Here is a 55,661-nt window from a genome sequence, read left to right as displayed (position 1 = left end):
AGCCACCAGCCGGCGACGATCGCCCAGATCACGTTGCCGACGTCGTGCGCGACGCCCGAGGTCGGCCGGGTGATCAGAGTGCGACCGAACGGCCAGAGTGCGTAGTTCGCGAGGCGCAGCGCCGCGATGCCGAACGGAATGGTGACGATCAGTAGGAAACAGATCAAAGCCGCGAATCCGTAGACCAGGGCCAGCACGAGTCCGCTACCGAAGATCAGCCAGAGGACGTTCAGAATAAAGCGGATCATCCTCACATCATGCGCCCCCGGCAACGCCTCCCGAACGTGCATCGAGCCCTGCACCTAGCTCAATGTCTTGCCCGCGCCGGACGCGCCTAGTGCGCAAGGAACGGTCCGTTGTTAACGCCTTCTGCATAGGAACGGACCGCTGTTAACAGCCGCATCCAGGGGGCGTTAACAGCGGTCCGTTCCTATGCGAAATCCGTTAACAACGGACCGTTCCTTGCTCAGACGCCGGCGCGGGTGAGGAAGCCGAAGGTGCCGTCCGGGTCGTAGGTGCGGACCGCGTCGCGGAGGCGGTCGGCGTTGACGCCGTAGTAAGCGCGGGTCGGGTTGTCGAGGACCGGATCCGGGAAGTTCGGGTAGACGCCGCCCGTGCCCGCCGGGTGGGTCAGCTGCCACGAGCGGTCCAGCCAGTCCCGGGCCGCCACCCGGTCGTCGGCCGTGGCGTCGGGCTCCACCGCCACGGTCTGCTTCAGCAGGAAGCGGGCCGTGCGGTGCGGGAACGCGGTGGCGTTCGTCGCGACCCGGGTGTAGGCGCCGGCCCACGGCGTGAAGTCGAGCTCCCGCTCCTCGCCCGCCCGGCGGTCGGTGGTCAGCAGCGCCACCACAGCACTGAGCGTGTCGCCGCTAAGTGGCTGGGCGAAGAACTCCGACCGGCTGTGCGCGTGCGCGTCCGGGCGGCGCGGCACGCCGTGCACGTCGAGGTCGGCCAGCAGGCGCTTCGTCTCCCCGTGTGGCGCTCGTTGGTGGGTCTGCGTCGCCGCCGGCTCGCCGACCCGGTCGACGAACTCCTCCAGCAGCGCGACGTCGGCTTCCTCGGTGCCGTGTGCCGCGCCGAAGACGCTGGTCACCGGCATCAGGGCCGGGTCCGCCGGAGTCGAGACCACGAGGCTCGCGGCCATCGTGTCCGGTGCGGCCGGCGCCCACGTCTGCCAGGCGGACAGCACCGCGGGCAGATGCTCCGGCTCCCAGGTGAAGTGGAACGAGGTCATCGCCGGCGCCGGCACCGACGCGAAGACCAGCGAGGTGACCACGCCGATCGTGCCGTTGCCGCCGCCGCGCAGTGCCCAGAACAGCTCGGGCTCCAGCTCCTCGTCGCAGTCGACGATCCGGCCGTCGCCGAGCACCACCCGCGCCGCGCGCAGGGCGTCGGAGGTCAGCCCGTGCGCCCGACCCAGCACGCCGAGGCCGCCGCCCAGGGTCAGACCCGCGATGCCGACACCGGGACCGCAGCCCGCGGGAATCGTCACGCCGGCCGGTGCCAGCGCGTCGTAGACGTCGCCGAGGCGGGCGCCGGCCCCGACCCGAACGAGCCGGCCCGACGGGCTGTCGCCGTTGGTGTCCAGGAAGGACACTCCGCCGATCCGGCTCAGGTCGATCACCATGCCCTCGGTCGACGAGGTGCCTTCGAACGAGTGCCCGCCGCCGCGCACCGCGAACGGCAACCCGACCGACCGGGCGAACGCGACGGCGACCGCCACGTCGGCGTCGGCCGCGCACTGCACGACGGCCCGCGGCCGCAAGTGGTGGAAACGGGCGATCGCGGGCCGGCGGACCGCTTCGTAAGTGGCGTCCGCGGGCAGCACCACCTCACCCCGGATGCTGTTGCGCAACGCCGACCAGTCGGGCTCCACGGTCACCTCCGGATGCGGCGGTACGTCAACTCAGCAGGGCCAGCGCGACCTTGACAGGTAGCTTTTCGATGAGTGCATCGAAGGTGGTCTCGCCACGGCACCACCGCCGGAACATACGCCAACCGGCCGGGCTCGCCAAGACCGCATGGAACGCCCAGGGGCGCTTGGTAAAAGTCGCCATCAACCGCCGCCCGGCCCGCATTTCGGCACCAACTGCCGCGTCGATCGCGGCCGGATAGCCGGCCAGATCACCCTCGACGGCATGCCGGCCGGCGATCGCGCCCGACCGTGTCGCAAAACTGATTCCCTCGCGGGTCCACGGTTCGAGCAGCCCGGCGGCGTCGCCCGCGACGATCACCCGGTCACGGCGCACCGGCGACTCCGGCGCCCGCACCCGGGTCAGGTGCCCGGAGTCCTCGACCGGCGTGATCCCGCCGAGCCCGACCCGGTCGACGAACGCGGCGAGATAGGCCCGGGTCCGCTCCCCGCTGCCCCGCGCCGCGATCACGCCGACGGTCAACACGTCGTCCTTCGGGAACACCCAGGCGTACGAGCCCGGGATCGGCCCCCAGTCGAGCAGCACCCTGCCTCGCCACTGTGGACGGAGCGCGGCCGGGATCGGCAGCTCGACCTCGAGGCCGAGATCGACCTGGCTGTACTCGACGCCGACGTGCCGGGCCGTGACGCCGGACGAGCCGTCCGCACCGACCACGGCCGCCGCGCGCACCTCGGTGCCGTCGCCCAGCCGCAGGCGTACACCCGAAGGATCCTGTTCGAGACCTCGCACACCGACGCCCTGGCGCACCTCGGCACCCGCGGAGGCCGCCGCGGCCCGCAACCGGTCGTCGAACTCCGCCCGGCGCACCATCGCCAGCAGCGGCCCGTCCGTCGCCTGGCGGACGATCTCGCGCCGACCGTCGAGGGTCATCACCATCGTGTCGGTGCTGTCCGCGGCCGGGATCGCGATGCGGCCGTCGACCTGGCCGATCGTCGTGCCGATCAGACCGCCGCCGCAGGTCTTGTAGCGCGGGTGCACGGCCTTCTCGAGGACGAGCGTGCGCGCGCCGCTGCGCGCCGCCTCGTAGGCGGCGGAGAGCCCGGCCGGGCCGCCGCCGACGATCGCCACGTCCCACGCCGTCATGATCGAAAATTCTAGCCGCCCGTGGCCCGGGCGATCCTGGCCCCGACCCGGCGCAGGTGGTCGACCAGTTCGACGGGCTCGTGCACGGTGAACTCGCAGCCGAGCGACGCCAGCCGGAAGGCGAGCCAGTCGACCGTGTCGGCCGGGCTGATCCACCGGCAGGCGAACGCGTCGAGCGGTTCGAGCCTGCCCGCGGCGTCGCCGAGCCGAGCGGCGGCCTGCGGTGCCGGCAGCCGCAGGGTGGCCACCGCCGCGTACACCGGGGCGAGGTCGTGCAGTTGGCTGGTCACGAACGCGGCGGCGTCGTCGTCCGGCAGCGCGCGCGGCGGCACCCGCACCCCGGTGGGCTTGGTGCTCTCGATCCGGTCCGCGCGGAACGTGCGCCAGTCGTGGCGTTCGTTGTCGTAGGCGACCAGATACCAGCGCCGCCCGGTCATCACCAACCGGTGCGGCTCGACCAGGCGCTGCGATGCGACGCCGTCCTGGTCGCGGTAGTCGAAGTTGACCCGCTCGTTGGTGGCCGCAGCGGCGGCGAGCGCGGTGAGCTGCTCGGGGTCGACCAGCGCGGCCTCGGTCGGTGCGGTCGCGGTGGTCAGCACGCCGACCCGTTGCCGCAACCGCGCCGGCAACACCTGCTGCACCTTGGCCAGCGCGCGCACGGAAGCGTCGGCGATGCCGGCGACCGGTTGCCGGGCCGTGGTGCGCAACCCGACCGCGATCGCCACGGCCTCCTCGTCGTCGAGCAGCAGCGGCGGCATCGCGGCGCCCGCGGCGAGCCGGTAGCCGCCACCGGCGCCCATCGTCGCCTCGACCGGGTAGCCGAGCTCGCGGAGCCGCTCGACGTCGCGGCGCACGGTGCGCTGGCTGACCCCGAGCCGCTGGGCCAACTCGCTGCCAGGCCATTCGCGCGGCGTCTGGAGCAGGGACAACAGGCGCAATAGTCGACCTGGCGTGTCCGTCACGGCACTTATCATGCCCTATCAACTAGGACCGGTGCTGACCTAGTTTGCCCATAGCCTGAATCGCATGACCAAAGTCGTACCTGAGGGTTATCACACAATCACCCCATGGCTCATCAACCGTGAGGCTGGAAAACTCATCGATTTCCTCGTCGAGGTCTTCGACGGCGCGGAACTCGGCCGGATGGAGACCGCCGGCGCGATCGTCCACGCCGAGGTCCGGATCGGCGACTCCGTGGTGATGCTGTTCGACAGCCGCCCGGAGTGGCCGGCGACGCCGGGCTACCTGCGGCTCTACGTGGCCGACGACAAGGACGTGCTCCACCGGGCGGTCGCGCGGGGGGCCACTGTGGTCACCGAGCCGACCGAGCTGTTCTTCGGCGACCGGGTCAGCCGCTTCCGCGACCCGTTCGGCAATCTCTACTGGATCCACCGGCACCTGCTCGACCTGACGCCGGAACTGGCCGCGGAGCGGCTGAACGACCCCGGCCTCACCGCCGGGATGGCCTATGTCCAGAGTGCCGAACTGTTTCCCACAGCGAAGCCCACTGCTCCGCGGTGAGGTCGCGGGGCAGGGCGTTGGCCGGCATCCGGTGCGCGCGCAGCCAGTCGCGCACGACGGGTGCCGGCACGCCGCCCGAGCGGGTCAGGATCTCCCGCAGGCCATAGCCGCGACCGGTGAAGACCTGATGCACGAAACGTTGGTACGCCTCGCGTTCGGCGACCAGCGGCGCGGGGCGGCGGTGGACCACGAGCAGCCCGCCGTCCACGGTCGGCATGGGGCGGAACGCGCGTTTGGACACTCGCGAATGGACGGTGAAGTCGAACCACGGCCACATGCGGGCGGTCAGCAGGCTCGCACCGCCGATCCCGGCCCGCCGGCGCGCCACCTCCCACTGCACCAGCAGCACGGCGGTCCGCCAGTGCGGCGCGGCGAGCAGCCAGCGCAGCGTCGCGGTCGTGATGTGGAACGGCACGTTGCCGACGACGACCGCCGGCTTGCCGCGCAGCCGGTGGAACAGGATGTCCTCGTTGAGCACGGTGACGTGCCCGGGCATCTCCTCGGCGAGGCGTTTTGCCCGGCGCGGGTCGACCTCGACGGCGGTGAGCGGCCGGCCGAGCCGGCTCAGCGGCCGGGTCAGGGCGCCGTCGCCCGGCCCGATCTCCAGGATCGGCCCGTCCGCGGCTTCGACCAGCCGCGCGACGTCGGCGATCACCGAGGTGTCGACGAGAAAGTTCTGGCCCAGCTCGTGGCGGCCACGGTTGTGGCGAGACATGTGCGTGCTCCGCGGGTTTGGATTCGGAGCCGGGCAGCACGAGGGGCCGCACCGGCAGCGGACCGGACGCGGCGGAGCTGAAAGAGGGAAGGTCGGATCAGCTCGCCGCTAGGCGATGCGGATCCGGATGTTCAAAGCTCCCATGCGCGGAACGTTACCAGCGCGGGCAACCTCTTTTAGAGGACGCGGCGGAGCCATTCCTCGACGCCCGCGATGTGCACGGTCGCCCACGAGCGGGCGAGGTCGGGCTGGCGGCTGGCGATCGCGTCGACGATCGCCTGGTGCTGCTCGCGGGTGCGGGCGGCGGCGCCCTCCTGGGTCAGCCCGCGCCAGATGCGGGCCCGCATGGTCGGGCCGGAGAGCCCCTCCACCAGCGAGGCCAGCACGGCGTTGTCGGTGCCGACCGCGATCTGGCGGTGGAACTCGATGTCGTTGGCGACCAGCGCCTCGATCGTCGGGTCGTCGCCGAGGTCGTCGAGGATGAGCTGGAGCTTGTCGATGTCGTCGTCGAGCATCCGCTCGGCGGCCAGCGCGGCCGCCGCGGGCTCCAGCACCCGGCGGACCTCGAAGAACTGCAGCACGGTGTCGTCGCGGTGGAAGTCGACGACGAAGCTGAGCGCGTCGAGCAGCAGGTTGGGTTCGAGGCTGGTGACGTAGGTGCCGTCGCCCTGGCGCACGTCGAGCACCCTGATCATGGAGAGCGCCCGCACGGCCTCGCGCAGCGAGTTGCGGGACAGACCCAGCCGTTCGGCGAGATCGGCCTCCTTGGGCAGCCGGGCGCCCGGGCCCAGCTCCCCGGACACGATCATGCCCTTGATCTTGTCGATCGCCTCGTCGGTCAGTGCCATTTCGCGCCCACCCTTCCGCGATGAAATCTACGCGGACAGGCGGTAGACGCGGCTAGCCGTGTCGCCCAGGATGGCTGCCCGTTCGGTCGCGGTCAGCCCGCCGAGCGCGGTGAGCATCGCCGACCGCACGGCGCCGTAGTCGCCGGCGAGCAGGCACACGGGCCAGTCCGAGCCGAGCATCAGGCGCTCCGCGCCGAAGAACTCGAGAGCGCTCGACGCGTACGGGCGCAGGTCGTCGACCGTCCACCGTTGCCAGTCGGCCTCGGTGACCAGCCCGGACAGCTTGGCGGCCACGTTCGGGCAGGAAGCCAGCGGCGCGATCGCCGCACGCCACTCCGCCAAACCCTCCGCGCCGGCCATGATCCGTGGCTTGCCCAGGTGGTCGAGCACGAACCGCACCGACGGCAACGCGTCCGCCGCCCGGGCCGCGGACGCCAACTGGTCGACCCGCACGACCAGGTCGAACGCCAGGCCGGCCGCCCCGATCGTGGCCAGCCCAGCGCGTACGTCCGTGCGGTCGAGGTAGTCAAGGTCCTCGCCCTGCACCTGGGCGCGGATGCCGACGAGCCGGTCGCCACCCGGAAGCGCGCGGAAACCCGCCAACGTCGACGCGAGCTCCGGAGAGGCCGGATCCGCCCAAGCGACGACGCCGGCGATCTCGGGCGTGTCGGCCGCGTGGCCCAGCAACACCGCGGCCTCGTCCGTGTCGCACCGGCCGCCTTCGACCAGCACCGAGCGCGCGACGCCGGCGGCGGCCAACTCCGCCGTGAGCATCGCGGGCGTGAAGGTGCGGTTGATCGGGGCGAGGTCGGGAGCGTCGAGCCAGGTGTAGCCGGCGTCGGCGGCCCACAGGTGATGGTGCGCGTCGACGATCACGGCACGGCACGCGGGTCGAGCAGCCCGGCGCCGACGAGCGCCGGCCACAGCTCCGGCGGGGGCGGGGTCGCGAACAGCGCGGCGTTGCGGTGCACCTGCTCCGGCGAATCCGCTCCGACGATCACCGAGCGCACGAGCGGGTGCATGCCGGCGAAGGCGAGCGCCGCGGCCGGGAGCGTGGTGCCGTGCTCGGTGCACACGTCGGCGATCGCGCCGGCCCGGGCGACCAGCGCGGCGGGCGCGGGTCCGTATTCGTAGGGGAGCCCGGCGTGCGGCCGGTCGACGGCGAGGAGGCCGCTGTTGAAGATGCCCGCGTTGTGCACGACGGTGCCCGCCGCCGCGCAGGCCGGCAGTACGGCGTCGAGCGCGGGCTGCTCCAGCAGCGTGTAACGGCCGGCCAGGACGATCTCGTCCGGCTCGCACTCGGCGACGAACCGGGCGAGCACCGCCGGGTCCATCGAGCCGATGCCGATCGCACCGACGGCGCCCTCGTCCTTGAGCTCCCGCAGAGCCGGAAAGCCCTCGGCGAGCGCCTGGTCGGGGCTGTGCTCCGGATCGTGCAGGAGCACCAGGTCGACCCGGTCGAGCCCGAGCCGCGCAAGGCTCTCGTCGAGGCACCGGCGGACACCGTCGCGGCTGAAGTCCCACACCCGGCGGTGGGTGGCCGGCACGACGAAGCCGGCGTCGTCGAGCCCGTCACCGCCGCCCGGCACCGGCTCGAGCATCCGGCCGACCTTGGTGCTGACGGTGAACTCCGCGCGCGGACGCCCGGCCAGCGCGGCACCCAGCCGCCGCTCCGAGAGCCCGAGCCCGTAGTGCGGCGCCGTGTCGAAGTAGCGGATGCCCGCATCCCAGGCGGCGTCGACGATCGAGGCCGCGCGCTCGTCGTCGATCGCGCGGAAGAGGTTGCCCAGCTGGGCACAACCCAGCGCCAGCGTGGCCGTGGTCATGAGACCGGCCGCAACCGGAGCCCGTGCATGCCACCGTCGACGTCGAGCGCCGTGCCGGTGGTGGCGCTGGCCAGCGGGCTGGCCAGGTAGCCGATCGCGGCGGCGACCTCCTCGGCCGAGACCAGTCGCCCGCTGGGCTGGCGGGCCTTGAGCGCGGCCAGTTCGGCGTCGGGATCGGCGGCCGCGGAGAGCAGCCGGCGCACCCACGGTGTGTCGGCGGTGCCCGGGTTGACGCAGTTGACCCGGATGCCCTCGCGGATGTGGTCGGCGGCCATCGCCAGCGTCAGCGAGAGCACCGCGCCCTTGCTCGCGCTGTAGAGCGCGCGGTTGGGCAGGCCGGCCGTGGCCGCGATCGAGCACGTGTTGACGATCGCGGCGTGCGCCGAGGCGCGCAGGTGCGGCAGCGCGGCCCGGCTGACCCGGACCATGCCGAGCACGTTGACGTCGAGCACCCGGTGCCACTCGTCGTCGGCGTTGTCGGCGACCGTGCCGGCCGCGCCGATGCCGGCGTTGTTGACGAGGATGTCGAGGCCGCCCAACCGCTCGACCGCGGTGGCGATGCCCGCGCGCACCGCGGCGTCGTCGCTCACGTCGGCCACCACGCCGACCATGCCGGGGTCGATGCCGTCGACCTTGAGGTCGAAGCACGCGACCTTGGCACCGCGGGCCGCCAGGAACCTGGCGGTCGCGAGGCCGATCCCCGAACCGCCGCCGGTGACCACGGCTGCCAGGCCGTCGAACTCACCCATCACTGCCTCCCGCTCCAGATCGGGCCATCAGGGTACGCGTAGTCCGAGAGCGTCTCGGGCCGCATGGTCGCGCTGAATCCGGGCCGCACCGGCGCCACGTACCGCCCGCCGCGCACCACCGCCGGGTCGACGAAGTGCTCGTGCAGGTGGTCGGCGAACTCGATGACCCGGTTCTCCATGGTCCCGGACACCGCGACGTAGTCGAACATCGACAGGTGCCGGACGAGCTCGCAGAGGCCGACGCCGCCGGCGTGCGGGCAGACCGGCACACCGAACTTGGCCGCCAGCAGCAGGATCGCGACGTTCTCGTTGACCCCGGCGACCCGCGTCGAGTCGAGCTGCAGGTAGGACAGCGCCTCCAACTGCAGCAACTGCTTGAACACCACCCGGTTCTGCACGTGCTCACCGGTGGCCACGGGCACGGGCGCGATGCCTCGGGCGATCGCCGCGTGCCCGACCACGTCGTCCGGGCTGGTCGGCTCCTCGACCCACCACGGGTTGAACTCCGCCAGCGCCGACACCCACTCGATCGCCTCGGCGACGTCCCACCGCTGGTTGGCGTCGACCGCGATCGGGAAGTCGGGACCGCAGACTTCGCGGGCGATCCGCAGCCGGCGCAGGTCGTCGGCCAGGTCCGCGCCTACCTTCAGCTTGATCTGCGTGAAGCCCGCGTCGAGCGCCTCCTGGCAGAGCCGGCGCAGCTTGGCGTCGTCGTAGCCGAGCCAGCCGGGCGTCGTCGTGTACGCCGGGAAGCCCTCGGCCAGCAGCGTCTCGATCCGCTCGGCCCGGCCCTTCTCGGCGGCGCGCAGGATCTCCAGCGCCTCGTCGCGGGTCAGCGCGTCGGTCAGGTAGCGGAAGTCGACGAGGTCGACGATCTGCTCGGGGGTGAGCTGCGCGAGCAGTTGCCAGAGCGGCAGGCCCGCCTGCTTGGCCTTGAGGTCCCAGAGCGCGTTGACCACCGCGGAGATCGCCATGTGCATGACGCCCTTCTCGGGGCCGAGCCAGCGCAGCTGCGAGTCGTGCACCAGTTCGCGCCAGAACCCGCCGAGGTCGCCGAGCACCTCGTCGACGTCACGACCGACGAGGTACGGGCGCAGGGCCGCGATCCCGGCGGTTTGGACGTCGTTGCCACGCCCGATGGTGAACGCGAAGCCGTGCCCCTCGGGCGCGTCGGCCGCTTCGGTGCGCAGCACGACGTAGGCCGCCGAGTAGTCGGGGTCGGGGTTCATCGCGTCCGAACCGTCGAGGTGCAGCGAGGTCGGGAAGCGGACGTCGTAGGTGTCCAGCGAGACGAAATGCGGCATCAAGCCATCCCATACATCGGAGGTATGAGGAGGATACCCACCGTTGTTGCACTGTGGGGAGGGCGCTGAGCTGTGATTCATCCGATGTCAGCATGGCACGTTGTCGAGCCGGCCAAGACCGGGGAGGGCACGTCGCCGCGTCCCGGCCGCCCAACCGGCGAAGTCGGCCCTGATCCCGAACAACCCGGCGAGGACCGCCTCCAACTCGTCGGCGCCGGGACGCGCGGCACCGGCCAGCAGGACCGCCGCCCGGTCCGGGCGACCCAAGCGACACAGCGCGTAGGCGATCGGTCCGGATGGTTCGTCTCCGAGGTGCCGGCGGGCGAACTCGACCAATTCCGTGCGCTGGCGGAGGTCGAGGAACTCCGGCATCTCCCGAGCCACTGCGGCGAAATCATCGGGTGTTTCGTCGGCCCCCCAATGCCCGCCGCCGGTGTACCGGCCCAGCACGCCGCGCGCCCGGTCAGCCGCGGCCAACTCGACCACGGCGGCCTCGTCCGGCTCGCCGACGCGGCGGAGCAGCGCCGCGAAAGCCCGGCTCCGACCGACCCGCGCGGCGTCGACGGCAACGGTGCCCGGCTCGGGCGGCGCGGTGGCGAGCGCGCGGAGATGATCGAGCACCGGCGCGGCGCCGGCCTTCTCGGCCAGGAGGTCGAGGTCGCCGGTGAGCACCAGATATGCCTCGACCGCGCGGAAATCGCCGGCGTCGCCGGTCAGCGCCGCGAGCAGCCGGGCCCGGGTGCGGACGGGTTCGAGCAAGGCCGCCGCGCGCGGGCCGGCGTCGCCACGGACCGCCTGCCAGGCTGCGAGGTAGTAGGTGCGGGCCAGGTCCGCGGGCGCGTCGACGAGCGCCGGGAGGTGACCGGAGAACCGGTCGTTGCCCGGCGTGAACGCGGCATCCCAGTGGTCGCGCGGACCGTCCCACTGGCCCGCGACAAGATCGATCGACGGCACGCCCTCCGGCACGAACGCGACCATAGTTATCAATACATCCGATGTCAACGCCCGCGATACACCCGACCACTCCCCGTTCTACGACGTCTCGTAGTATTACTACCGGTCGTAGTAACTGGAGGGGGCCAGTCCATGGACGCGCTCGATGTCGCCCGGTGGCAGTTCGGTGTCACCACCGTCTACCACTTCCTCTTCGTGCCGCTGACGATCGGGCTCGGTCCGCTGGTCGCCACGCTGCAGACGCTCTGGCATCGCACCGGCAACCCGCGCTACCTGCGGCTGACCCATTTCTACGGGAAGCTGTTCCTGATCAACTTCGCGATGGGCGTCGTCACCGGCATCGTCCAGGAGTTCCAGTTCGGGATGAACTGGAGCGACTACTCGCGCTTCGTCGGCGACGTGTTCGGTGCGCCGCTCGCGATGGAGGCGCTGCTCGCGTTCTTCCTCGAGTCCACCTTCCTCGGCCTGTGGATCTTCGGGTGGGAGAAGCTGCCGAAGCGGATCCACCTCGCCACCATCTGGACCGCGGCGCTGGGCAGCGTGCTGTCGATGTTCTTCATCCTGGCCGCCAACTCGTGGATGCAGAACCCGGTCGGCTTCCGGATGAACCCCGACACCGGACGCCCCGAACTGACCGACATCTGGGCCGTGCTGACCAACAAGGTCGCGGTGATCACCTTCCCGCACACCTTGGCCGCCGCCTTCCTCGTCGCGGGCGCGCTGCTGGTCGCGGTCTCGCTGTGGCACGTCACCCGCCGGCCCGACACGGACGCGGGCGAGCACCGGTTCGCGCTCAAACTGGGCGCCTGGGTCACCTTGGTGTCGAGCGCGGCGCTGGTCTTCACCGGCGACATCCAGGGCAAGATCATGACCGAGGTGCAGCCGATGAAGATGGCCGCGGCCGAGGCGCTCTACCAGTCCGAACAGCCGGCGTCGTTCTCCGTGCTGACCATCGGCACCCTCGACGGCAGCCGCGAGGTGTTCGCCCTCAAGCTGCCGTACCTGCTCTCGTTCCTGGCCACCGGCGACCCGAAGGGCGCCGTCGAGGGCATCAACGACCTGCAGGCGAGGTACGCCGCCGAGTACGGACCCGGCAGCTACTCGCCGATCGTGCCGGTGACGTACTGGAGCTTCCGGGTGATGATCACGCTCGGCCTCGCTGCCGCCGCCATCGCGCTGCTGGTGCTCTGGTCGCAGCGGCGCGGTCGCACACCGACGAACCGCTGGTTGCTCCGCGCCGGGCTGATCCTGCCGCTGCTGCCGCTCGGCGCGAGCACCGCGGGCTGGATCTTCACCGAGATGGGCCGGCAGCCCTGGATCGTCTTCGGTGAGCTGCTCACCCGCGACGGCGTCTCCCGGAGCGTCTCGCTGACCGAGGTGCTGACCTCGTTCCTCGCCTTCACGCTGATCTACGCGATCCTGGCGTTCATCGAGGGGAAGCTGCTGCTCCGGTACGCGAAGGCCGGGTTGCCGCCGCCCAAACCGGTGCCGGACAAGGCCTCGGACGACGACGTGCCCGCCCTCGCCACCGCCTACTGACCCGGGAGACCACAGTGGACCTGCCCACCTTCTGGTTCCTCGCGATCGCCTTCCTGTTCGTCGGCTACTTCGTGCTGGAGGGCTTCGACTTCGGCGTCGGCGTGCTGATGCGCACGTTCGGCCGCGACGAGGCCGAACGGCGGCTGTTGCTCAACACCATCGGGCCCGTCTGGGACGGCAACGAGGTCTGGCTGATCACCGCGGCCGGCGCGATGTTCGCCGCCTTTCCCCATTGGTACGCCAGCGTGTTCTCCGGTTTCTACCTGCCCATGCTGCTGGTGCTGCTGGCCCTGATCGTGCGCGGCGTGGGGTTCGAGTTCCGCGGCAAGCGTGACGACGCCGCCTGGCGCGGCCGCTGGGACCTGGCCATCCTTTGTGGATCCCTGCTGCCCGCCCTGCTGTGGGGCCTCATCTTCGCCAACATCGTGCGCGGTGTGCCGCTGGCCGCCGATCACGACTACGCGGGCGGGCTGGTCGACCTGCTCAACCCGTTCGCGCTGCTCGGCGCGGCCGCCTTCGGCGCGGTGTTCGTGTTGCACGGCGCGGTGTTCGTGGCGCTCAAGACGACCGGCGAGGTGCGCGACCGGGCCAACAAGCTGGCGGCCCGCTTCGGGCCGGTCGCGGTGGCGCTGCTGCTCGGCTTCCTCGCCTGGATGCTGATCGGCGTGCGCCGCGATCCGGCCGCCGTCGGGCTCGGCAGCGCGGCGGCGGTCGCGGCGATCGCCGCGCTGGGGGCCAACCGGGTGCGCCATGAAGGCTGGGCGTTCACCGGCACGGCGGCGGCGATCGGGCTCACGGTGGCCGCGCTGTTCGCCGCGCTGCACCCGGCCCTGCTGCCGTCGACAGGGGACCCCGCCGGCACGCTGACGGTCGCCAACGCCGCTGCCAGCGCGTACTCCCTGAAGATCATGACCGTGGTGGCGGGCGTGTTCCTGCCGTTGGTGTTGCTCTACCAGGGCTGGACCTACTGGGTGTTCCGCCGCCGGTTGACGGTGAACTAAGGTCCTCAGCCACCGGGATGCTGGCGCATCCCGGTGCCTTCCGGTCATCACACGATAGTGCCCCCGCCGTCCACGACGATCGTGGCGCCGGTGATGTAGCCGGCGCCCGGCGAGGCGAGGAACACGACCGTCGCCGCCAACTCCATCGGGTCGCCGGCGCGGCCGGCGGGCACCTGGGCGATCCGCTGCTCGTAGTAGCCGTCCGGGTATTGGTCGGTCATCTCCGACGGGAAGAAGCCCGGCGCGATCGCGTTGACCCTGATGCCCTTGCGGCTGGTCCACTGCGCGGCCAGGTCGCGGGTCAGCCCCAGCAGGCCGGCCTTGGCGCTGGAGTAGGCGGCCTGCGGCAGGCCGGCCGAGACGATGCCGAGCACGCTGGAGATGTTGATGATCGAGCCGCCGTCGGTCATGTGCTTCGCGGCGGCCTGCGCCATCCAGTAGGCGCCCATCAGGTTGACGTCGAGGACCTGGCGGTATTGCTCGGGCGTCTCCCGTGACGCCGGCACGGCGGTGCCGAGGCCGGCGTTGTTGACCAGGATGTCGAGGCGGCCGAAGCGCTCGACCGCGGCGGCGGCCAGCGCGCGGCAGGCGTCGGGCTCGGACACGTCGGTGGGCACCGCGTGCGCCTTGCCGCCGGCCTGCTCGACCAGCGCGACCGTCTGGGCGAGCCGGTCGGCCCGGCGCCCGGCGACCACCACGTCGGCGCCCGCCTCGGCGAGCCCGACCGCGGTGGCCAGGCCGAGCCCCGAGGACGCGCCCGTGACGATCGCGACCTTGCCGTCGAGTCGGAACTGGTCGAGGACGCCCATTGGTTTTCCCTTCGTCAGCGCGGGGTCGGCAGCACGGCGAACGTGTCGTCGCCGGCCGGCGGCTCGTCGGTCACCGTGGTGTCGTAGACCACCGCGTCGGGCGGCCCTTTGCGAGACCATTTCACCATGCGGTCGACGGCCTCGGGTGCACCCTCGAACGCCGCCTCGACGGTGCCGTCGCGCAGGTTGCGGACCCAACCGGTGACACCGGCCGCGAGCGCTTCCCGGCGGCAGGTGTCGCGGAAGAACACGCCCTGCACCCGGCCGGACACGACGACCCGACGTCTGATCATGTGCTTATTGTCGGACGGTAGGGCTAGCTTTAGCGGCCATGGACGCCGAGTCGTGGAACCGCAGATATGCCGAGAGTGAGCTCGTCTGGAGCGCCGATCCCAACCGCTTCGTCGCGGCCGAGCTGACCGACCTCCCGCCGGGCAGCGCGGTCGACCTGGCCGCCGGTGAGGGCCGCAACGCGCTCTGGCTGGCCGGCGTGGGCTGGCGGGTGACCGCCGTCGACTTCTCGGAGATAGCGCTCGACAAGGGCCGCCGGATCGCCGAGTCGCGGGGGCTCGACGTCACCTGGGTGCGGGCCGACCTGGCCGACTACCAGCCGCCGACGGCCGACCTGGTGCTGATCGCCTACCTGCACGTGCCGCCGGCGCTGTGGCAGCCGGTGTTGCGCCGGGCCGTGTCCGCGGTCGCGCCCGGCGGCACGCTGCTGCTGGTCGGGCACGACTCGACCAACCTCGCCGAGGGTTCCGGCGGCCCACAGGATCTCGAACGGCTCTGGTCGCTCGACGCCCTGGTGGCGTCGCTGGGTGACCTCGTGGTGCGGCGCGCCGAGCGGGTCCGGCGCCCGGTCGAGGGTGCGCGCGACGCGATCGACACGCTGGTCCGGGCCGAGCGGCCGGGAGCATGAGCACGACGCCGGCCTCGGTCAAACGGATCTACTACGTCCTCACGGTCGGCAACACGCTCGCCGCGTCGCTGATCTGGGGCATCAACACGATCTTCCTGCTCGACGCCGGGCTCACCAACCTCGAGGCGTTCGCGGCCAACGCGTTCTACACGGCGGGCATGGTGCTCTTCGAGGTGCCCACCGGCATCGTGGCCGACCTGCGCGGCCGGCGCGCGTCGTTCCTGCTCGGCACGCTCACGCTGGCCGTCACCACCGCGCTCTACGTGCTGCTGTGGCACACCGAGGCACCGTTCTGGCAGTGGGCGGTGGTCTCCGCGCTGCTCGGCCTCGGCTTCACGTTCTTCTCCGGCGCCACCGAGGCCTGGCTGGTCGACGCGCTGACCGCCACGGGCTTCGACGGCCAACTCGACGCGGTCTTCGCCCGTGCCCAGGTCGCCTCGGGCGCGGCGATGCTCGCGGGCTCGGCCGGCGGCGGCTACCTGGCCCAGCTCACCAACCTCGGCGTCCCGTTCGTCGTGCGGGCGGCGGTGCTCGTGGTGATGTTCGTGGTGGCCGCGATCGTGATGCGCGACCTGGGCTTCACACCCAACCGCGGCGGCCGGCCCCTGGCCGAGATCCGCCGCATCGTCGGCGACTCGGTCGACTACGGTTGGCGGGTCCCGTCGGTGCGCTACCTGATGCTGGCGGCGCCGTTCGTCGGCGGCGTCGGCGTCTACATCTTCTACGCGCTGCAGCCCTACCTGCTGGAGCTCTACGGCGACCCGCAGGCCTACGGCGTGGCGGGCCTGGTCGCGGCGCTGCTGTCGGCGGCCCAGATCGCCGGCGGCTTCGGCACGACCTGGGTGCGGGCCCGCTTCCGCCGCCGCACGTCGGCGTTGTTGTTCGCCGGGGCCTTCAGCGTGGTGGCGATTCTGCTGATCGGCCTGGTGACCAACTTCTGGGTGGTGCTCGCGCTGATCATGCTGTGGGGCCTGGTTTCGGCCGCCACGATGCCGATCCGCCAGGCGTTCATCAACGCCCTGATCCCGTCGAGCCAACGCGCCACCATCCTGTCGTTCGACTCGCTGATGAGCTCGACCGGCGGCGTGGTGGCCCAACCCGTCCTGGGCCGGGTCGCCGACGTCTGGAACTATCCGACGTCCTATGTGGTCAGCGGCGTCCTCTCCGCCTTCGCCCTGCCGTTCCTGGCCCTGTCCCGCGCCCAACGCGCCCCGGCCGACACCGCGGTGACCGCCACCGGCCCGGTGATCCCGGCCCAGCCGGCGGTGCCGGCAGACCAACTCCCGGAAAGGCTGGCCAAGTGACCGCCTGGCCCGAGATCTCGGCTCTCGTCGCCGCGGCCCCCTACCCGGTCGAGGTGCTGCCGGCCGACCTGGAGCGTTCTGCCGCGTGCCTGGCCGCCCTGGAGATCACGGAGAGGTCGTGGCTGGGCGCGGTGGTCGCCAACACCGGCGGCCTGGTCGTCGACCACGGCTGGCTCCGGGTCTTCGGCGGCGGCCACGACGCCCTGCCGGACGTCGCCGCCGGTCTGGGTCCCGGCCACCTGGCCATCGCCCATGACGTGCTGGGCGGCCAGTTCGCCGCGCGGCCCGGCGCCCGCCCGACGGTGCACTACTTCGGCCCTGACCGCCTCGCCTGGGACGACCTGGAGGTCGGCTACGGCGACTGGCTCGAGGCCATGCTGACCGGGAGCGCGACGGAGTTCTACGCCGACCTGCGCTGGCCGGGTTGGGAAGCCGAGGTGGCGGGCGTCGCGCTCGACGAGGGGATCAGCCTGTTGCCACCACCGTGGACCCGGGAGGGCAAAGACCTGGCCGCGGTCTCCCGCAAGCCGATCCCGATCGCCGAGCTGATCTCGGTCCACCACGACGTGGCCCAGCAGCTCGGATTTTGACCGTAGGCTGTGCCGATGACCGAGCCCGTTGTGCTGGCCGCCGCGGGTGCGGCGCTCGTTCTCGATGTCGCCGGTCCCGGTCTTCCGCGCGTCGTGCACTGGGGTGCCGATCCCGGCCCCCTCGACGACGACTCGCTGCGCGCGCTGGTCGTCGCGGCCGGTGGCGGTGTTCCCTCGGCCGTCGGCGGGCCGACGCAACCCGTCGGGAGCATGCCGTTGCTGCCGGCGCAGTGGGACGGCTACGCCGGCCGGCCCGGCGTCAGCGGTGACCGCGGCGGGCGGTGGCCCTATCTGCGGTTCGCGCTCGAGGGGCCCGTGCGGGTCGACGGCGGCGACCTGATCGCCGAGGCGGTCGACGAGACCGCCGGCGTCCGGGTCCGGGCCGAGCTGCACCTCGACCGACACGGCGTCCTGCGGGTCCGGCACACGCTGACCAACGTCGGCGCCGACGCCTGGACCGTCGCCGCGCTGCGCACCCTGCTGCCGATCCCCGAGCAGGCCACCGAGGTCCTCGACTTCACCGGCCGTTGGGGGCTCGAACGCGTGCCACAGCGACGACCGCTGGGCCACGGCACGCACGCCCGGGAGAGCCGGCGCGGGCGCACCGGGCACGACGCGACCCCGCTCCTGATCGTCGGTGACACCGGCTGGCGCGAAGTGTGGGGCGTCCACATCGGCTGGAGCGGCGGGCACGAGGAGTACGCCGAGCGGATCTCCGGCACCACCGCCGTGCTCGGCGGCGGTGAGCTGCTGGAGCCCGGCGAGGTCCGGCTCGAGCCGGGCGCGAGCTACACCACGCCGACCGGGTGGTTCGCCTGGTCCGGCGACGGGCTCGACGGGCTCAGCGACCGGTTCCACCGTGCGATCCGCGACCGCCCGCGCCACCCCCGCACGCCCCGGCCGCTCACGCTCAACGTCTGGGAAGCCGTCTACTTCGACCACGACCTCGGCCGGCTCACCAAGCTCGCCGACCTCGCCGCACGCGTCGGTGTCGAGCGGTTCGTGCTCGACGACGGCTGGTTCCCGGCCCGCCGCGACGACACCGCCGGCCTCGGCGACTGGACCGTCGACCCGGCGGTCTGGCCCGACGGCCTGCACCCGCTGGTCGACCACGTGCGGGGCCACGGCATGCGGTTCGGGCTGTGGTTCGAGCCCGAGATGGTCAACCCGGACTCGCGGCTCGCCCGCGACCACCCCGACTGGATCCTGGCCAGCCCCGGCCGGCTGCCGAGGCCGCACCGGCACCAGCACGTGCTCGACGTCGCCCGCCCCGAGGTCGCCGACCACCTGTTCGCGCGGATCGACGCGCTGGTCACCGAATACCGCCTCGACTACATCAAGTGGGACCACAACCGCGACCTGCTGGAGGCCGCCCGCGACGGCGCGGCCGGGGTGCACCGCCAGACCGTGGCCGTCTACGCGCTGCTCGACCGGATCAGGGACCGCCACCCCGACCTCGAGATCGAGTCGTGCGCGTCCGGCGGCGGCCGGGTCGACCTCGGCATCCTGGCCCGCACCGACCGCGTCTGGACCTCGGACTCCAACGACGCCCTCGACCGGCAGCAGATCCAGCGCTGGACCACCCTGCTGCTTCCGCCCGAGCTGATCGGCAGCCACGTCGGCCCGAGCCCGGCGCACACCACTGGCCGCAGCGCGGGCCTCGCCTTCCGCACCGCCACCGCCTTGTTCGGCCACGCCGGCATCGAGTGGGACATCAGCACCTGCACCGAGGAGGAGCTCGACCTGCTCCGCGACTGGGCGACCCTCTACAAGCGACTCCGCCCGGTGCTGCACGGTGGTCGCCCGGTGCACGGCGACGTCAGCGGCGTCGTGACCGACGACGCCGCGGTCTTCGTGCACGCACAGCTCGACAATCCGACCGAGCTGCGCCCGCGCCGGGTCAGGCTGCCGGGCCTGTCCCCGGACCGCCGCTACCGCGTCACCCGCTGCTGGGGCGAGGACGCCGACCTGCCGGACGTCACCCTGACCGGCCGCGCCCTGGCCACGGTCGGCATCCAGCTGCCCCGCCTCCGCCCCGAGCAGGCGATCGTGCTCGAGGTCCTACCCGCGTAGGAAGGCCAGGACCGCGAGCACGCGGCGGTGGTCGTCGGCGGCGGGTGGCAGGTCGAGCTTCAGCAGGATGTTGGCGATGTGCTTGGCCACCGCGGCCTCCGAGACCACCAGCGCCCGCGCGATCGCCGCGTTCGAGCGGCCCTCGGCGATCAGCGCGAGCACCTCCCGCTCCCGCGGCGTCAGCCGGGTCAGCGGGTCGCGCCGGCGGCCGAGCAGCTGGGCGACCACCTCCGGGTCGACCGCCGCGCCGCCGTCGGCGACCCGGACGAGCGCGTCCATGAACTCCTCGACCCGGCCCACGCGGTGCTTGAGCAGATAGCCGACACCGCGGCCGCCGCCGCTGTCGAGCAGTTCCGCGGCGTACGTCGGCTGCACGTACTGGCTCAACACCAACACCGGCAGGCCCGGGTACGCGGCCCGCAGCGCGACCGCCGCCCGCAACCCCTCGTCGGTGAAGCCCGGCGGCATCCGCACGTCGGTGACCACCACGTCCGGCCGCTCCCGCTCCACCGCCGCCGTCAGCGCCGCCGCGTCACCGACCGACGCGAGCACCGTGTGCCCGAACCGCGACACGATCCCGACCAGGCCCTCGCGGAGCAGCACCGCGTCCTCGGCGACGACTATGCGGAGCACGGCAGCTCCGCCCGGATCAGCGTCGGCCCGCCCGGCGGGCTCGACAGCAGCAGCCGCCCGCCGGCCACCGCGACCCGGTCCGCCAGCCCGGCCAGCCCCGTGCCGCCGGCCAGGTCCGCGCCGCCCACCCCGTCGTCGCGTACCTCCAGCACCAGGGTGTCCACGTGCAACCGGGCCCGCACCACCGCGCCCGCAGCCCGGCTGTGCTTCGCCACGTTGGTCAGCGCCTCGCTGACCACGAAGTGCGCGGTCACCTCGACCGGCTGCGGCAGCCGCCGGGGCAGCTCGACGTCGACCGCGACCGGCACCGGCGACCGGTCGGCCAGGTCGGTGACCGACGCCGGCAGGCCGCGGTCGGTGAGCACCTGCGGGTGTACGCCGCGGATCAGCTCCCGCAGCTCGTCGTGCGCCCGCTCGGCCTCGTCCTGCGCCGCCGTGAGGTGCTTCGCGGCCGGCGAGTCGTCGGCCACCTCCAGCCGGGCCAGCCCGATCGCCATGCTCAGGGCGACCAGCCGCTGCTGTGCACCGTCGTGCAGGTCCCGCTCGATCCGGCGCCGCTCGACGTCGAACGCGTCCACCAGCCGGGCCCGCGACCGGGTCACCTCGACGAGCTGGGCGCCGATCTCCGCGTCGCGCGGTGCGAGGATCGCCCGCGCCAGCGCCGCCCGGGCGCCCGCCCAGACCGTGATCGGGTACGCGGCGAACGGGAGCAGCCCGAGCCCCGCCACCGGGAACAGGATCTGCTCGGCGGGCTGTGGCGAGCCCTGGAAGAACGGCGTGACGATCAACGAGACCGGGATGCCCAGCACGAGACCGAGCATCACCGCGTCGATCCACCAGAGCGCGCCGAGCGAGACCACCGTGTAGCCCAGCTCCCGCCACGTGGCGGGCTCACGCAGCCGGTGCCGCACCCAGGCGATCCGGCCGCGCCGGTCGGGCCGGCGGTGCGGGTCGGGCAGCGGGTCGCGGTCGATCAGCCGCAGCCGCCAACGTTCGAACCGCCCGACCGCGATGCCGGAGAGCGCGACGGCCAGGAACGCCACCAGGCCGACCACCGCGAGCGCCAGCAGCGCGCCGGCCAGCAGCAGGCCGATCAGCGTGCCGGCGGTCGCCGCGCCCAGCAGGACACCGGAGAACAGATAGGCGACGGACCGCCACGGCCAGGACGACGCGAGGAACCCCAGCGGGCGTTCGCTCACGGCCTGGAAGGCGGTCCGCGCGGTCATCAGGCGACCGTACCCGGCAGCGGCGCACCCGACGGTAGCGCCAGGTATACCCCCGGTTGTCGTCTCCGCGCCCATGTGCGGGCGCCCGCCGGCCGGTTCGCTGGACGGCATGACCATGACGACAGGTACGCGGCGGGCCGAGGCGGTCCTGCTGCGGGAGGTACGCCGGACGTACGGCACCGGCGACGCGGCGGTGACCGCCCTCGCCGGGGTCTCCGTCGGCTTCCGCTCCGGCAGCTTCACCGCGGTGATGGGCCCGTCCGGCTCGGGCAAGTCGACGCTGCTGCACTGCGCCGCCGGGCTCGACCGACCGACGGCCGGCACCGTGACGATCGGCGGCACCGACCTCGGCGGGCTCTCCGAGCACCGGCTCACCACCCTGCGCCGCGATCTCGTCGGTTTCGTGTTCCAGGAGTTCAACCTCGTCTCCGCGCTGACCGCGGCGCAGAACGTGGCGCTGCCGCTCCGGCTGGCCGGCCGCCGTCCGGACCCGGCGGACGTCGCGGCGGCGGTCGCCAGCGTCGGCCTCGCCCAGCGCGGCGCGCACCGGCCGAGCGAGCTGTCCGGCGGGCAGCAGCAGCGGGTGGCGATCGCCCGCGCGCTGGTCACCCGGCCCGCGGTGGTGTTCGCCGACGAACCGACCGGCGCGCTGGACCTGCGATCGTCGCGGCACGTCCTCGGCCTGCTCCGCGCGGCCGTCCACGAGCAGGGCCAGACGGTCGTGATGGTCACCCACGACCCGCTGGCGGCCGCGTACGCCGACCGCGTGCTGTTCCTCGCCGACGGTCACCTGGTCGACGAACTGACCGGCCCGGGCACCCCGGGCGACGCCGGTTTCGCCGCCGAGGTGGCGGCCCGCATGGCCCGGCTGGAGGCGTGATGCTGGCGTGGTCGACCGTCCGCGAGCGGTGGACGGGTTTCGTCGGTTCGTTCGTCGCGCTGACCCTCGGGGTCGGCGTGCTGACCGCGTCGCTGGTCGTGTTCGTCTCGGCCCAACCGGCCGTGCCGGACCGCCTCGCCGGCGCCGCGGTCATCGTGCAGTCACCGGCCGGCGGTGCGGACGCCGAGTCGTACGTCGAGTACGTCCCCTGGTCCACCGACCGCGCCGAGGACCTGGCGGCGAAGCTGCGGGCCGTGCCCGGAGTGGCGGCCGCGGTCCCGGACCGCTCGTTCTACGCCCAGCTCGTCCGCGCCGGGCACCCGGAGAGCGACCCGTTCGGGCACGGCTGGGCGACGGCCGCCCTGGCTCCCTACCGGTTGACCGCCGGCGCGGCACCGGCGGCGGCCGGCGAGGTCGCGCTGGACGACGCCTACGGCCTGGCTCCCGGGGCCACCGCCACCGTGCTGACGGCGACCGGTCCGCGCGAGCTGCGGGTGACCGGCACGGTCGACGGCCCGGGGATCTACGTGTCGGACGCCGAAGCGGTCGCCCTGGCGCCCGGCGTACGCGCGATCGGTCTGGTCCTGTCGCCGGATGCCGCACCGGACGCCGTCGCCGCCGGCGCGCGGGCCGTGGTCGGCATCGCGGGCACGGTGGTCGCCGGCGACGCCCGCACCGCCCTGGAGCCCGAGGCGGTCACGAGGGTCCGCTGGCTGGGCACCCAACTGCTCACCGTGATGGTCGTCCTCGCGGCGTTCGCCACCGTGTTCGTGATGGCGTCGACCGCGGCCCTCAACGCCTACCAGCGCCGGCGGGAGTTGGCGCTGCTGCGGGCGATCGGCGCGACGCCGCGGCAGACCCGGCGGCTGCTGCTCGGCGAGGCGCTGGTGGTCGGCGTGGTCTCGGCGGCAGCCGGCGCCCTGCTCGGCGTGTTCGCCGCACCGCTGCTCGGCGACCTGCTGGTGCGGGCCGAGTTGGAGCCGGCCGGTTTCGTGCCGAGCCCGTCGCTGCTCGCGGTCGGTCCGGCGGTGCTCACCGGCATCGTGGTCGCCGTCGCCGGCGCCTGGGTGGCGGCTCGCCGGGCGGCCCGGGTGCGCCCGCTCGAGGCCTTGCGCGAGGCCACCGTCGACCGCCACGCGATGACGCTGACCCGCTGGGCGTGCGGCGGCCTGTTCGGCGTGGCCGGCCTGGCGCTCGCTGTGCTGACCGCGACGGGCGACGACGACTCGGCGCTGACCACGGCGATCTTCTCGGCGCTGGCGCTGATCGTGGCGTGCACGCTGCTCTCGCCCGTGCTGATCCCGCCGGTGCTGCGGGCGCTGACGTTCCCGCTGCGGCGGTCGGCGACCGGCGAGGTGGTGCGGGAGAGCGCGGGCACGGCGATCCGGCGCACGGCGGCGACCGCCGGGCCCGTCCTGCTCACGGTCGGTTTCGCCACGCTGATCCTCGGGATGGTGAAGACGATGTCGCCCGCCTTGGGCGCCGAGGACGCCCGGGCCTTCGGCGCCGACGCCGTGGTCACCGCGGAAGGGACGCCGGGACTCTCGGACGCGGCGGTCGCCGCATTGCCCGGCACCGTCCGCTCTGGACTGTCCACCCAGGTTTTCGTGGCCGGCGCACCGGTGGACGCCCTCGGCATCGCCGACAGCGTGGTGACCGCCGACCCCCGCTGGCGGGTCGGTGACACGCTGCGCGTCACCTTCGCCGACGGCGAGGTGGTGCCGCTGCGCGTCGCGGCCTCGGCCGAGCCCGGCGCGCAGCCCACACCGCTGGCGCTGCCGCGAGACCTGGTGCGGGCGCACGACCCGTCGGCGCTGACCCTGACCGCCTACGTCCGGGGCGCGCCACCCACCGCGGTGCCCGACGGCCTGGGCGTCCGTGCCCAGGACCCGCTGACCTACTCGGCCAACGACGACGAGGACGGACTGGTGTGGCTGTTCGTGCTCGTGATGGTCGGGATGTCGGTCGGCTACACGAGCATCGCGGTGGCCAACACGCTCGTGATGGCGACCGGCGACCGGCGCCGCGACTTCCGGGTGCTGCGGCTGTCCGGGGCGACCAGCCGGCAGATCCTGCGGATGGTCGGCGCGGAGACCGCGCTGGTGGTGGTCTTCGGCACCGCGGTGGGCGCCTTGGTGGCATTGCCGGCACTGCTCGGCATCCGGGCGGCGCTGGCCGAGATGACGGGCGCCGACGTGCGGTTGGTCGTGCCCTGGGCGGAGCTGTCCGTGGTGGTCGCGTTCTGCGCCGGCCTGGCCCTCGGCGCAGCGTTGCTGGCCACCCGGCGCACCTTGCACCGCGCGCAACCGCGATGATGTCGGTGGGTGACGGTGGTCTCGGCGAGGAGACCGCTGTCACCGCCGGAGGTGCGCATGCGGCGGTACGTGCTGACGCTCGGCCCCACCATCCGGCGCGGCGAGCTCGTCGGGCTGTGCGAACGGCTCGCCGCGCTGCCTTGCCCGGTGCGGGTCGTGGTCTGCGTGGCCACGATCGCCGAACCAGACCTGCTGACCGTCGAGGCTCTGGCCCGGATCTGCCTGACCGCCCGCCGCCACGGCTGCGAGGTCGCCGTCGAGGGCGCCTGCGAGCGCCTGGTCGACCTGCTAACGCTCACCGGCCTGGCCGGCGTGGTCCCGATCGACGACGGCTGAGAACCGCGTTTCGGTCAGTTCTTCGGACACTGCCCACAGGCGGGCCGCGGTCTCCGGCGTGGCGGCGCGCGGCACCCGGGCCGGCGCCGGGCCGCCGGTCAGCTCGGCGAAGCCCGCCGGGCCGTAGTAGGCCCCGCCCTCGGCCGCCGGGTCCACGGCGGCGTAGAGCGCCGGCAGGATCCCGGTGTCGATCTGCTGCCACATGCCCGGGATCCGGTACGAGAGCGAGTTGACGACGCGGGTCAGGCGTTCGCGACGGCCGCCGTGGGTCGGGCCCGTCACCTGGAGGTTCGTGACGGTCGCCCCGGGGTGGGCGGCGTTGCTGAGGATCCCCCAGCCGAACCGGCGCGAGCGGCGGTCCAACTCCTGGGCGAAGAGCAGCGTCGCCAGCTTCGACTGTGCGTAGGAGCGGCTCGGGCCGTAGGACCGCGTGCTCTGCAGGTCGGCGAAGTCGATCCGGCCGCGGCGGGCGGTGAGGCTGCTCAGCGTCGTCACCCGCGCGCCCGGGCGCAGCAGCGGCAACAGGTGGGCGGTCAACGCGAAATGGCCCAGGTAGTTGCTGCCGAACTGCAGCTCGAAGCCGTCGCGGGTGACGTCGCGGCGCGGTGGCGTCATGATGCCGGCGTTGTTGATCAGGATGTCGATCGGCCGGCCGTCGGTCCGCATCCGCTCACCCAGTGCCCGCACGGACGCGAGATCGGCCAGGTCGACGCTGGACACGCGCAGTTGGGCGGCGGGCGTGTGGCGGCGGATGCGGTTGATGGCGTCGGTGCCCTTGGTGACGTTGCGAACGGCCAGGACGACCTCGGCGCCGGCGGCCGCGAGGCGCGAGGTCAGCCCGAAGCCGATGCCGCTGTTGGCGCCCGTCACCACGGCGAGCGTGCCGGTCAGGTCGGGAACGTTGATGTCAGTCATGCCCTCGACGTTAATAGACCAGTGGTCTTTTAACAAGAGACCAGTGGGCTGCTATCGTCTGTGTCGGTGACCACGTTCCAGCGCGCCCGCCACCCCGAGCAGGTCGAGGCCCGGCGCACCGCGATCCTCGGCGCCGCCCGGGCGATGCTCGCCGAGCGCGGCGTCGCGGAGATCAGCCTGCGCGAGCTGGCCGACCGGATCGGCCTGGCCAAGTCCAACGTGCTGCGCTACTACGACTCCCGCGAGGCGATCTTCCTCGAGGTGCTCGACGAAGAATGGGTCGGTTGGCTCGACGCCGTCGAGGCCGGCCTGGCCGACGTGCCGGCCGGCGACCCCGAGGGCGTGGCGACCGTCCTCGCCGCCACGCTGGACGGCCGCGACCTGCTTTGTGAGCTGGTCGCCGCGATGTCGGCGGTGCTGGAGCGCAACATCACCATCGAGTTCGCGCGCGTCTTCAAGCGCCGGGCGATGGCCAACCACGAACGGCTCGCGGCGCTGGTGCGCGACCGGCTGCCCGCGCTCGGCCCGGCCGGGGCGGCCTTCTTCGGCGGCGCGGTCTTCGTGATCATCGCTGGCCTCTGGCCCTACGCGCACCCGACCGATGTCGTGGCGACCGTCAGCGCCGAGCTCGGTGCACCCCCGGCCCGCGAGTCGTTCCGCGCGAACCTGCGCGAAGGACTCGCCAACCAACTCGTCGGCCAGCTCGCACGCGGCGGGGCTCCCCGGCCGCCCGGAGAGCCCCGCATCGATCTGTAGGAAGGTCAGCCGCCGCTGGCCACGTCGCGCCGGCGGAAGCCGGCCAGGCCCGCGGCGGTCAGCGCAGCGGCGATCGCCACCAGCCAGACCAGTGGGGTCACCGTCAGGTCGCCGCCAGGCAGCGCCGGCAGGTGGGTGAACGGCGACAGGTCCAACGCCCACTGGCTGAGCTGGAGGATCGCGCCGAGCTGGCCGAGCAGCAGGAAGAACGCCAGCACCGCCCAACCCAGCGAGGTCAGCCGCGGCACCAGGCCGAACAGCAGCACCACGATCGCGACCGTGAACCACACGGCCGGCACCTGCACCGCCGCCGCGCCGACCACCCGGCCGATCGCACCGGCGCCCTCCCCCGATGCCGACCCGTAGCCGACGCCCAGGAACACGCCGGCCACCAGCAGCCCGAGCGCCGGTCCTAAGAACGCGAACAGCAGGTGCGAGGATGCCCAGCGCAGCCGGCCGACGGCCGCGGCGAGCAGCGGCTCCGCGCGCAGCGCGCTCTCCTCGCCGCGGGCCCGCAGCGCCGCCTGCACGCCCTGGCCGGCCGCGCCGATCCCGATGATCGCCATGCCCGTCGCGATCACCATGTCCGCGATCGAGGTGCCCGTGCCGATCCGTGCGATCGCGTCCGCCAACTCGGGGCTGTCCCTGACCGCGTCGACCGCCGCATCGGTCGCGGAGCCGAGGAAGACGCCGAGGACCGCGTACCCGACGAGCCACCCGAACAGCGTGCTGCGCTGCAGCCGCCAGGCGAGGCCCAGCGGGGAGAGCAGGGCGCGCGGCGCCCGCGCCGGTCCGGGCCGCGGCGCGATGAGACCCGCGTCGAGGTCGCGCCGAACGTTCAGCCGGTACGCGACCGCGGCGAGCACCGCCACGACGACCAGCACGACGGCGGCCAGCCACCAGCGTTCGTCGGCGAACGGCCGGATCCGCTGCAGGAAGCCGATCGGTGAGATCCACGACAGCGGCGAGTCGAGGTCGCCGCCGGCGTCGCCGAGCATCCGCAGCAGGAACGAGCCGATCAGCACGGCACCGGCGATCCAACGCGCCGTGCGGGCACTCTGGGCGACCTGCGCCAGCACCGCCGCGATCGCGCCGAAGAGCAGGCAGGCCAGGAAGTACTGCAGACCCAGCGCGAGCGAGCCGCCGCCGTCCGCGCCGGCGGCCGCGGTGCCGACCGCCGTCAGGCCGCCGACCACGACCGCGGCCACCAGCAGCACCAGCAGGGCCGAGGCCAAGCCCGCCGCCCGGCCCACCACCGTCGCGCCGAGCAGCTCGCGGCGGCCCTGCTCCTCCTCGGCGCGGGTGTGCCGGATGACGGTGAACGCGGCGAGCAGGCAGACGATCAGCAGCACGATGCTGGACCGCCAGGCGGTCAGGCCACCCAGAGTCGGCGACCAGACCGGGCCGTACACCGCGGTCAACGATGGGTTCGACATCGAGGCCGCGAACTTCGCCAGCTCCGCCGGGTCGGGATAGAGACTGGCGAAGCTGCTCGCGACCAGACCCGGGAAGAGCCCGAGCAGGATCGTCCACAACGGAAGGACCACCCGGTCACGACGCAGCGCCAGCCGGAACAGGTGCCATGTTCCGGTCATGCCGCCGCCGCCTCTTCCTTCTGGTAGTGGCGGAGGAACAGCTCCTCCAGCGTCGGCGGCTGGCTGGTCAGGCCGCGCACGCCGATCGTGGTCAGCGCGCGGAGCACCGTGTCGAGCTCGGCGTTGTCGACCTGGAACCGCACCCGGTCGCCGTCGACGACCACGTCGTGCACGCCGGCCAGCGAGGCGATCCCGTTGGGCGCGCCGGCCAGCTCCGCGTGGATCGACGTGCGGGTCAGGTGACGCAGCTCGGCGAGCGTGCCGGACTCGACGGTGCGGCCGGCCCGGATGATGCTCACCCGGTCGCAGAGCGCCTCCGCCTCGGCCAGGATGTGGCTGGACAGCAGCACGGTCCGGCCGGCGCTGCTCTCCTCGTTGACGCAGCTCTGGAACACCGACTCCATCAGCGGGTCCAGGCCGGAGGTGGGTTCGTCGAGCACGAGCAGCTCGGCGTCGGAGGCGAGGGCGGCGACCAGCGCCACCTTCTGGCGGTTGCCCTTCGAGTAGGTGCGGCCCTTCTTGCGCGGGTCCAGCTCGAAGCGCTCGATCAGCTCGTCGCGGCGCTTGGTGTCGAGCCCGCCGCGGAGCCGGCCGAGCAGGTCGACGACCTCGCCGCCGGTGAGGTTGGGCCACAGCGTGACGTCGCCGGGCACGTAGGCGAGGCGGCGGTGCAGCGACACCGCGTCGCGCCAGGGGTCTCCCCCGAACAGGGTGGCGGTGCCACTATCGGCCTTGAGGAGGCCGAGCAGCACCCGGATGGCGGTGGACTTCCCGGCGCCGTTCGGGCCCAGGAAGCCGTGCACCTCGCCGCGGCGCACCTCGAGGTCGAGTCCGTCGAGGGCGCGGGTCCGGCCGAAGCTCTTGACGAGCCCCTTGACCGAAATGACGTTCTCCATAATTTTGGAAGCTACACTTGTTTCACAAAGTTGTGAAGCTTGATGAGCGTCAAGAGGTCGTCAAGATAGATCACACCCGGCAAGATTGATCAAAGGAGGTGCGCGACATGGCTGACGAACGCGACGAGGCCGCACTTAGGCAGTACGTCGAAGACATGGCCCGGCTCTACGCCGACTGGGGTTTCCCCCGCATGGCGGCCCGCGTCCTCATGCAGCTGATGGCCTCCGACACCGGATACCTGACCGCGAAGGAGCTCAGCGACGGCCTCGAGATCAGCCCGGCCGCGGTCTCCCAAGCGGTGCGCTACCTGCAGCATCTCGGTCTGGTCGAGCGCTCCGCGGTGCCCGGGTCGCGCCGGGACCGCTACGGCCTGCCCGACGACGCCTGGTACATGGGCTCGATCATGAAGGGCACGCTGTTCACGCAGGTCGCCAAGCTGGCCGAGGGCGGCGTCGCGGCAGCCGGCGGGCGGACGACGCCGGCCGGCGAGCGGATCGCCGCGATGGGCGACTTCTACGCCTTCATCCAGAGTGAGCTAGGCGGCCTGTTGGAGCGCTATCTGAAGCACCACGAGTCGCTCAAGCAGTAGGCAGGCCGATGTAGGCCGCCTGCGCGCGCATCTGCTGCGCGAACAGCGGCCCGGGCACGTCGACGGCGTTGCGGAACTGTCCGAAGAGCTCGAAGCTCACGAAGCCGAACAGCTGCAGCCAGCTGCCCAGCGCCCGGCTCAGCGGCCCGAGCGGAGCGCTCGGCGCGACGATCGAGCCGACCCGGGCGACGTCCTCCGCCGCGTCCGCCGGTAGCTGCGCGTCGTCGCGGAGCACGCCGGCCACGCTCGCGTCCTCGATGATCCCGCCGAGCACGGTCACGGACCGAAGGGCCGAGGTGACCGTGCCGGTCGGCGCCGCGTACCCGGGCACCGGGCTGCCGTAGATCAGCGCGTACTCGTGCGGGTTGGCCAGCGCCCAGTCCCGCACCGCGTGACAGACCGCGAGGAACCGGCCGGTCAGGTCGGCCCGGTCGACCGCGCCCTCGGCCGCCTCGACGGCCCCACCCAACGCGTCGTACGCGTCGATGATCAAAGCGGTCAGCAGCTCGTCGCGGCTCGGGAAGTACCGGTAGATCGCGGACGACACCACGCCCAGGTCGCGCGCGACGGCGCGGAGCGACAGGTTGGCGCCCTCGGTCGCCAGGTGCCGCCGAGCGATCGCCTTGATCTCGTCGGTCATCTCCGCCCGCAGCCGGGCCCGCATCGAGGTCGCCTTCACGAGATCAGTGTCGCATACCGAGAGCACTGCTCTTGACAGCGGACACTGATTCGCGGAACATTGCTCTTAACAGAGAGCACTGCTCTCCAAATCGAGCTGGAGGAAGATCATGCACGTCGTCATCGGGGCCGGAGTCGTCGGCAGCACCGTGGCCAGCAAGCTCGCCGACAATGGTGAGCGGGTCAGGATGATCACCCGCAGCGGCAGCGGCCCGATCCACCCCGCCATCGAGCGGGTCGCCGCTGACGCCGCCGACGCCGCCGCACTGACCCGGCTGAGCAGCGGGGCGGTCGCGATCTACAACTGCGTCAACCCGCCCTACCACACCTGGCCGACCGACTGGCCGCCGATGGCCGCCGCGATGCTGGCCGCGGCCGAGTCCAGCGGTGCTCCGCTGGCGATCACCGGTTGCCTCTACGGCTACGGCCCGGTCGACCGCCCGATGACCGAGGACATGCCGATGGCCGCGCCGACGGTCAAGGGCAAGGTCCGGGCCAAGATGTGGGCGGACGCCGTCGCCGCCTACCGGTCGGGCCGGATCAGCGGGGTCACCGAGGTCCGCGGCTCCGACTACCTGAGCCCGCGCTACTCGGTGATCGACATGGCCATGCCCGGCCTGCGCGCCAACCGGACGATCTGGCTGCCCGGCAAGCTCGACAACCCGCACACGTTCACCTACACCGGCGACATGGCCACCGCGCTGATCACGCTCGCCCGTGACCCACGCGCCTGGGGCCGCGGCTGGCACGTCCCGTCACCGGCGCCGATGACCCTGCGCCAGGTCGTCGCCAAGCTCGCCGAGATCAGCGGCTACCCGCTGCCCCGGCTGCGCGCCTACCCGAAGGCGGCGGTCCGAGCCGCTGGGCTCTTCGACCGCCGCACCCGGGAGTTCGTCGAGATGAGCTATCAGTGGGAGCGCCCGTTCGTGCTCGACGCCACGCTGACCGCGGCGACGTTCGGGCTCTCGGCGACCGACGTGGACGAGGCGATCCGCGCCTCGATTCCTGCGGCCGCGCCGGTCGCGGCCTGACCGGCCGGGGCGGTCCGGCGGCGATGATAGGCGTACGCCGCGAGCAGCAGCGTGACGCTCCACAATGGCCAGAAGGCCATCGGCAGGACGGCGAGGTCGCCGGACGCGACGTCGCGCAGCAGGTCGGCGTCGGAGAGGAAGCTGGCGCTCGCCGCACCCACGGCGACCGCGACCGCGGCGGCCGGCACGGTCGCCAGCCGCACCGGCACCCGGCGGCCGGCCAGGCCGACCATCCAGCGCGGGAAGCGCTCGCCCCACGGCCGCAGCAAGCCGATCGTCAGCACGGTGCCGACCAGCGCGAACCCGCCCAGGCCGGTGGCCGCCAGGGCGATGTCCGGTTCGTCGAGGGTGGCCGGCTCGACACCCAGCGGGATGCCGGCCGCCCAGGCCAGCCGGGTCACCCCGTAGAAGGCGGGTACGGCCGCCGCGACGTAGGTCACCCACGGTCCCCAGCGGACCGGGCCACCGGCCGCGGCGGCCGGCGAGGTGCGCCGGTGCCAGGTCAGCAGGGCCCGGCCGAGCAACAGGCCACCGGCGATCGCGCACAGTTCGTTGGCGGTGGTCCAGTTGAAGATGACGCCGTAGTCGATGTCGTCCGGCCAACCGAACGGCGCGCCGATCAGCAGCATCGGCGTGTAGCCGGCGATGGCCAGGATGTGCGCGCCCGGCACCAGGAACACCAGCGCGGCGACCACCGTCCAGCCGATGCCGAGCACGCCGGCGCGCGCCGCGCGCGGTGGCCGGGCAGCTTGCCGGCCGGCGACGGCCAGCGCGAGGACACCCGCGCCGAGCAGCACCACGGCGAACACCGCGGCACCGACGTCGACCGGAACCGCCCGCAGCGGGTGGGTCCGGTCGTCGGGATTGTTGACACCGAACGGATAACCGTCGCCGGTCACCGCCCAGACCAGCGCCACGAGGCCGTAGGCCAGGCCCCAGGCGGCGGCCAGATATCCGGCCAGGTTGCGTGAGTTCGTCATGCCATCACGCTCCCGCCGGAGCGGCTCCCGAACCTCCCCGCGCGGGGTGGACCGCCTCCCCCGTGCAGGGGAGCTCAGCCGGTCGGTGTCACGAAGCCCGACTCGTACGCGGTGATCACCGCCTGGACGCGGTCACGGGCGCCGAGCTTGGCCAGCACGTTGCCCACGTGGGTCTTGACCGTCTCGGCGCCGACCACCAGCCGCGCGGCGATCTCCGCATTGGACAGTCCGGCCGCCATCAGTCGCAGCACCTCGGCCTCGCGCGTGGTGAGCCGGGCTGTCCGCCGGTCGGCGGTGCCGCCGCGGGCCGCGACCAGCCGGCGGATCGCGGCCGGGAACAGCAGCGAGTCGCCGCGGGCGACCAACCGGATGGCGTCGACCACCTCAGCCGGCCGCGCGCGCTTGAGCAGGAAGCCGCTGGCGCCGGCGCGCAGGGCGTCGTACACGTGGTCGTCGTTCTCGAACGTGGTCACGACGATCACCCGGGGCGGCGCGACCGCGGTCGCCAGCAGGTGCCGGGTGGCCTGGATCCCGTCCACGTCGCGCATCCGGACGTCCATCAGCACCACGTCGGGGCGATGCCGGGCGACCAGCGGCGGCACCTCGGCGCCGTCGCCCGCCTCGGCCACCACCTCGAGGTCGGCCTCGGCGTCGACGATCGCCCGCAGGCCGACGCGGACCAGCGCGTCGTCGTCGACGATCAGCACGCGTACCGTCATGACCCTCCCGTCGGCAGCCGCACCGTGACCGTGAAACGCCCGTCCTCGCGCCCGGCCGCCATCCGCCCGCCGAGCACGTCGACCCGCTCGCGCATGCCGGCCAGACCCCGCCCGGACGGGTCGGCGGGCTGCTCGCGGGTGACCGGGTTGGCCACCTCGATCCGCAGCGACCGATCCACGACCGCGATCCGCACCGTAACCGGCACCGGGCCCGCGTGCCGCACCGCGTTGGTCAACGCCTCCTGGACGATGCGGTAGCCCTCCCGGGACAGCGCCGCCGGAACGCTCGCGAGTGGCCCGTCCCGGGTCAGCGAGACCCGCAGCCCGGCGCCGGTCACGTCGGCGACGACGCGGTCGATGTCGGCCAGCGTCCGCTGCGGCGCCGGGCGTTCGGCCCGCTCGGCGTCCCGGAGCAGGCCGAGCACGTGGTCGAGGTCCTCCATCGCGGCGCGACCGGTCTCCTCGATCGCGACCAGCGCCCGCCGCACGAACTCCGGATCGCCGAGCGCGCGCTGTGCGGCCGCCGCCTGCAGCGTGGTCACGGTGAGCGCGTGGCCGACCGAGTCGTGCAGCTCGCGGGCGAGCCGGCTGCGCTCGACGAGCTGACCGGCCCGCGCCTCCAGTGCGGCGATCCGCTCGGCGGGCGACGGCCCGAGCAACGTCGGCGCGAGCTGGGCGGCGAGCGCGCCGAACCCGGCGACCGCGTAGCCGAGCAGCACCAGCAGGGCGACCCCACCGGCGGTCAGCGCGGCCGGGTTCCAGTCGGCGAAGGGCAGGCCGGCCCGGCGGATGCTGTCGCTCGCGAACAGTTGCAGCACGAAGACCAGTGCCATCGGCAGCGCGGTGAACAGGGCGAACCCGACCAGGCCGCCGAAGACGACGTGCAGGGCGTACCAGAGGGCGCCGCGCAGCGTCGTCTCCCGGTCGGCGGGGCCAGCCGGGTCGGGCAGGTCGACGCCGAGCAGCCCGCGGGCGGCGACGATCTCGACGGCCCGGGTGCCGCCGAGGAACGCGGGCGTCACGCCGATCGCGGCGCCGATCACGACGAGCACCCAGATGGCCGGCTTCGGCAGGTCGTCGGTGGTCAGCATGCTGACGAAAACGACGGTGAGCAGCGCGTAGGGCAGCGCGATCACGCCGCCGAGCAGCAGATACACGCCACGGCGGTAGGTGGAGCCCCGGAACAGCGGCCCCACGACTCTGCTCTGCACCCACATACGCACCACCCCGCTAACAGGGTGGTGCGTATGTGGCTGCAGAGCAAAGTCAGCTGAGCAACGACTGCGCCTGGTTGATCGGGATCGCGAAGCCGATGCCGATGCTGCCGCCGCCCTGGTCGGTCGAGGCGTTGGCGACGTTGATCGCGATCACCCGGCCCGCGGCGTCGACCAGCGGGCCGCCGGAGTTGCCGGCGTTGATCGGCGCGTCGGTCTGGATCAGGCCGGACAGGCCCAGGTCCTGCGCCTGCCGGTCCAGCGCCGAGACGATGCCGGACGTGACCGTGCCGGACAGGCCGAGCGGGCTGCCGAAGGCGAGCACGGTGTCGCCGACCTGGACGTTGGAGCTGTCGCCCAGCGTCGCCGGGGTCAGGCCGCTGGGGTCGACCTGCAGCAGCGCCAGGTCGTGGCTCGGGTCCGTGCGCAGGATCTGCGCCGGCAGCGAGCGCCCGTCGGAAAGCTGCACCGTCGCGCCGCCGCGAGCCTGGTCGACCACGTGGTTGTTGGTGATGATCCGACCCTGGTCGTCGACGATCACGCCGGAACCCTCGACGGTGCCCTGCGGCACCTGCACCGTGATCGTGACGACGCTCGGCGAGGTGCGGGCGGCCACCGAGGCCATCGTCGCCGACTCGGTGGAGACGTTCGTCGCGTTCGCCGTGCCGGAACTGGTGGCCGCCGCGGACTGGTCGGTGTGCGCACCGATCACGCCTCCGGCGACGCCGCCGCCGAGGGCGAGCACGAGCACGCCGGCCGCGACCGCCGCGTACCGTCCGCCGCGGCGGGGGCGCGGCGGTGGACCGGCGGGCGCGGCGCCGTAGGGGTCGTGGCTCCAGGGCGGGACCGGCCCGCTCGGGGCGGCCGCTGCCGGCTGGTGCGGCCAGGTCTGGTGGGGGTCTGTGCGGCTCAGCGAATCGGTCATGTCTTCACCGTGCCCCCGATATCTAGCCTCTACCTGGGGCTGAACTGCGACTTTCCTGGACGCGAGAGCTTGTGAATTAGGTGAGCCTAACTTAAGTTGACTCGTACCCCACGTGAGGAGGGCAACATGCGGCCGACGGCGGCAGAGGTGGCGCGCACGCTGGCGAACGGCCGGCTGGAGGGCACCGCGCACATCCGCGGCTACCCCGGCCGGGTGAAGGTGCGCCACGCGACGCCCGCCGACGGACACCCGCTGCTGCTCGTCGCTCTCGGCACCGACCTCGCGACCGCACTCACCTCGGGGGCGGCGGCGCGCAGCGGGCCCATGGTCCTGAGTGTCGACGACGTGCCGCCGACCCCGTCCTCTCCCAGCCGCGGCCGGCTCTGGCTGACCGGCGAACCGGAACCCCTCGACGGCCCGGAGGCGCGCGCCGCCGCTGACGCGTACGCCCAGGTCAGCCCGCTCGGCGACCTGCTCGACGTCGGCCGCTTCCAGATGCTGTTCCGGATCGAGACCAGCGAGGTGCGGCTGGCGAACGGCCGGGCGCTCGTCGAGCTCGACCCGGCCGAGTTCCGCGCCGCCGCGCCCGACCCGCTCGCCGCCGAGGAGGGCCGGCTGCTGCACGACCTCAACGACCACCACCTCGGCCAGCTCGCCGGTCTGGTCGAGCGGGTCAGCGGGCGGGCCGCGCCGACGGACTGCCGGGCCCTGCGGATGGACCGCTACGGGCTGGTCGTCGGCTCGGCGACCGGCGGCGGCCAGCGGCTGCGGCTGGGCTTCGAACGCCCGGTCGGCTCGGTCTGCGAGCTCAACCACCTGATGCACGCGCTGCTCGCCGCCAACGGGGTCGCCGCACACTGATCCCGCGCCGTGTTGGTCACCGGCCGGGGTGATCGCGGACAATGTGCTGATGGCAGCGACCAAGGCGTGGCGGCGCAACCTCGCCGGCAGCCTCGCGGTGGTCGCCGGCGTGCTCGCCCTCTCGCTCGGGGTGCCCGCGATCGACGGCGCGCTTTCCAACACCACGGTGTCGACCACCGCCCCGCTGGAGTTCGCCAGCAACGCCAGCGTGGTGCCGCCGCCCGACGCCTCCGTCGTCGCCGACCAGACCTCACCCAGCCAGGGGGTGGTGACGCTGGCCGTCGACGGCGTGCGCTACCGGCTGACCGCCGAGAGCTTCCCCGGCACGCTCCAGCAACTGGCCGACCGGATCCGCGCCGAGGTGCAGAACGTCGCCGGCATCCAGGCCATCTCGCCGGACCAGGCGGTCACCTCCAACAGCGGCATACCCGGGCTGCAGGCCACCTACGTCGGCGAGAACCGCACCGGCCGGTACACGGTCTACCTGCAATCCGGCACGGGCGTGACCGCGGTGGTCGACGGCAACGACGCGGGCGTCACCGCACACCGCGCCGCACTGGAGACCAGCGTCCGCACGGTCACGATCGACCAGACCGCATGAGCATCGAGCAGCCGGCGACGCCGGTCCCGGGCAGGCGGCGCGTGTTCCCGTCGTGGTCTGCCGCGGCACGGTGGCCGGCGGTCTGGTTCTTCATCGCGCTGAGCATCGCCGGCATCGTGATCCTCATCAACGCGTTCGGCCCCGCGATCGCCGACGCGCCGGGCGCGTTCGTGCTCGCCGTCGTGCTGTTCACCATCCACGGCGCGGTGTTCGTGACGATCATCCGCGCGGTCGACTGGCTCGAGCCCGAACCGCGCTGGTTGTTCGCCGCCGCGCTGATCTGGGGCGGCTTCGTGGCCAGCGCCAACGCGCTGCGGGCCAACACCGCCCTCGAGTCGATCCTGGTCAAGGTGACCTCGCTCAGCTTCGTCCGGGACTGGGCGGCGGCGATCGAGGGTCCGACCGACGAGGAGATCCTCAAGACGCTCGGCATCGTGATGATCGTGCTGCTGGCCCGCAAACAGATCAACAGCGTCCTCGACGGCGTCGTGTACGGCGCATTCGTCGGCCTGGGTTTCCAGGAGATCGAGAACATCACCTACAGCCTCAACGCCGTGGCCGCCGCCGGCACCGACAGCCTGGGCCCGGTCGTGCAGACGTTCGTGGTGCGTGGCCTGCTCGCCGGACTGTGGAGCCACACGGTCTACAGCGCGATCGCGGGCGCGGGTGTCGCGTACGCCGTGCTGCACCGGGAACGATCCTGGTTCAACCGGATCGGCGTCGCGCTCGGCGCCCTCGCCCTGGCCTGGCTGATGCACTTCCTCTGGAACTCGCCGGCCGCCGCCTCGCTGACCGACAGCGCGGGCACCTACGGCATCCTGCTGGTCCTGCTGATCAAGGGCCTGCTGATCCTCGGCACGTTCCTGATCCTGTTGCACTTCTTCCGCAAGGACGAGTACGAGGGCCTGGCCGGCCCGCTGGAGAGCCTGCACAACCCGTGGATCGCCACCCACAACGAGATCGCCGCGTTGCGCGGCTGGCGCAGTCGGGGCCGGGCCCGCTGGAACGCCTACGTCTACGGCGGGATGCGCGCCTACGGCCGGGTCCGGGCGCTCCAGCGCGCGCAGGCCGACCTCGCGGTGGACATGCGGGACAACGGCGAGGCCGGGTACGCCGCCCGCCTGCCACAGCTGCAACGCGCCCGGTACGGCGTCGCCCAGGTCGGCATCGGCGACGCCGACGCACTGCACCCGACCACGATCGCCGGCTGGATCTCGTTCGTCCTGGCCTTCGCGGTGCTGATCAACCCGATCTTCCTGATCCTCCCGCTCGGCTTCCTGGTGTGGGGCGTGGCCCGGGCCCGATCCACCCGCCAGCGGGCCGACCCGCGCCTGCGTACCGCCGCCGTCCTGGCCTTGATCTTCGCCCTCGCCTACCTGGTGAGCGCCGTCGCGCGGTACACAACCTTCGGCTGACCGGTCGTAGGCTTCTGGTCGTGGCCATCGAAGACCTGCTCAGGGAGCTCGCGCCGCAGGTGCTGGGTGCGCTGGTGCGCCGCTACGGGCACTTCGACGCGGCCGAGGACGCCGTGCAGGAGGGGCTGCTGGCGGCCGCCACCCAGTGGCCCGCCGAGGGCGTGCCGGACGACCCGCGGGCCTGGCTGATCCGGGTCTCGTCGCGCCGCCTGATCGACGCGCTGCGCAGCGAGGAGTCCCGCCGGCTCCGCGAGGAGAGCGACTTCCTGCGCGACCCCGCCGCGACCCGGGTGGCGCAGCCCGCCGACGCCGACACCCAGGCCGGCGACGACTCACTGGTCCTGCTGTTCCTCTGTTGCCACCCGGCCATCGCGGTGCCGGCCCAGGTGGCGCTCACCCTGCGTGCGGTCGGCGGCCTGACCACCGCGGAGATCGCCAGCGCGTTCTTCGTGCCCGAGCCGACCATGGGCCAGCGGATCAGTCGGGCCAAAGCCAAGATCAAGTCGTCCGGCATCGGGTTCGAGCTGCCGCCGCCGGAGTCCAGGGGCGCCCGCCTGGACGCCGTGCTCCAGGTGCTCTATCTGATCTTCAACGAGGGCTACACCAGTTCCTCGGGGCCGGAGCTGGCCCGGGTCGAGCTGTCCGCGGAGGCCATCCGGCTCGCCCGGATGCTGCACCGGCTGCTGCCCGACGACGGCGAGGCGGCGGGCCTGCTCGCACTGATGCTGCTGACCGACGCCCGCCGCCCGGCGCGCACCGGCCCCGGCGGTGAGCTGGTGCCGCTCGACGAGCAGGACCGGTCGCGCTGGGACCGGAAAGCGATCGCGGAGGGCGTCGCGCTGGTCTCCAGCGCGCTGGCCCGCACGCGGCCGGGCGCCTATCAGCTGCAGGCGGCGATCGCGGCCGTCCACGACGAGGCGCCGACCGCCGCCGACACCGACTGGCGGCAGGTGCTGGCGCTCTACGACCTGCTCGAGCGCGTGGCCGACAGCCCCATGGTGCGGCTCAACAAGGCGGTCGCCGTGGCGATGGTGTCCGGGCCGCGGGCCGGGCTCGACCTGATCGCGACGCTCGACGGCGACGAGCGGATGGCCCGGCACCACCGGCTCGCGGCTGTCCGGGCGCACCTGCTGGAGCTCGCCGGCGACGCCGGAGGCGCGGCCGCCGCCTACCGGCTGGCCGCCGAGCGCACGCTCAGCGAGCCGGAACAGCGCTACCTGCGCACGCGGGCGGACCGGCTGGCGGCAAGCACGCCATGATCCTGCACGTCGACATGGACCAGTTCGTGGCGGCTGTGGAGATCCTGCGCCGCCCCGAGCTGCGCGGCCAACCGGTGGTGGTCGGCGGAGCGGGCGACCCGACGGCGCGCCGGCAGGTGGTCTCGACCGCCTCGTACGAGGCCCGGGAGCACGGTGTCCACTCCGGAATGCCGCTGCGCCGGGCGGCCCAGCTCTGCCCGTCGGCGGTGTTCCTGCCGACCGACCCGGCCGCCTACAGCGAAGCGTCGGAGCGGGTGATGGCGGTGCTGCGCGGTTTCCCCGTCGACGTCGAGGTCTGGGGCTGGGACGAGGCGTTCGTCGGCGGCGACATCGCCGACCCGCAGGCGCTGGCGGCCGAGCTGAAGGCGGCGGTGTTCGCCGAGACCGGGCTGACCTGCGCGATCGGCATCGGCGAGAACAAGCTCCAGGCCAAGATGGCGGCCCGGTTCGCGAAGCCGGGCGGCGTGCACACGCTCACCACCGCCGAGTGGCTGCCGGTGATGGGTCCGCGGCCCGCGGCGGACCTCTGGGGCATCGGCCCGAAGACCGCCCGCAAGCTCGACGAGCTCGGCCTGCACACGATCGCGCAGCTCGCCGCCACGCCGCCGGAGGATCTGGTCGAGCGGTTCGGTCCGCGGCAGGCGGCGTGGCTGCCCGTGGCCGCGTCCGGCGGCGGTGACACCCACATCAGCACCGAGCCGTGGGTGGCCCGCTCGCGCAGCCGCGAGAACACGTACGCCGAGGATCTGTCCGATCTCGACGAGATTTCCCGCGAGGTCGCGGCGATGGCCCGCGCGCTGACCGCGGACGTGGTGGACGACGGGCGGGAGATCACGCACGTCGCGGTCAAGGTCCGCTACACCAGCTTCTTCACGCCGACCCGGGAGATGAAACTGCGCGCCGGCCCGACGACCGACCCCGAGGTGGTCGAGCTGGCGGCGCTGCACCTGCTGACGAAGTTCGAGTGGAAGCGGCCGGTGCGGCTGCTGGGTGTGCGGGTCAATCTCGCAATGCCGGACTGACCACGTCGGCCAACCGGTCGACCTGGTCGACGGTGGGCACGGTGGGGTTCAGGTAGAGCTCGGTCACGCCGGCCGCGGCGAACGCCTTGACCGCTTCGCGGATCGTTTCCGGTGTACGCAGGGCGTTGGCCGCGATCGTGTCGGCGTACTCGCCGAGCAGCGCGTAGAAGTCCTGCAGGTGGGCCAGCGACTGGAGCTCGGCGCCCGGGCCGAGGGCGTAGTGGGCGAGCACGGCGATCCGCGGCTTCCCTTCGCGGCCGGCTTCCCGCCAGGCCGCACGTACCCGCGCGACGTAGTCGATCGCCTGCTCCGGCGAGGCACCGCCGAGCGCGCCGCCCGCTCCGCGCGCGACCAACCGGCGCAGAGCGGGCTCACCCGCGCCGGCGATCAGCACGGGCACCGCGCGGCCGGCGGCGGGCGAGTGCTCGGGGTTGCCGGACCAGATCCGGTGGACCTCGTCGAGCAACGCGTCGAATTCCTGCCCCTGCCCCGCCCCGGCGCCTGGCGCGAGGCCCAGCGTGAGCCGGGCCCGCGAGATCTGGTCGACGGTGGCCGCGACCTTGGCCAGCAGCGCCGGCGGGTAGGTCGGGCCCAGGATGTCGGTGAACAGCTCGATGCGGCTGGTCACCGCCGCGGCGGCGGCCAGCGCGGTGAGCGAGTCGTGATTGGGGTAGGCCATCCGGTCGATCGTGGCGAGCCCGGCGAAGCCGTGGTGTTCGGCCCGCCGGGCCCAGTCGACGAGGACGCTGCCCGGGACGCCCGGGATCGCGTTGGGTAGGCCGATGCCGATCCTCACCGGCACCAGCCTACGCCGAATTGTCCGTTATGCGATGTGATAGGTCGGGCGGATGACCGCCCGCGCCAGGTCGTGGAACGTCAGGTTGAAGCTGACCACGGCCGGCGAGACGTCCGGCGTCACGTCGAGCTTCTCGACGTCGACCGCGTGCACCGTGAACAGGTAACGGTGCGGGAAGGGCTCGCCCGCCGGCGGGGCGGCACCGCCGTATTCCTTGGTGCCGTAGTCGTTGCGCACCGCGAACGCGCCGGCCGGCGGCTGCGCCCCCTGCGCGAGCGAGGTCGCCGAGACCGGGATGTTGACCAGCACCCAGTGCCAGAAGCCGCTGTGCGTCGGCGCGTCCGGGTCGTAGCAGGTGATCGCGAAGCTCTTGGTGCCCTCCGGGAAGCCCGACCAGGACAGCTGCGGCGACCGGCCGGCGCCGCCGACGCTCGGGTCGGCGAACGTGTCGGCCATCTGCACCCCGTCGGCGACGTCGTCGCTGGTCAGCGTGAACGACGGCTTCGGCGGCAGAAGGTCGTAGGGATCCGGCGGAACGGGTCGTTCGAGACTCATACGATCATCCTTCCTCAGCGTTTCGGCCAGCACCAGGAACCGGCGTCCACGTCACTCGCCCAGCAGGCGGGCCACCGAACGCAGGGAGATGGGCAGCCAACTCGGGCGGAAGCGGGCCTCGTACGCGGCCTCGTAGATCGCCTTGTCGAGCTCGAACGCGCCGAGCAGCGCGGGCCGGGAGCGTGGGTCCTCGCCCGCCGCGCTCGCGTAGCCGTCGCAGAACGCCCGCCGGTTGAGGTCGGCCCACTCGCGGGCGCGGTAGACCACCTGGGCGTCGTCGGGCTGGTCGACGATCAGGTGGTGCGGCGCGTACTCGAACGAACGCAGCATCCCGGCGACGTCGCGCAGCGGCGAGTCGGGCCGGCGGCGTTCCTCGACCGGCTGCCCGGGCTCGCCCTCGAAGTCGATCAGCAACCAGGTCTTGGGCGTCCGCAGCACCTGGCCGAGGTGGAGGTCGCCGTGCACCCGGTGGACGGTCATCCGCTCGCCGCCGACGGCACGGAAGGCGGCCGTGGCCGCTTCGACGTGCGGCTCCAGCGCGGGCACGAAGGCCGCCGCCCGCGCCAGCCGGGCCAGCATCCGGTCGACCGGGAAGTCGACCGTCTCGCTGCCCAGCTCCTGGGCCAGCGTGCGGTGCACGACCGCGACCGCCTCGCCCAGCCGGAAGGACTCGCCGGAGAAGTCGCCGCCCACCTCGTCGGCCGCCAGGTCCGCCTCGGCGAACAGGTCGCGCACGCTGGTCGTCGCCATGGCCCAGCCTTCGGCGGAGTTCTCCGCGTACGCGGTGAGCATGGCCAGCGAGACCGGCTCGCCCCGCTCGTCGGTGCTCTCGACGGCGCCCAGCAACTGGGCGACGTTGGGACAGCCGGCGCGGGCCAGCACCCGGTTGAGCTCGACGTCGGGGTTGATCCCGGCGACCACCCGGCGGAAGACCTTGAGGATCGCGGCCCGGTCGAAGACCACACTGGTGTTGCTCTGCTCGGTGTCGGCCACCCGGGCGGGCGCCTCCAGCGGCAGCTTTGCCTCCGGTTCGCGGCGGAACAGCAGGCGGCCGACGACCGCGTCCTGGTCGATGCACTCGAGCAGGGTGCGGGCGGCCCATTCGGCGTAGAGCGCGTCGTAGCCGGAGCGGTCGGCCTCGTGGTCGACGCCGATGTTGGCGACGCCCGAGTATTCCGGCCGCGGCTCGCCGTCCCAGGCGACGTAGAGCTGGTAGCGCTCGGTGCCGCCGTCCTCGTAGGTGACGTCGAGCAGGACGTGGTCGAGCGACTCGCGGAGGGCAGTGACCGCGACGGGCGTGACACTGTGGAGGGTCCGGCCGCGTCCGGCGTACCACCGCTGCTGCGGCAGCCAGTCGGCGTACGGCAAAGTCATGAGTCCTCCATGTTCCGTTCGGCCGCCCGGGACGGGTCGTCCTCTTCGGACGGTGGGGTGAGCTGGAACCAGTAGAAACCATGCCCGGGCAGGGTGAGCAAGTAGGGCAGCTGGCCGATCCGGGGGAACAGGACGCGACCGGTCAGCTCGATCGGCGAGTAGCCCGACCATGCCTGCAGGTTCAGCTCGATGGGTTGGGGAAAGCGGGAAAGGTTGTTGACGCAGAGCACGACGTCGTCTTCATGGTGGCGCAGGTATGCCAGTACGGCTGGGTTCGAACCACCTAGCTCCTGAAACGTGCCGACCGCGAACGAGTCGTGCCGGCGGCGCACCGACAACATCAACCGCGTCCAGTTGAGCAACGACGTCGAGCTGTCGCGCTGCGCCTCGACGTTCACAGACTGGTAACCGTAGATCGGGTCCTGGTTGACCGGCAAGTAGATCCGGCCAGGGGTCGATGTGGAGAAACCGGCGTTGCGGTCGGGGGTCCACTGCATAGGCGTGCGAACGCCGTCGCGGTCGCCTAGCCAGATGTTGTCACCCATGCCGATCTCGTCGCCATAGTAGAGCACCGGCGATCCGGGGAGTGACAGAAGTAAGGCGGTGAACAGCTCCTGCTGGTTGCGGTCGTTCTCCAGCAACGGCGCGAGCCGCCGGCGGATGCCGATGTTGGCCTTCATCCGCGGGTCCTTGGCGTACTCGGTGTACATGTAGTCGCGTTCCTCGTCGGTGACCATCTCGAGCGTGAGCTCGTCGTGGTTGCGCAGGAAGATCCCCCACTGGCAGTTGGCCGGAATGGCCGGCGTGTTGGCCAGGATCTCGGAGATGGGGAAGCGCGACTCGCGCCGGACCGCCATGAAGATGCGCGGCATCAATGGGAAATGGAAAGCCATGTGGCACTCGTCGCCGCCGGACTCGCTCTCGCCGAAGTAGGCGACCACGTCGGCGGGCCACTGGTTGGCCTCGGCCAGCAGCACCCGGCCGGGGAACTCGTCGTCGATGACCTTGCGGCAGTGCCGCAGGAACGCGTGTGTCTCCGGGAGGTTCTCGCAGTTGGTGCCCTCGGACTCGAACAGGTACGGCACGGCGTCGAGCCGGAAGCCGTCGATGCCGAGGTCGAGCCAGAACCGCAGCACGTCGAGCATCGCGTTCTGGACGGCGGGGTTGGCGTAGTTGAGGTCCGGCTGGTGCGAGAAGAACCGGTGCCAGTAGAACTGCCGGCGGACCGGGTCGAAGGTCCAGTTGGACTCCTCGGTGTCCACGAAGATGATCCGGGCGTCGGAGTACTCGGTGTCCGTGTCGCTCCAGACGTAGAAGTCGCCGTAGGGCCCGTCCGGGTCCCGCCGCGACTCCTGGAACCAGGGGTGCTGATCGGAGGTGTGGTTCATGACCAGGTCGGTGATCACCCGGATGCCCCGCTTGTGCGCGGCGTCGAGCAGGGCCACGAAGTCGTCGACGGTGCCGAACTCGGGCAGCACCTTGTAGAAGTCCCGGATGTCGTAGCCGCCGTCGCGCAGGGGCGAGTCGTAGAAGGGCGGCAGCCACAGACAGTCCACCCCCAGCCACGCCAGGTAGTCGAGCTTGTCGATCAGCCCGCGCAGGTCGCCGGAGCCGTCACTGTCGGAGTCGGCGAACGCTCGCACCAGGACCTCGTAGAAGACCGCACGCTGGAACCAGGTCTGGTCGACCGGCACGTTTCGGGCGTGGTGGAAGTCGTCAGAGTTGGGGTGCTCGACAATGCCGCGCTCGACGTGACTGCCCTCGGCCGGGTCCGGTGGCTGCACCGACACTGTTCCAGCCGTCACGTCCGTCATGCCTCCACGCTAATGCCGAATCCGATTCGCCACAGGGTGAAGACGGGCGTGTTCAGCTGCGCTAGCGAAGATCACCTGGTACGACGGCCGGTCGGCCCCGCACCAACGACTTGCGCTCCCGCAACAGCTTGCGGGTGGCGTAACGGTGGTTGCGGTCACGGGCCGAACGGGCGGCCTCGCCGAGCGTGATCGCCGCCCAGAAGGCGGTGGCGGCGGCGGGCCCGTGCCGCATGCCGTGCAGGCGGACCCGGTTGGCGACCATGATGCCCCACAGAGCCGGCACGTTGCGGGCGTCGCCACCGTTGTGCACCGCCTCGGCATCGGGCACGAAGGCCAGCCGGAAGCCGTGGTCGGCGGCGCGGAGGGCGAACTCCGTCTCCTCGCTGTAGAGGAAGAAGCTCTCGTCCCAGGGGCCGGTCGCGGTCAGGCAGGCACGGCTGAACATGGTCACCGCGCCCGTGGCCCAGTCGGCCCGGGTGTGCCGGTCGTAGCCGGCCGGGTCGGCGATCAGCTCGCCCCGGCCGAGCCGGCTGGCCCGGCGGCCGCCCAGCACCGCCTCGGCGACCGCGCGGCCGAGCGTGGGCCGCCGGCGCAGCGAGGTCTTGTAGGCGCCGTCGCGCCCGATCAGGCGGGGCACCGCGATGCCGACGCCCGGCTCGGTCAGCGCGGCCAGCAACTCCGCGGCACAGCCCGGGCGCAGGCGCGTGGTCGGGCTGAGGATCAGCACGGCGTCGGCCTCCGGGTCGACCGACGCGACCACGTTGGCGGCGGCGGCGAAGCCGCGGTTGCTGTCGAGCTGCACCAGGGTCGCGTCGGGCGCCAGGTCCTTGGCGACGATCAGGGTGTCGTCGAACGAGCCGCTGTCGACCACCACCAGCCGCCAGTCGTCCACGCCGGCCAGGCCCGCGGGCAGCGCGGCGAGCAGTGGCGGCAGGTTGGCCGCACTGCGGTAGGTGAGAACCCCCACCGTCAGACGCATCCGGGCTCCCTCGCTCGATATGCCGACTGCTGAGGCTAGCGGAGGCAGGCCAGCTTGCGTATCACTTGACAGATCCCGATCTTGCGCCCTCGACCCCGGGCATGATCAACGGATCGCGCACCCGTCGACTACTCCCCGTCGGCCCGGCAACCATCACGGTCAATGCAGGTAGTCGGATTGTCACAGGCTGAACATGGCACGTTTACCCGATGGGATATTCGAGTAACTCTCGTCACAGTCATTCATCGGGGAACCGACCTTGGGGAGGAGACGGTGACCACCGTCGCGCTCAAAGACGTGACCAAGATCTTTCCGGACGGAACGGTCGCGGTCGACAACGTCAGTCTCGACGTCAACGACGGCGAGTTCATGGTCCTGCTCGGCCCGTCGGGCTGCGGCAAGTCCACCGTGCTGCGCATGGTCGCCGGCCTAGAGGACCCGTCGGCGGGTGCGATCCTCCTCGACGGCGAGCTGGCCAACGACCTGCCACCGCGCGAGCGCCGCATCGCGATGGTGTTCCAGGACTTCGCGCTCTATCCACACATGTCCGTCGGCGAGAACATCGGCTTCCCGCTGCGGCTGTCCAAGGTCGAGCCGACCTCGCGCGGCGAGCGGGTCGCCGACGTCGCCAGCGCCCTCGGCATCGGCGACGTGCTCGGCCGCAAGCCCAACCAGCTATCCGGCGGCCAGCGCCAGCGGGTGGCGATGGGCCGCGCGATCGTCCGCCGGCCGGGCCTGTTCCTGATGGACGAGCCGCTGTCCAACCTCGACAGTGGCCTGCGGGCCGAGCTGCGCGCCGAGATCTCCGGGTTGGTCCGCGAGCTCGGCGTCAGCACCATCTACGTGACGCACGACCAGGCCGAGGCGCTGACCATGGCCGACCGGGTGGCCATCATGCGCCGCGGCGTGCTGCAGGACGTCGGCACACCCACCCAGGTCTACGGCCGCCCCGCGACCCTCTACGTCGCCGCCTTCCTGGGCAGCCCGCGGATGAACCTGCTGGAGGCGTCGGTCTACGTCCACCTGGACCGCTACGTCACCCTCAACCTCGGCGACCAGGCGCTCTACCTGCCCTGGGACGACATCCGGGCGCGGGCCGTCGCTCACTACCACGGCGAGCGCATCGTGATCGGCCTGCGCGCCGAGGCGCTGACCCCGGTCGGGCCCAACACCCCCGGTGACGTGTTGCAGGGCCGCATCCGCTACCTGGAGCACCACGGCCACGAGTCGCTGGCCTTCCTCGACATCGGCGCGACCGCGGTCGTCGTCGACGAGATGGGCCAGGCACCGGCCGAGCCGGCCGCCGAGGGCGGCGCGCTGCGCAGGTTCGGGCACGCGATGCAGCGCCTGACGGCCCGCTCCGGCGGCCCCGTGGCGACCGAGGAGCGCACCTCGCGCTCCCGCACGAGCGTGCTGAGCGACGAGGGCCGGCACCACCGGCGGCCGGCGGAGCTGGCGGTGCGGCTCGCGCCGTACCCGAACGTGCAACCCGGCACCGCGTTGTCCGTCTCTGTGCGCATGGACGCCCTGCACTTTTTCGACGATCGCGGTGACCGCATCGATGTGGGGTGGCGCTGACCAGACCGGTGGTCTAGCGTCTGTCGCCACGTGAGTCCAGAGAGGATCCGACCGTGCCGGCAAACAGCCCCGGGTTGCTGATCATCGAACGCATCCTGCGCGACCGCGACAGCATCTGGCAGCAGATCGTCGACGAACGCGACCTCAACCGCCTCACCGTCCAGATGCTGGCCAGCTCGGCGGTCGCGCTGGCCGGCTACGGCGCGGTGCTCGGCTTCTTCAACGGCCCCCTGATGGCACTCACGTCAGCGGTCAAGCTGCCGTTGCTGTTCCTGGTCACCCTGGCCATCTGCCTGCCCACGCTCTACCTGTTCAACCTGGTGTTCGGCGCCCGCCTCTCGATCAAGCAGGCGGTCTCGCTGGTGATGGTGGCCATCACCGTGACCGCGATGCTCGCGGTGGCGTTCGCGCCGATCAGCCTGTTCTTTCTGATCACCGCGCCGGACTACGGCTTCTTCAAGCTGCTCAACGTGTCGATCCTGGCCCTGTCGGCGATCGTCGGCCTGCGCTTCCTGACCGGCGGCATGCAGGTGCTGCACGCACACGGTTTGCTGAGCCCGGCCCGCGAGCCGGAGCCGGCCCTGGTCGCGGCGGCGCCCGCGACCACCGAGGCCGTGCCCGCCGCGGCCGAGAAGGTGCCCGCCACGGTCGGCGCCGCCGTCACCAACGGCGAGGTCACCGCCAGCACAGCCAACGGCGGCGGAGCCGCGCCCACGCCTGCCCTGCCCGTGCTGGTCGCCCGAAGTGGATCGCAGCAGCGGGTCTGGGACCCGGAGTCGCAGCGCTACAAGCTGGTCCGCTCCTCGGGCGGCGTAGCCGCCGAACGCCCGGCGAGCATGACGCTGCTCTACATCTGGATCCTGTTGTTCGGCTTCGTCGGCACCCAACTGGCCTGGACCCTGCGCCCGTTCTTCGGCAACCCGGACTCGCCGTTCGCCCTGTTCCGCGAAATCGAAGGCAACTTCTACGCGGAGATCCTCCGGACCATCGCGAACCTCTAGCCGGCCACCATCCTCGATGAACGCCCCGGGCGCCGGCTCATGAGCTTGCTGGCATGGTGAGCTCGTCGAGCTGGCGCAGGTCGTCGGCGTCGAGCACGATGCCGGCGGCGTCGAGGTTTTCGTCCAGGTGGGCGAGGGACGCGGTGCCCGGCGTGGGGAGGATGACCGACGCGCGATGCAGCAGCCAGGCCAGGGCGATCTGGCTGGCGGTGGCGCCGTGGCGGTGGGCGACCTCGACGATCGCACGCAGGACTCCGCCTTCGCCGCCGGTTGCGAGGAGGCCCTTGCCGAGCGGGAACCACGGCAGGAACGCGATGTTCCGCGCCTCGCACATGGCGAGCACTCGCTCCGAGTCGCGGTCGATGAGGTTGTACCGGTTCTGCACCGACGCGATCTCGGCCTCAGCGAGGCAACGCCCGAGCTCCTCGGCGGTCACCGTGTCGACTCCGATATGACGGATCTTGCCGGCCTGCTGGAGCTCGGCGAGAGCGCCGAGTTGCTCGGTCAACGGCACGTCGGGGTCGATGCGGTGGAGCTGGTACAGGTCGATCGTGTCAAGCCGGAGCCGGCGGAGGCTCGCCTCGCACTGCGCCCGCAGCTGTTCCGGGCGTCCCGCGTGATGCCACACATCGGGCCCTGTCCGCACCACCCCGCACTTGGTGGCGATGACCAGCCCGGTCGGGTACGGGTGCAGCGCGTCGGCGATCAGCTCCTCTACGACATCCGGCCCGTAGTTGTCGGCGGTGTCGACGAGCATGACCCCACGCTCGACGGCCCGGCGCAGGATGGTGGTGCTGCGCGCGGTGTCGAGTCGGGCACGCCAGTAGCCGGGGCCGGCGAGCTGGCCGGAGCCGAAGCCGAGGCGGCGCACCGGAAGGTCACCGCCGAGGTGGAACGTTTCGTTGGACATCTCGTGCTGCTCCTCGCGAGGGTGTCAGTAGCTGTGCGCGGCAGTGACTTCGGCGGAAACGGACAGCGCGTGGTCGGCCGCCCCGCCGCGCAGCAAGCGCAGGGCCAGGGTGAGTGCGTCGATCGCGGTGAAGTGGGCGAGCCGGCTCGCCACGGCCTCGAGGCCGAAGACGAGGTCCTGCCCGCCGGCGACGAGGGCGCAGGCGCTCACCTCGGTCAGCGGTGAGCGGGCGTAGCTGGTGACGGCGACGACCGTCGCGCCCCGGTCGCGGGCGCGGCGGGCGGTGTCGACGGTGGAACGGGTGGCGCCGCTGTGGCTGATGGCAAGGCATACCGCGTGCTCGGGCAGTAGGTCGGCGGCGAGTTGGGCGGTGAGCGGGTCGGGTGGCAGGTCGACCGGCAGACCCAGCGCCCGCAGCCGGTACGCCGCGTCGACGGCAGTGGCGCCCGACAGGCCGGTGCCGGCGACCAGGATCCGAGACGCGGCATCGATGCGCTCCGCGGCGGTTCGCAGCTCGCCGACGGCCAGGGTCGCGGGCACCCCGGTCAGTGCCTCTACCGCGGTGTGGATGGTCTGGGCGAGTGCGTGACCGATCACATCTTCGCTGGCGTCCGGTGGTGGCTCGACGCCGCCGGAACGGCGCCGGGCGGCATCGATCTTGACCTCCTGGTAGCCATGGAAGCCGAGCCGCTGACACGCGCGTACCACGGTCGACTGCGCGGTGCCGGCAAGCACCGCGACGTCATTGACGCTGAGGTGTACGAGCCGGGCACCCTGATCGAGCAGCACGTGGGCGACCCGCGCCTCGGCGTCGCGTAACTCCGGCAACCGGGCCCTGATCCGCGCCGCGAGCTGATCCGCGGAATTCTGTTCCACGAAACGATCATAACAGGGAACCCGTTCCACGGGAGGCGTCCGCGGCCTCACTCCAGGAAGGTCACCGTCTCGCTCGCGCGATCGGGCCGTATTTGGCCGCGGCAGCGTTGGCGGTCTGACAACGGCCGGCGTCGCGGCCGCACGCGCGGACGTCGCACATGCGGCACAGCCAGGCGCCGCCCTCCTTCTCCTGGACGATGCCGGCCATCACCCGGCCGAGCAGACCGTCCAGAGTGGATCGTTCGGCCGGCGACAGCGCGGCCAACGCGGTGTGCAGCGTCGCCGCGCGGGCCGCGGAAAGCCGCTCGGCGACCCCCCGGCCCGTCGGGGTGAGCGACACCGAGCGGGAACGCCCGTCACCGCCCGGGCCGCGGGTCACCAGACCAGCGTCGGCGAGGCGGTCGACCAGCCGCACCGCCCCGGACGGGGTCAGCCCGAGCACCCGCCGGAGCTGGTCGATCGTCGGCCGGTCGAGAAAGTGCAGCAAGGCCGACAGCGCAGCCGCGGCCGACGGGTTGGGCTCGCCGGCCGCCGCCATTGCCCCGGCCGCGCGGTCCGCCACCGCGAGGGCGAACGCGCCGAGCAGGTTGGCCTGATGGTCGAGGTTTTCGTCGGTCACGCCAGCTCGTACCGGATGGTCAATGGCATGTGCGGGTAGTCCGCGTGCGTCGAGACGCTCTCCGCCGACCCGCTGATGCCGGCCAGCTCACCCGTGCCCGAGCCGGCGACGATGGTTGTGGCGACCCGGGCGGTCGTGGCGTCGTAGGTGCCCGCGCCCTGCAGCACGAAGCTGCCCGTGCGCCCGCTCAGCGTGCCGGTGATCTCCATGATGGACACGTAGTCGCTCGTGCCGTCGGCGCGGTAGTAGAGCAGCGACTCGAACGACCCGGCGGTCAGGCCGTCGCCCGTGCCGGCGAGCGTGACCTCTGCCCTGGAGAACTTCCGGCCGTCGTCGAACTCGCGGTAGGGCTTCTCGTCCCATGAGGTGATCTCGAGCTTGGTTTCCATGATCTCGGTCATGCCCTCAACGTATGTGTGACTCAATCACATGTCAACCGGAACGGCTCCTTAGGGGTCGCCCGGAACCAGCCCCCAAACAGGCCGCCCGGCATGGACGCGGGCCAAATAGGGAGGCAGCCTACATGTAGAAGACAAACTCACTGGAGGTACGGACAGAATGCGTCGCAGAAGCCTGCTGACCGGCCTGCTCGGCGGAACGTTCCTGGTGGCCGGCGGCGCGGCGTGCGCCACGGTCGACACCGTCGGGCAGGTCGACTTCGCCCGGCCCCTGCTCATTCCGCCCCTGGCGGACTCCGGCATCGACGCCGCCGGCCGCCGCGTCTTCAACCTGCACGCCCAGCGGGGCAGCCGCGACTTCGGCATCGAGGGCACCACCCGCACGATGGGCTTCAACGGCGACTACCTGGGCCCGACCCTGCGCGCCCGGCGCGGCGAGCGGGTCCGCGTCAACGTCGTCAACAACCTCAGGCAGGAGACCAGCGTCCACTGGCACGGCATGCACCTGCCCGCGAACTGCGACGGCGGCCCCCACCAGCCGGTGCGCCCGGGCGCGACCTGGTCGCCCGCCTGGACGATCGACCAACCGGCCGCCACGCTCTGGTACCACCCGCACCCGCACGGCCACACCCGCGAACACGTCAACCAGGGGCTGGCCGGTCTGTTCATCCTGGACGACGACGAATCGGCCCAGCGCGTTCTCCCGCACGACTACGGCGTCGACGACATCCCGCTGATCGTGCAGGACAAGGCACTGCACAAGGGCGAGATCCGCGACCACGACACGGGCGACCTGCTGCTCGTCAACGGCACCTACGGCCCGTACCTCGACGTGCGCACCGATCGGGTCCGGCTGCGGCTGCTCAACGCCTCCGTGTCCCGCACGTTCGCCTTCGGCCTGGCCGACGAACGGCCGGTCCAACTCGTCGCCACCGACGGCGGCCTGCTGCCCGAGCCGGTCACCGTCACCCGGATCCGCCTCTCTCCCGGCGAGCGGGCCGAGCTGGTCGTGCCGTTCCAGGCCGGCGAGCGGGTCGTCCTGCGCAGCTTCCCGCCGGCCACCAGCGGGTCCTTCGACGGCGGGAAGGACCGGTTCGACGTGCTCGAGCTGCGGGCGGCGGCCCGGCTGCGGCACGTCGGCACCGTGCCGAAGGTCCTCGCCGACGTCCCCCGGCTCGACCCCGCCACCGCCGCGGTCAACCGCGACTTCCGGCTCAACGGCACCAACATCAACGGCGACAAGATGGATCTCGACCGGATCGACACCGTGGTCGAGAAGGGCACCACCGAGATCTGGACGGTCCGCAACACCGACGGGCAGCGCCACAACTTCCACGTGCACGATGTCCAGTTCCAGGTGCTCTCGGTCGACGGCGGCGAGCCGCCCGCGGAGCTCGGCGGCTGGAAGGACACCGTCTTCCTGCCGCCGAAGAGTGAGCTGCGGATCATCCTCAGGTTCGCGGACTACGCCGACCCGGACATGCCGTACATGTACCACTGCCACCTGCTGATGCACGAGGACAACGGCATGATGGGGCAGTTCGTGGTGGTCGAACCGGGGCAATCCGCAGGCCGCGTCGGCGGAACGGGCGGCCACCAGCACGGCTGACGAACAGGGTGATCCACGTAACATCCCCTCAGGTGGGTTCGACTAGATTTGACCCGTGCTGGGGCTACCCGATCACGTGACCGCCTGCCTGTTCGACATGGACGGGGTGCTCACGCAAACCGCGACCGTTCACAACGCGGCGTGGACCGAGACCTTCGACGAATTTCTCCGCCGGCGCAGCGAGCAGACCGGCGAGCCGTTCACGGCTTTCGACCCGCGTTCCGACTACCCGAAATACGTCGACGGCCGCACCCGGGCCGACGGCGTGCGGACGTTTCTCGCGTCCCGCGGGATCACCCTCCCCGAGGGTGATCCCGACGACCCACCCGAGGCCGAGACCGTCAACGGCATCGGCAACCGCAAGAACGCGGTGCTGGTCCGCCGGATCCGCGAGGACGGCGTCGCCGTCTACGACGGTTCGGTCGCCTATCTGCACGCCGCGCGGCAGGCCGGCCTCAAGACGGCGGTCGTGTCGGCCAGCGCCAACACGCCCGACATCCTGCGGATCACCGGGCTCGGCGAGCTGCTGCAGGCTCGGGTCGACGGCAACGTCGCGCGGGCCGAGAAGCTGCCCGGCAAGCCGAAGCCGGACACCTTCCTGCGCGGTGCCGAGCTGCTCGGCGTCGCGCCCGCGCAGGCGGCCGTCTTCGAGGACGCACTCGCCGGGGTCGAGGCCGGCCGGGCCGGCAACTTCGGCCTGGTGATCGGCGTTGACCGGGTCGGTGGCACCCATGGCGCCGACCTCAAGGCACACGGCGCCGACGTCGTCGTGCGCGACCTTTCCGAGCTGCTGGAGGGCACGGCATGATCCGCGAGCGGGCCTATCCGGTCGAGGCCTGGCACGTCCGCGAGACGAGGCTCGATCTCGACGTGCTGGCGCAGGCCGAGTCGGTCTTCGCGCTCGGCAACGGGCACATCGGGATGCGCGGCAACCTCGACGAGGGCGAGCCGCACGGGCTTCCCGGCACCTATCTCAACTCGTTCTACGAGCTGCGACCGCTGCCGTACGCCGAGGCCGGCTACGGGTTCCCGGAGTCGGGCCAGACCGTGGTCAACGTGACCAACGGCAAGCTGATCCGGCTGCTGGTCGACGACGAGCCGTTCGACGTGCGGTACGGCGAGCTCGACGCCCACTCCCGCGTGCTCGACCTGCGGGCCGGCACGCTGGACCGGGTCGTGCAGTGGCGCTCGCCGGCCGGCCGCGCGGTCAAGGTGCGCAGCACCCGGCTGGTCTCGTTCACCCAGCGGTCCATCGCCGCGATCCGGTACGAGGTCGAAGCGGTCGACGAGCCGCTGCGGCTGATCGTCCAGTCGGAGCTGGTCGCCAACGAGGAGCTGCCCGGCGTGAGCCGCGACCCCCGGGTCGCCGCCGTGCTGGAGCGGCCGCTGCAGATCGAGGAGCGGGTCGTCGACCAGACCCGCGGCCTGCTGATCCACCGCACCAAGCGGAGCGGCCTGCGGGTCGGCGCGGCGATGCAGCACGAGATCGAGGGCCCGGCCAAGACCAACATCAACACCGAGTCGCACGACGACTGGGCCCGCACGACGATCGCCTGCGTCCTCAAGCCCGGCGAGAAGCTGGTCGTGGTCAAGCTGCTCGCCTACGGCTGGTCCAGCCGGCGTTCGCTGCCCGCGATCCGCGACCAGGTCAGCGCCGCGCTGGCCGCCGCGGAGTTCTCGGGCTGGGACGGCTTGGTGCGCGAGCAGCGGGAATACCTCGACACGTTCTGGGACGCCGCCGACGTGCAGGTCGAGGGCGACTCCGAGGTGCAGCAGGCGGTCCGGTTCGGCCTGTTCCACGTGCTGCAGGCCGGCGCCCGGGCCGAGCTGCGGCCGATCGCCGCCAAGGGGCTGACCGGTCCCGGCTACGACGGCCACGTCTTCTGGGACACCGAGATGTTCGCGCTGCCCGTGCTGACGTACACCCAGCCGGTGGCGGTTGCCCATGCCCTGCGCTGGCGGCACGCGACCCTGGAGATGGCCCGCGACCGGGCCAAACAGCTCGGCCTGCGGGGCGCCGCGTTCCCGTGGCGCACGATCCGCGGCCAGGAGTGCTCCGGCTACTGGCCGGCCGGCACGGCCGGGTTCCACGTCAACGCCGGCATCGCCGACGCGGTCCGCCGCTATGTGCAGGCCACCGGGGACGTCGACTTCGAGCGCGAGATCGGCCTGGAGCTGCTCGTCGAGACGGCGCGGCTCTGGCACTCGCTCGGCCACCACGACCGGCACGGCAAGTTCCACATCGACGGGGTCACCGGCCCCGACGAATACACCGCGGTCAAGAACGACAACATCTACACCAACCTGATGGCGCAGCGGAACATGCTGCAGGCCGCGGCCTGCGTCAACCGGCACAGCGAGCGGGCCTGGCGGTTGGGCGTCGACGACGAGGAGACCGCGGCCTGGCGGGACGCGGCCGCCAACATGCACATCCCGTACGACGAAGAGCTGGGCGTGCACCCGCAGGTCGAGGGCTTCACCCGCTACCAGGAGTGGGACTTCGACAACACCCCGCCGGAGAACTACCCGCTGCTGCTCAACTACCCGTACTTCGACCTGTACCGGCGGCAGGTGGTTAAGCAGTCCGACCTGGTGCTGGCCATGCACTGGTGCGGCGACGCGTTCACCGACGAGCAGAAGCTGCGCAACTTCGACTACTACGAGCGGCGCACGGTGCGCGACTCGTCATTGTCGGCGTGCACGCAGTCGGTCGTGGCGGCCGAGGTGGGCTACCTCGAGCTGGCGCACGACTACCTCGGCGAAGCGGCGTTGATGGACCTGCACGACATCCACAACAACACCAGGGAGGGGCTGCACATCGCGGCGCTGGCCGGTGCGTGGCTCGGGCTGGTGGCCGGCTTCGGCGGCATGCGGGACCACGAGGAACAGCTGACCTTCGCGCCGCGGCTGCCGGCCCGGATCAGCCGGCTGGAGTTCGCGCTCATGTGGCGGGGCATGCGGCTGCGGGTCGACGTGCGCCAGCACGAGGCGACCTACTCGCTGCGCAACGGCGAGGCGGACGCGAGCGTGGAGCTCAACCACCACGGTGAGCAGATCACGGTGACCGCCGACAAGGAGGTCCGGGTGAAGATCCCGCCGCTCGAGCCACACCGGCGGCAGCCGCGCCAGCCGGCGG

At 72.3% G+C, this 55,661-nt stretch carries 54 protein-coding genes (1 of these 54 running past the window's edge); 23 read left to right on the top strand and 31 right to left on the bottom strand.

Annotated elements, in window-relative coordinates; translation table 11 throughout:
- The 4 genes from Air01nite_RS22835 to Air01nite_RS22820 all read right to left on the bottom strand — a co-directional run.
- Positions 1-248, bottom strand: partial view of a YccF domain-containing protein gene (locus Air01nite_RS22835; protein ID WP_203705087.1) — the 5' portion only. It extends 175 nt beyond the left edge of the window; 248 of the gene's 423 nt are visible here — the first part of the coding sequence; it begins with the start codon at positions 246-248; the stop codon falls past the left edge of the window.
- A 218-nt stretch (positions 249-466) separates the two neighbouring features.
- Entirely contained in the window at positions 467-1,876 is a 1,410-nt protein-coding gene (locus tag Air01nite_RS22830; protein ID WP_203705028.1) for an FAD-binding oxidoreductase, read from the bottom strand.
- Between the two features lie 25 nt (positions 1,877-1,901).
- Positions 1,902-3,017 (bottom strand): geranylgeranyl reductase family protein, encoded by a 1,116-nt coding sequence (locus Air01nite_RS22825; protein WP_203705026.1) that lies wholly within the window; start codon positions 3,015-3,017, stop codon positions 1,902-1,904.
- Between the two features lie 11 nt (positions 3,018-3,028).
- On the bottom strand, positions 3,029-3,979 hold the full coding sequence (locus Air01nite_RS22820; protein WP_203705024.1) for a helix-turn-helix transcriptional regulator: 951 nt from the start codon (positions 3,977-3,979) through the stop codon (positions 3,029-3,031).
- Positions 3,980-4,043: 64 nt separating this feature from the next.
- Here Air01nite_RS22820 and Air01nite_RS22815 point away from each other — a divergent pair, with 64 nt between their 5' ends.
- Positions 4,044-4,538, top strand: a complete 495-nt coding sequence (locus tag Air01nite_RS22815; RefSeq protein WP_203705021.1) for a VOC family protein — start codon at positions 4,044-4,046, stop codon at positions 4,536-4,538.
- Here Air01nite_RS22815 and erm read toward each other — a convergent pair.
- The 7 genes from erm to Air01nite_RS22780 all read right to left on the bottom strand — a co-directional run bounded on the left by erm (position 4,468) and on the right by Air01nite_RS22780 (position 10,958).
- Positions 4,468-5,253 (bottom strand): 23S ribosomal RNA methyltransferase Erm, encoded by a 786-nt coding sequence (erm, locus tag Air01nite_RS22810; protein ID WP_203705018.1) that lies wholly within the window; start codon positions 5,251-5,253, stop codon positions 4,468-4,470. The genes Air01nite_RS22815 and erm overlap by 71 nt on opposite strands.
- Before the next feature lie 176 nt (positions 5,254-5,429).
- Positions 5,430-6,101, bottom strand: a complete 672-nt coding sequence (locus Air01nite_RS22805; RefSeq protein ID WP_203705017.1) for a FadR/GntR family transcriptional regulator — start codon at positions 6,099-6,101, stop codon at positions 5,430-5,432.
- 27 nt (positions 6,102-6,128) lie between these two features.
- Positions 6,129-6,977, bottom strand: coding sequence for an amidohydrolase family protein (locus Air01nite_RS22800; RefSeq protein ID WP_203705014.1), 849 nt, complete (start codon positions 6,975-6,977; stop codon positions 6,129-6,131).
- Positions 6,974-7,927 carry an aldo/keto reductase gene (locus tag Air01nite_RS22795; RefSeq protein ID WP_203705012.1) on the bottom strand — a complete coding sequence of 318 codons (954 nt, stop codon included), beginning with the start codon at positions 7,925-7,927 and terminating at the stop codon, positions 6,974-6,976. Before Air01nite_RS22795 ends, Air01nite_RS22800 begins: the two co-directional genes overlap by 4 nt.
- A complete protein-coding gene (locus Air01nite_RS22790; RefSeq protein ID WP_203705010.1) occupies positions 7,924-8,676 on the bottom strand; it encodes an SDR family NAD(P)-dependent oxidoreductase in 753 nt (250 codons plus the stop codon). The genes Air01nite_RS22795 and Air01nite_RS22790 overlap by 4 nt, the downstream gene beginning before the upstream one ends.
- Positions 8,676-9,980, bottom strand: coding sequence for an L-fuconate dehydratase (locus tag Air01nite_RS22785; RefSeq protein ID WP_203705008.1), 1,305 nt, complete (start codon positions 9,978-9,980; stop codon positions 8,676-8,678). The genes Air01nite_RS22790 and Air01nite_RS22785 overlap by 1 nt, the downstream gene beginning before the upstream one ends.
- 87 nt (positions 9,981-10,067) lie before the next feature.
- Positions 10,068-10,958 carry a hypothetical protein gene (locus Air01nite_RS22780; protein ID WP_203705006.1) on the bottom strand — a complete coding sequence of 297 codons (891 nt, stop codon included), beginning with the start codon at positions 10,956-10,958 and terminating at the stop codon, positions 10,068-10,070.
- A 108-nt stretch (positions 10,959-11,066) separates the two neighbouring features.
- On the opposite strand from Air01nite_RS22780, the gene Air01nite_RS22775 reads away from it, so the two are divergent.
- Together Air01nite_RS22775 and cydB are read left to right on the top strand one after the other, a co-directional pair.
- Positions 11,067-12,473, top strand: a complete 1,407-nt coding sequence (locus Air01nite_RS22775; RefSeq protein ID WP_203705004.1) for a cytochrome ubiquinol oxidase subunit I — start codon at positions 11,067-11,069, stop codon at positions 12,471-12,473.
- Positions 12,474-12,487: 14 nt separating this feature from the next.
- Positions 12,488-13,474 carry a cytochrome d ubiquinol oxidase subunit II gene (gene cydB / locus Air01nite_RS22770; RefSeq protein ID WP_203705001.1) on the top strand — a complete coding sequence of 329 codons (987 nt, stop codon included), beginning with the start codon at positions 12,488-12,490 and terminating at the stop codon, positions 13,472-13,474.
- Between the two features lie 47 nt (positions 13,475-13,521).
- Here the strand turns inward: cydB and Air01nite_RS22765 are convergent, their stop codons facing one another.
- A complete protein-coding gene (locus Air01nite_RS22765; RefSeq protein ID WP_203704999.1) occupies positions 13,522-14,283 on the bottom strand; it encodes an SDR family NAD(P)-dependent oxidoreductase in 762 nt (253 codons plus the stop codon).
- A 14-nt stretch (positions 14,284-14,297) separates the two neighbouring features.
- Positions 14,298-14,576, bottom strand: coding sequence for an acylphosphatase (locus Air01nite_RS22760; protein WP_203704996.1), 279 nt, complete (start codon positions 14,574-14,576; stop codon positions 14,298-14,300).
- Between the two features lie 38 nt (positions 14,577-14,614).
- Here Air01nite_RS22760 and Air01nite_RS22755 point away from each other — a divergent pair, with 38 nt between their 5' ends.
- The 4 genes from Air01nite_RS22755 to Air01nite_RS22740 are packed head-to-tail and all read left to right on the top strand — an operon-like array spanning position 14,615 to position 19,169.
- On the top strand, positions 14,615-15,202 hold the full coding sequence (locus Air01nite_RS22755) for a class I SAM-dependent methyltransferase (RefSeq protein ID WP_203704994.1): 588 nt from the start codon (positions 14,615-14,617) through the stop codon (positions 15,200-15,202).
- Positions 15,199-16,506, top strand: coding sequence for an MFS transporter (locus tag Air01nite_RS22750; RefSeq protein ID WP_203704991.1), 1,308 nt, complete (start codon positions 15,199-15,201; stop codon positions 16,504-16,506). Before Air01nite_RS22755 ends, Air01nite_RS22750 begins: the two co-directional genes overlap by 4 nt.
- Entirely contained in the window at positions 16,503-17,096 is a 594-nt protein-coding gene (locus Air01nite_RS22745; protein ID WP_203704987.1) for a DUF2625 family protein, read from the top strand. The genes Air01nite_RS22750 and Air01nite_RS22745 overlap by 4 nt, the downstream gene beginning before the upstream one ends.
- 15 nt (positions 17,097-17,111) lie before the next feature.
- Entirely contained in the window at positions 17,112-19,169 is a 2,058-nt protein-coding gene (locus tag Air01nite_RS22740) for an alpha-galactosidase (RefSeq protein WP_203704984.1), read from the top strand.
- Here Air01nite_RS22740 and Air01nite_RS22735 read toward each other — a convergent pair.
- Both Air01nite_RS22735 and Air01nite_RS22730 read right to left on the bottom strand, forming a co-directional pair.
- Positions 19,158-19,802, bottom strand: coding sequence for a LuxR C-terminal-related transcriptional regulator (locus tag Air01nite_RS22735; protein ID WP_203704982.1), 645 nt, complete (start codon positions 19,800-19,802; stop codon positions 19,158-19,160). The two genes, Air01nite_RS22740 and Air01nite_RS22735, sit on opposite strands and share 12 nt — an antisense overlap.
- Positions 19,790-21,028 (bottom strand): sensor histidine kinase, encoded by a 1,239-nt coding sequence (locus tag Air01nite_RS22730; RefSeq protein WP_203704981.1) that lies wholly within the window; start codon positions 21,026-21,028, stop codon positions 19,790-19,792. Before Air01nite_RS22730 ends, Air01nite_RS22735 begins: the two co-directional genes overlap by 13 nt.
- Before the next feature lie 109 nt (positions 21,029-21,137).
- Between Air01nite_RS22730 and Air01nite_RS22725 the strand changes: the two genes are divergently transcribed.
- Genes Air01nite_RS22725 through Air01nite_RS22715 form a run of 3 tightly spaced genes read left to right on the top strand, consistent with a single transcriptional unit; the run spans position 21,138 to position 24,559 of the window.
- Complete coding sequence (locus Air01nite_RS22725) at positions 21,138-21,908, top strand: ABC transporter ATP-binding protein (RefSeq protein ID WP_203704980.1); 771 nt, start codon at positions 21,138-21,140, stop codon at positions 21,906-21,908.
- Positions 21,908-24,223, top strand: coding sequence for an FtsX-like permease family protein (locus Air01nite_RS22720; protein WP_203704979.1), 2,316 nt, complete (start codon positions 21,908-21,910; stop codon positions 24,221-24,223). The genes Air01nite_RS22725 and Air01nite_RS22720 overlap by 1 nt, the downstream gene beginning before the upstream one ends.
- 57 nt (positions 24,224-24,280) lie before the next feature.
- Complete coding sequence (locus Air01nite_RS22715) at positions 24,281-24,559, top strand: hypothetical protein (protein ID WP_203704978.1); 279 nt, start codon at positions 24,281-24,283, stop codon at positions 24,557-24,559.
- On the opposite strand, the gene Air01nite_RS22710 is transcribed toward Air01nite_RS22715, so the two are convergent.
- Positions 24,512-25,474, bottom strand: a complete 963-nt coding sequence (locus Air01nite_RS22710; RefSeq protein ID WP_203704977.1) for an SDR family oxidoreductase — start codon at positions 25,472-25,474, stop codon at positions 24,512-24,514. The genes Air01nite_RS22715 and Air01nite_RS22710 overlap by 48 nt on opposite strands.
- Positions 25,475-25,540: 66 nt before the next feature.
- Between Air01nite_RS22710 and Air01nite_RS22705 the strand changes: the two genes are divergently transcribed.
- Entirely contained in the window at positions 25,541-26,230 is a 690-nt protein-coding gene (locus Air01nite_RS22705; RefSeq protein ID WP_239090894.1) for a TetR/AcrR family transcriptional regulator, read from the top strand.
- Positions 26,231-26,235: 5 nt separating this feature from the next.
- Here the strand turns inward: Air01nite_RS22705 and Air01nite_RS22700 are convergent, their stop codons facing one another.
- The gene (locus Air01nite_RS22700; RefSeq protein ID WP_203704976.1) at positions 26,236-27,825 is read right to left on the bottom strand and encodes an ABC transporter permease; all 1,590 of its coding nucleotides are present in this window, start codon (positions 27,823-27,825) and stop codon (positions 26,236-26,238) included.
- Positions 27,822-28,721, bottom strand: a complete 900-nt coding sequence (locus tag Air01nite_RS22695; protein ID WP_203704973.1) for an ABC transporter ATP-binding protein — start codon at positions 28,719-28,721, stop codon at positions 27,822-27,824. Before Air01nite_RS22695 ends, Air01nite_RS22700 begins: the two co-directional genes overlap by 4 nt.
- A 107-nt stretch (positions 28,722-28,828) precedes the next feature.
- Here Air01nite_RS22695 and Air01nite_RS22690 point away from each other — a divergent pair, with 107 nt between their 5' ends.
- Positions 28,829-29,311: a GbsR/MarR family transcriptional regulator gene (locus Air01nite_RS22690; protein ID WP_203704971.1), complete on the top strand. Its 483-nt coding sequence runs from the start codon at positions 28,829-28,831 to the stop codon at positions 29,309-29,311.
- Here the strand turns inward: Air01nite_RS22690 and Air01nite_RS22685 are convergent.
- A complete protein-coding gene (locus tag Air01nite_RS22685; RefSeq protein ID WP_203704968.1) occupies positions 29,301-29,990 on the bottom strand; it encodes a TetR/AcrR family transcriptional regulator in 690 nt (229 codons plus the stop codon). The genes Air01nite_RS22690 and Air01nite_RS22685 overlap by 11 nt on opposite strands.
- 109 nt (positions 29,991-30,099) lie before the next feature.
- On the opposite strand from Air01nite_RS22685, the gene Air01nite_RS22680 reads away from it, so the two are divergent.
- Complete coding sequence (locus tag Air01nite_RS22680; protein WP_203704965.1) at positions 30,100-31,020, top strand: NAD-dependent epimerase/dehydratase family protein; 921 nt, start codon at positions 30,100-30,102, stop codon at positions 31,018-31,020.
- Between the two features lie 1,054 nt (positions 31,021-32,074).
- On the opposite strand, the gene Air01nite_RS22675 is transcribed toward Air01nite_RS22680, so the two are convergent.
- The 3 genes from Air01nite_RS22675 to Air01nite_RS22665 are packed head-to-tail and all read right to left on the bottom strand — an operon-like array spanning position 32,075 to position 34,858.
- Complete coding sequence (locus tag Air01nite_RS22675) at positions 32,075-32,719, bottom strand: response regulator (RefSeq protein WP_203704964.1); 645 nt, start codon at positions 32,717-32,719, stop codon at positions 32,075-32,077.
- The gene (locus Air01nite_RS22670; protein WP_373310444.1) at positions 32,716-33,930 is read right to left on the bottom strand and encodes a sensor histidine kinase; all 1,215 of its coding nucleotides are present in this window, start codon (positions 33,928-33,930) and stop codon (positions 32,716-32,718) included. Before Air01nite_RS22670 ends, Air01nite_RS22675 begins: the two co-directional genes overlap by 4 nt.
- A 55-nt stretch (positions 33,931-33,985) precedes the next feature.
- Positions 33,986-34,858 (bottom strand): S1C family serine protease, encoded by an 873-nt coding sequence (locus Air01nite_RS22665; RefSeq protein ID WP_203704961.1) that lies wholly within the window; start codon positions 34,856-34,858, stop codon positions 33,986-33,988.
- Positions 34,859-34,984: 126 nt separating this feature from the next.
- Between Air01nite_RS22665 and Air01nite_RS22660 the strand changes: the two genes are divergently transcribed.
- From Air01nite_RS22660 to Air01nite_RS22640, 5 genes are read left to right on the top strand one after another with little or no spacing between them, the layout of a single operon-like run.
- The gene (locus Air01nite_RS22660; protein WP_203704960.1) at positions 34,985-35,719 is read left to right on the top strand and encodes a DUF2470 domain-containing protein; all 735 of its coding nucleotides are present in this window, start codon (positions 34,985-34,987) and stop codon (positions 35,717-35,719) included.
- A 49-nt stretch (positions 35,720-35,768) separates the two neighbouring features.
- Positions 35,769-36,320 carry a hypothetical protein gene (locus Air01nite_RS22655; protein WP_203704959.1) on the top strand — a complete coding sequence of 184 codons (552 nt, stop codon included), beginning with the start codon at positions 35,769-35,771 and terminating at the stop codon, positions 36,318-36,320.
- Entirely contained in the window at positions 36,317-37,735 is a 1,419-nt protein-coding gene (locus tag Air01nite_RS22650) for a PrsW family intramembrane metalloprotease (RefSeq protein WP_203704958.1), read from the top strand. The genes Air01nite_RS22655 and Air01nite_RS22650 overlap by 4 nt, the downstream gene beginning before the upstream one ends.
- Before the next feature lie 14 nt (positions 37,736-37,749).
- A complete protein-coding gene (locus Air01nite_RS41620; protein ID WP_275408302.1) occupies positions 37,750-38,994 on the top strand; it encodes an RNA polymerase sigma factor in 1,245 nt (414 codons plus the stop codon).
- Positions 38,991-40,016 carry a DNA polymerase IV gene (locus Air01nite_RS22640; RefSeq protein ID WP_203704956.1) on the top strand — a complete coding sequence of 342 codons (1,026 nt, stop codon included), beginning with the start codon at positions 38,991-38,993 and terminating at the stop codon, positions 40,014-40,016. Before Air01nite_RS41620 ends, Air01nite_RS22640 begins: the two co-directional genes overlap by 4 nt.
- On the opposite strand, the gene Air01nite_RS22635 is transcribed toward Air01nite_RS22640, so the two are convergent.
- The 5 genes from Air01nite_RS22635 to Air01nite_RS22615 form a co-directional block, all read right to left on the bottom strand.
- Positions 39,994-40,812 (bottom strand): LLM class flavin-dependent oxidoreductase, encoded by an 819-nt coding sequence (locus tag Air01nite_RS22635; protein ID WP_203704953.1) that lies wholly within the window; start codon positions 40,810-40,812, stop codon positions 39,994-39,996. The genes Air01nite_RS22640 and Air01nite_RS22635 overlap by 23 nt on opposite strands.
- Positions 40,813-40,839: 27 nt before the next feature.
- Positions 40,840-41,367, bottom strand: a complete 528-nt coding sequence (locus Air01nite_RS22630) for a YbhB/YbcL family Raf kinase inhibitor-like protein (RefSeq protein ID WP_203704951.1) — start codon at positions 41,365-41,367, stop codon at positions 40,840-40,842.
- Positions 41,368-41,418: 51 nt separating this feature from the next.
- Positions 41,419-42,741, bottom strand: a complete 1,323-nt coding sequence (locus tag Air01nite_RS22625; protein ID WP_203704949.1) for a maltokinase N-terminal cap-like domain-containing protein — start codon at positions 42,739-42,741, stop codon at positions 41,419-41,421.
- On the bottom strand, positions 42,738-44,555 hold the full coding sequence (treS, locus tag Air01nite_RS22620) for a maltose alpha-D-glucosyltransferase (RefSeq protein ID WP_203704947.1): 1,818 nt from the start codon (positions 44,553-44,555) through the stop codon (positions 42,738-42,740). Before treS ends, Air01nite_RS22625 begins: the two co-directional genes overlap by 4 nt.
- A gap of 61 nt (positions 44,556-44,616) precedes the next feature.
- Positions 44,617-45,534 carry a glycosyltransferase family 2 protein gene (locus Air01nite_RS22615; protein ID WP_203704945.1) on the bottom strand — a complete coding sequence of 306 codons (918 nt, stop codon included), beginning with the start codon at positions 45,532-45,534 and terminating at the stop codon, positions 44,617-44,619.
- 273 nt (positions 45,535-45,807) lie between these two features.
- On the opposite strand from Air01nite_RS22615, the gene Air01nite_RS22610 reads away from it, so the two are divergent.
- Together Air01nite_RS22610 and Air01nite_RS22605 are read left to right on the top strand one after the other, a co-directional pair.
- A complete protein-coding gene (locus tag Air01nite_RS22610) occupies positions 45,808-47,112 on the top strand; it encodes an ABC transporter ATP-binding protein (protein WP_203704943.1) in 1,305 nt (434 codons plus the stop codon).
- A gap of 53 nt (positions 47,113-47,165) precedes the next feature.
- Positions 47,166-48,113 (top strand): hypothetical protein, encoded by a 948-nt coding sequence (locus Air01nite_RS22605; protein ID WP_203704941.1) that lies wholly within the window; start codon positions 47,166-47,168, stop codon positions 48,111-48,113.
- Positions 48,114-48,150: 37 nt separating this feature from the next.
- Here the strand turns inward: Air01nite_RS22605 and Air01nite_RS22600 are convergent, their stop codons facing one another.
- From Air01nite_RS22600 to Air01nite_RS22585, 4 genes are all read right to left on the bottom strand, one after another.
- Complete coding sequence (locus Air01nite_RS22600) at positions 48,151-49,023, bottom strand: aldo/keto reductase (RefSeq protein WP_203704938.1); 873 nt, start codon at positions 49,021-49,023, stop codon at positions 48,151-48,153.
- Between the two features lie 24 nt (positions 49,024-49,047).
- A complete protein-coding gene (locus Air01nite_RS22595; RefSeq protein ID WP_203704936.1) occupies positions 49,048-49,899 on the bottom strand; it encodes a MurR/RpiR family transcriptional regulator in 852 nt (283 codons plus the stop codon).
- A gap of 61 nt (positions 49,900-49,960) precedes the next feature.
- On the bottom strand, positions 49,961-50,518 hold the full coding sequence (locus tag Air01nite_RS22590; protein ID WP_203704933.1) for a MarR family winged helix-turn-helix transcriptional regulator: 558 nt from the start codon (positions 50,516-50,518) through the stop codon (positions 49,961-49,963).
- Positions 50,515-50,919, bottom strand: a complete 405-nt coding sequence (locus tag Air01nite_RS22585) for a DUF3224 domain-containing protein (protein WP_203704931.1) — start codon at positions 50,917-50,919, stop codon at positions 50,515-50,517. The genes Air01nite_RS22590 and Air01nite_RS22585 overlap by 4 nt, the downstream gene beginning before the upstream one ends.
- A gap of 157 nt (positions 50,920-51,076) precedes the next feature.
- Between Air01nite_RS22585 and Air01nite_RS22580 the strand changes: the two genes are divergently transcribed.
- The 3 genes from Air01nite_RS22580 to Air01nite_RS22570 all read left to right on the top strand — a co-directional run.
- Entirely contained in the window at positions 51,077-52,525 is a 1,449-nt protein-coding gene (locus tag Air01nite_RS22580) for a multicopper oxidase family protein (RefSeq protein WP_203704929.1), read from the top strand.
- Positions 52,526-52,580: 55 nt separating this feature from the next.
- Positions 52,581-53,333 (top strand): HAD family hydrolase, encoded by a 753-nt coding sequence (locus Air01nite_RS22575; protein ID WP_203704926.1) that lies wholly within the window; start codon positions 52,581-52,583, stop codon positions 53,331-53,333.
- On the top strand, positions 53,330-55,661 hold a 2,332-nt coding region (locus Air01nite_RS22570; protein WP_203704925.1), incomplete at its 3' end, for a glycoside hydrolase family 65 protein. The genes Air01nite_RS22575 and Air01nite_RS22570, both read left to right, overlap by 4 nt.

Source organism: Asanoa iriomotensis (genome assembly GCF_016862515.1).
Taxonomy (GTDB): domain Bacteria; phylum Actinomycetota; class Actinomycetes; order Mycobacteriales; family Micromonosporaceae; genus Asanoa; species Asanoa iriomotensis.
Note: the sequence above shows the minus strand (reverse complement) of the source record. Positions and strands in the feature narration are given on the sequence as shown.

What these genes read in the sequence shown, in the direction of transcription:
- Air01nite_RS22825 (WP_203705026.1), bottom strand. Translation starts at nt 3,017, where the DNA reads ATGACGGCGTGGGACGTGGCGATCGTCGGCGGCGGCCCGGCCGGGCTC.
- Air01nite_RS22815 (WP_203705021.1), top strand. Translation starts at nt 4,044, where the DNA reads ATGACCAAAGTCGTACCTGAGGGTTATCACACAATCACCCCATGGCTC.
- erm (WP_203705018.1), bottom strand. Translation starts at nt 5,253, where the DNA reads ATGTCTCGCCACAACCGTGGCCGCCACGAGCTGGGCCAGAACTTTCTC.
- Air01nite_RS22805 (WP_203705017.1), bottom strand. Translation starts at nt 6,101, where the DNA reads ATGGCACTGACCGACGAGGCGATCGACAAGATCAAGGGCATGATCGTG.
- Air01nite_RS22795 (WP_203705012.1), bottom strand. Translation starts at nt 7,927, where the DNA reads ATGACCACGGCCACGCTGGCGCTGGGTTGTGCCCAGCTGGGCAACCTC.
- Air01nite_RS22790 (WP_203705010.1), bottom strand. Translation starts at nt 8,676, where the DNA reads ATGGGTGAGTTCGACGGCCTGGCAGCCGTGGTCACCGGCGGCGGTTCG.
- Air01nite_RS22785 (WP_203705008.1), bottom strand. Translation starts at nt 9,980, where the DNA reads ATGCCGCATTTCGTCTCGCTGGACACCTACGACGTCCGCTTCCCGACC.
- Air01nite_RS22780 (WP_203705006.1), bottom strand. Translation starts at nt 10,958, where the DNA reads ATGGTCGCGTTCGTGCCGGAGGGCGTGCCGTCGATCGATCTTGTCGCG.
- Air01nite_RS22775 (WP_203705004.1), top strand. Translation starts at nt 11,067, where the DNA reads ATGGACGCGCTCGATGTCGCCCGGTGGCAGTTCGGTGTCACCACCGTC.
- Air01nite_RS22765 (WP_203704999.1), bottom strand. Translation starts at nt 14,283, where the DNA reads ATGGGCGTCCTCGACCAGTTCCGACTCGACGGCAAGGTCGCGATCGTC.
- Air01nite_RS22760 (WP_203704996.1), bottom strand. Translation starts at nt 14,576, where the DNA reads ATGATCAGACGTCGGGTCGTCGTGTCCGGCCGGGTGCAGGGCGTGTTC.
- Air01nite_RS22755 (WP_203704994.1), top strand. Translation starts at nt 14,615, where the DNA reads ATGGACGCCGAGTCGTGGAACCGCAGATATGCCGAGAGTGAGCTCGTC.
- Air01nite_RS22750 (WP_203704991.1), top strand. Translation starts at nt 15,199, where the DNA reads ATGAGCACGACGCCGGCCTCGGTCAAACGGATCTACTACGTCCTCACG.
- Air01nite_RS22740 (WP_203704984.1), top strand. Translation starts at nt 17,112, where the DNA reads ATGACCGAGCCCGTTGTGCTGGCCGCCGCGGGTGCGGCGCTCGTTCTC.
- Air01nite_RS22730 (WP_203704981.1), bottom strand. Translation starts at nt 21,028, where the DNA reads ATGACCGCGCGGACCGCCTTCCAGGCCGTGAGCGAACGCCCGCTGGGG.
- Air01nite_RS22725 (WP_203704980.1), top strand. Translation starts at nt 21,138, where the DNA reads ATGACCATGACGACAGGTACGCGGCGGGCCGAGGCGGTCCTGCTGCGG.
- Air01nite_RS22720 (WP_203704979.1), top strand. Translation starts at nt 21,908, where the DNA reads ATGCTGGCGTGGTCGACCGTCCGCGAGCGGTGGACGGGTTTCGTCGGT.
- Air01nite_RS22715 (WP_203704978.1), top strand. Translation starts at nt 24,281, where the DNA reads ATGCGGCGGTACGTGCTGACGCTCGGCCCCACCATCCGGCGCGGCGAG.
- Air01nite_RS22710 (WP_203704977.1), bottom strand. Translation starts at nt 25,474, where the DNA reads ATGACTGACATCAACGTTCCCGACCTGACCGGCACGCTCGCCGTGGTG.
- Air01nite_RS22700 (WP_203704976.1), bottom strand. Translation starts at nt 27,825, where the DNA reads ATGACCGGAACATGGCACCTGTTCCGGCTGGCGCTGCGTCGTGACCGG.
- Air01nite_RS22695 (WP_203704973.1), bottom strand. Translation starts at nt 28,721, where the DNA reads ATGGAGAACGTCATTTCGGTCAAGGGGCTCGTCAAGAGCTTCGGCCGG.
- Air01nite_RS22690 (WP_203704971.1), top strand. Translation starts at nt 28,829, where the DNA reads ATGGCTGACGAACGCGACGAGGCCGCACTTAGGCAGTACGTCGAAGAC.
- Air01nite_RS22680 (WP_203704965.1), top strand. Translation starts at nt 30,100, where the DNA reads ATGCACGTCGTCATCGGGGCCGGAGTCGTCGGCAGCACCGTGGCCAGC.
- Air01nite_RS22675 (WP_203704964.1), bottom strand. Translation starts at nt 32,719, where the DNA reads ATGACGGTACGCGTGCTGATCGTCGACGACGACGCGCTGGTCCGCGTC.
- Air01nite_RS22665 (WP_203704961.1), bottom strand. Translation starts at nt 34,858, where the DNA reads ATGACCGATTCGCTGAGCCGCACAGACCCCCACCAGACCTGGCCGCAC.
- Air01nite_RS22660 (WP_203704960.1), top strand. Translation starts at nt 34,985, where the DNA reads ATGCGGCCGACGGCGGCAGAGGTGGCGCGCACGCTGGCGAACGGCCGG.
- Air01nite_RS22655 (WP_203704959.1), top strand. Translation starts at nt 35,769, where the DNA reads ATGGCAGCGACCAAGGCGTGGCGGCGCAACCTCGCCGGCAGCCTCGCG.
- Air01nite_RS22650 (WP_203704958.1), top strand. Translation starts at nt 36,317, where the DNA reads ATGAGCATCGAGCAGCCGGCGACGCCGGTCCCGGGCAGGCGGCGCGTG.
- Air01nite_RS22640 (WP_203704956.1), top strand. Translation starts at nt 38,991, where the DNA reads ATGATCCTGCACGTCGACATGGACCAGTTCGTGGCGGCTGTGGAGATC.
- Air01nite_RS22630 (WP_203704951.1), bottom strand. Translation starts at nt 41,367, where the DNA reads ATGAGTCTCGAACGACCCGTTCCGCCGGATCCCTACGACCTTCTGCCG.
- Air01nite_RS22625 (WP_203704949.1), bottom strand. Translation starts at nt 42,741, where the DNA reads ATGACTTTGCCGTACGCCGACTGGCTGCCGCAGCAGCGGTGGTACGCC.
- treS (WP_203704947.1), bottom strand. Translation starts at nt 44,555, where the DNA reads ATGACGGACGTGACGGCTGGAACAGTGTCGGTGCAGCCACCGGACCCG.
- Air01nite_RS22615 (WP_203704945.1), bottom strand. Translation starts at nt 45,534, where the DNA reads ATGCGTCTGACGGTGGGGGTTCTCACCTACCGCAGTGCGGCCAACCTG.
- Air01nite_RS22600 (WP_203704938.1), bottom strand. Translation starts at nt 49,023, where the DNA reads ATGTCCAACGAAACGTTCCACCTCGGCGGTGACCTTCCGGTGCGCCGC.
- Air01nite_RS22585 (WP_203704931.1), bottom strand. Translation starts at nt 50,919, where the DNA reads ATGACCGAGATCATGGAAACCAAGCTCGAGATCACCTCATGGGACGAG.
- Air01nite_RS22580 (WP_203704929.1), top strand. Translation starts at nt 51,077, where the DNA reads ATGCGTCGCAGAAGCCTGCTGACCGGCCTGCTCGGCGGAACGTTCCTG.